The organism is Sphingopyxis sp. Geo25 (genome assembly GCF_949769135.1).
Classification (GTDB): domain Bacteria; phylum Pseudomonadota; class Alphaproteobacteria; order Sphingomonadales; family Sphingomonadaceae; genus Sphingopyxis.
The window spans coordinates 55617-111159 of record NZ_CATKOZ010000009.1 but is presented as its reverse complement, the minus strand read 5'-3'; the positions used below and the strand labels follow the sequence as shown (position 1 = coordinate 111159).

Genomic DNA, 55543 nt, shown 5'->3' with positions numbered 1-55543 from the left:
GGGGGGGGGGGGGGGGGGCCCCCCCCCCCCCCCCGCCCCCCCCTCGGATCAGTCAATGGTCGTGCGAAGACGCAGGCCGATGGTGCGCGGATAGGGTCCCGCGAGCAGCAAGCTGTTGCGCACGAACGAAGGTCCGCGTTCGTCGGCAAGATTCTCGCCGAAGATCGATAGCTCCCAGCGGTCCGTACGAACGCCGACGCTGGCATTGTAGAGCGAATAGGGCTGCACGACAAAGCCGTCGTACATCACCCGGCTGCTCGTCCGGCTCGCCGACCCGTTCAGGAAGAAGCGAAGGTTGCCTCCCCCCAACGGCCGTTCATAATCCGCGTCGAGGCGATAGTTATATTTCGCGGTGCTCGAGAGGCGCTCTCCGTTTGCGACGTTGGGGAGCGCGGCGGTGACGGCGGGAAATATGTCGCGAAACTCGCTGTCGTTCCAGTTCGCGACGGCGCCGATGTTGAGCCCGTCGATCGGGGTGCGCCAGCGCGCCTCGAGATCGACCCCTGTCGTGCGCGCTTTGCCGACATTGGCGAAAGCGGCAACACCGAAGGGCGTCAGGCCGAACTGCAAATCCTTGAAGTCGATGCGGTAGAGGTTGAGTCCGAGCTGGACGCGGCCGTCGGCGAGCTTGGCCTTGATTCCGGCCTCGTAGTTGGTCAGCGTATCGGGATCGAGCGCGATCGAGGACGGGATTCCCGACGCTTCGACAAGCGACGCCTGGAACGGGGTCTGGGTAATGCCGCTGCGGAAACCCGTACTGACGGTCACGAAGGCGGTCAGATCGTCCGTCGGGAACCAGGAAAGGTTCGCGCGCCAGGTCACCTTGTCGGGCTTGGTTTGTCCCGAGCCCGTACCGGTCAGGATCGAGTCGGCTTCGAAGCGGCGGTTGTCCTTGTAGTAGCGGACGCCGACGAGCGGCACGAGCTTGCCACCGAAGAGATCGTAGCTGATCTCGCCGAAAGCCGAATAGTTGCGCGTCCGCGTATCGTTGAACCCGCTGATGGTCAGCGCGGTGAGGTTGGCATCGAAGCTGAAGACGGCTTTCGCATTCTGATAGAAGCCGCCCACCAGCCAGTGGAACGGCCCGTCGCCGTTCGAGCGTAGCTGGATTTCCTGCGCGAAGCTGCGCGCGTCATAACCGTTGAAGAGTGCGCCCGTGCCGAGCGGCCCGAAGGTCTGTCCGGTCAGATAGCCGAACTCGGCGTCGAGATAGCTTGTCGAGCTGCTCAGGATTGCGGCACCCGCATCATATTCGACCGACAGGCTATACAGATCGAAATTACCGTTTTCGAACCCGCGCGTCGTGCCGCTGAACCACTGCTGCGCCGGTTCGAGCTGGTTGATGCTTTGGGTATAATCCTGCCGCGGCTCCCAATGAGCGGCCTGCGCGCGAATCTGCAGCGCGTCGGTCGGCTGCCAGAGCAGCACGGCCCGCACGTCGCGGTTGGTGATGTCGTTGGCATTTTTGAACGACGGCGCGCCCGACGCGGGGGTATCGCTGTAGATGTCGACATAGCCGGCACGCTTGTCATAGCCGCCGCTGATGCGGATCGCGAGGCGGTCCTTGACCAACGGCACAGAAATTGCCGCGGAAACGCCGTAGTTGAGCGCGCTGGCATCGTCCATCTTGGCGACGGTCGCCTCGCCGCGCATCTCGACATTGTTAAGGTCGGGATCGCGGGTATGATAGATAATCGTGCCGCCGGCCGAGCCCTGGCCGTACAGCGTACCCTGCGGTCCGCGCAGAACCTCGATCCGATCGATGTCGATAAAGCGAAGCGGCGGCGCGATCGGCGAGTTGGGGACCGCGAACGGTACATCGTCGATATAATAGCCGATCGGCGAGTCGCCGATTCCGCCGGCGGCGCCGACGCCGCGCAGCGAGAAGGTCTTGATCACCGAACCGACCTGTTCGCCGGGCGATGCGCCGGGGATCGACGCCACCAAGTCGGTCGTCTCGCGGATGCCGCGCTCTTCGAGCTGTTCGCCGCTGAACGCCTGGATAGCGAGCGGCGTGTCGATGAGGGTCTGCGAACCTTGCCGGGTCGCGGTCACGACGATGTCGCCGTCGCTCACTTCGGCCGCGTCGGCGCTTGCGCCCTCTTGCGCGATCGCCGGGGTCATCAGCGCAAGATGCGCCACGCTGGCGAGCGCGGCGATGTAAAAACGATGGTTCATGCAATCCCCTCCTCAAAATGCTGCCTGGCCGAATCGCCACGCAATCGATTGCACATTGTTTACGCAATCGATTGCACAAATGTCAATGCTCTGTTACCTCACTGCTGGAACAGTGATGCGGAGAGAGAGAGAATGTTCATCGAGCAATCAGCCCGGAAACGCGTCCGAATCGGCTTGGCGACGAAGCTTTTTTATGGAAGCGGCCAGGCCGTCGATGCCGTCGTGCAGGCGGTGATCAATACTTTCCTTCTCTTCTATCTCACGGCCGTTTGCGGGATGTCTGGCGCTGCTGCGGGCAGCATCTTTCTGGTCTCGCTCGTCGTCGACGGACTTCTCGATCCGTTTATCGGCAGGCAATCTGACAATTGGCGCTCGGCCTGGGGCCGCCGCCTTCCCTTCATGATCGTCGCCCTGCTGCCGATGATGATCGCCGCAGCGCTCGTCTTCAATCTTCCGCAAGGCACCTCCGACGCCTTTCTCTATCTTTATGTGCTGCTCCTCAACATCGTGCTGCGGGTCGGTCTCTCGACCTTCGCGCTGCCGCATTCGGCACTGACGGCCGAGCTCACCGACGATTATTCGGAGCGCTCGGTGCTGAGCACGTTTCGAGCGCTCTTCATCGTGCTTGGAACCGGCGCCGCATTGCTTCCAGCCTTCGCATTTCTTTTTTCAGGCGAAGGCTCGCTCCAGTCGCGATCCCCCTACCCCTGGCTCGGCCTGCTGACGGCCTGCCTGATCGGCGGGTTCGGCCTGACCTGCGTGCTCGGCATGTTCCGCAAGGCCCGCAGCCTCCCGGTGCCTGACAAGCCGACAGCCGAAGCGGGCTTTTTCGCCGACATGCTTCAGCTATTCCGCAACCCGTCCTTCGTGCCGATGTTCGTCGGCGCAGTGCTGGTGCTGGTCGGCCAGGGCGCCACCACCGCCCTCAATCTCCACGCCTATCGCTATTTCTGGGAGCTTCCGCCCGCCTATATGCAGCTACCGCTGCTCGTCCTGCCGGTCGGAATGCTGCTCGGCACCCTCGCCGCCGGACTTCTCCTTTCGCGCATCGAAAAACGCGACGGCGTATTGGGAGCCATCACGCTGCTCGGGCTCTACCAGATCCTGATCACCCTGCTTGCCGTCATTGGCGTGGTCGCGCCCGGCTCTATTGTCGCGGTCGCATTGGTTGCGATAAGCGGGCTGCTGTTCGGGGGCTGCGGCGCAATGTGTTTCGTCTGCTTCTATTCGATGATCGCCGATGCCGTCGATGAACATGACCATCTGTTCGGGGTGCGCAGGGAAGCGCTTTACGCCGCGGCGCTGATGATCGGCGCCAAGGCCGCGACCGGCCTCGGCGCATTCATCTCGGGCCTAGGTCTCCAATTCGTCGGCTTCAAAGCTCCCGCCGAGGGAAGTAGCACGGCGATCGCCGGCGACACCGCGACCGCGGTCGGGCTGCTCTGGGGTTTGGGCGGGGCGCTGGTGGTGCTCGCGGCCATTCCCTTCCTCTTCCGCTACCGGATCGATCGCGCACGCCATGCCGACGTTCTCGCCAGCCTTGCGCAGCGCGATATCGTCCCTGCGAACAGCGGCCCGGATATCGCACGCCTTGCGCCACGCTGATCGTCCATGCAATCGATGGCATGGAGCGGCATATGATCGACAGGGCATGACGAGATGACAGCAGAAGGCAGCGATGCGGGCCGAACCATGAAAATGGCCGATCTCGCAAGAATGGCGGGGGTGTCTTCGTCGACCGTCTCGCGGGCCCTCGCCGATCATCCGGCGATCCCCGAGGCGACGCGGACCAGCATTCGGGACCTTGCGGCAAAACATGGCTATGTCGTCAACCGCGCCGCGAGGAATCTGCGGCAGAGCCAGACGCGGACGATTGCCGTCGCAGTTCCGCTCGGTCATGAACGCGAACAGTTGATCTCCGATCCCTTTTTCCTGCGCCTGTTCGGCTACCTCGCCGATGAAATCTCGCAGCGGCGCTATGACATCCTGCTGGTGCGCGAGCCCTCGCCCGACGCGCACTGGCTGGGCCGCTTGGTTCGCTCGCAGCGGGCCGACGGGTTTATCATCGTCGGCCAGAGCAATCAGCATAAGGCGCTCAATCTCGCAGCCGGCGTATATCGGCCGCTTGTCGTGTTCGGATCCGAACTGCCCGGCCAGGCCTATTGTTCGGTGGGCTCGGACAATTTCGAAGGCGGCCGCCTCGCGACTGACCATCTGCTGCGTTCGGGGCGAAAGCGCCTGCTCTTCGTTGGCCCGGCGGAGTTGCCTCAGATCGATCTTCGTCTCGAAGGGTATATCAAGGCACATGGCGACCGCGGCCTGCCGGTCGACCCTGGTCTGATCCTGCCTGCGCATTTCACCGGGACCTCGGCCTACGACCAGGTGAGGCACGCGACTTCCAGCGGGCTGGCGTTCGACGGTGTGTTCGCGGCATCCGATGGCATCGCCCTGTCGGCCATACGGGCGTTGGAAGCCAGCGGGCTGCGATGCCCCGAAGATGTCTCGGTCGTTGGTTTCGACGATAGCGATCTCGCGTCCCAGTCACGGCCGGCATTGACGACCGTGCGCCAGAATGTGCCAGGTATCGCCGCTGCTCTCGTCGATCATCTTTTCCGCCGGCTGGAAGGTCAGCAGACCGTGTCATCCGTCTTGCCGGTTAACCTCGTCGTTCGCGAGTCCGCGCCGCCCCCGTAACTTCGGGATCGAAACCGGCACAAGCTGCTCGACGGGGAACCCGTCGCAGGACCTCGGTCGGCACTCCAAGGAGCGATGCCTCACGCCCGTCGAACGCGTCGTCGGCCGATGATCAACGCCAGGTCACGGCAAGAAGGCTGCCTTGGCGAGACATTCGAGCCACTCGGCGCGCGGGCGGCTGTCCGCGACGATTCCCGCACCAACATCCATCCGGCCCTGCGTCCCGACCTGGTCAAGCGTCCGGATCGCCACATTGAATGTCGCGTTTCCGCCTCCCATGGTCCCGATGGCCCCGGTGTACAGCCCGCGGTCGAAGCGTTCGAGCGCCGCAATGAGGTGCGTCGCCATGAGCTTCGGCGCCCCGGTTATCGATCCACACGGGAAAAGCGCCTGAAAGACGTCGAAGGTGTCGAGACTCTCGTTCAGCCGCCCCGACACGGTCGATGTCATCTGCCAGACGCTTGGATAGGGTTCCAACGCAAAGAGGCGAGGCACGCGGACGCTGCCCGCCTCGCAGATCTTTGACAGGTCGTTGCGCATCAAATCGACGATCATCAGATTCTCGGCGCGGTCCTTGGCGCTGTTGAAGAGGGAGCGCGCAATGTCGAGATCCGCGGACGATCCGGATTCACGCTTGCGGGTCCCCTTCATCGGACGGGTTTCTATCCGCCGCCCCTCCATTCGGAAGAAGAGCTCGGGCGAAAAGGAGTGAATTTGCCGTCCCCCCATATCGATATAGGCGCCATAGGGGGCGCGGGCCACCTTGTAGTTGCGGACGAAGGACCAGAAATACCACGTCGTCGTGGCATCTTTCGGCGTAAGCAGATCGCAGCCGTAGAGCCAGACACCCTCCCCGCGGGTCTTGCCAACCGGCGTTACGCCGACATCGAGCAGCAGATTGCCCGGCGGGTCCCAGCGCATATAGGCCCAGTGATCGACATTGTCGGCATAATCGTCGAACGCCGCGGCCCAGGCTGGCGGAGCGACACCATCATGTGCCCAGCGGTTTGACCAGACAGTTGTACCGCTTTGGGCGGTCTCGAGCTTGCTCTTGGTCAGCGCCTCGCTGTCGAGGATTCCTTCATGCACGAATTCAGCATGGGTGAGGTCGAGGAGATTGTCGCTGATCAGCTCGTAATTTGCCCCGACTTCCATTAGCCCCTCGATACGGCGGAAGCCGGGATCATCGTTGCAGGCGAAATTGGGTATAGCGCTTTCATCCGCCACGTCCGGGTCGCCGAGCCAAAGCCAGATCATTCCGTACCGCTCGACGACCGCATAACGTTTTACCCGCATCTTGGCGGGGATGACACCATCGGCCAGCGGGCTGCGAACGCAGGCGCCCGATGTTCCGAAGCGGAAGCCATGATAGCCGCACTGGACCTCGTCGCCGATAAGCTTGCCAACGCTGAGGGGAGCAAAGCGATGCGGACAGACATTCCCGAGCGCGACGGGATCGCCGGCCGCGGTCCGATAGAGCAGAATGGACTCACCGCAGATCTGACGCTCGAAGAGCGCGCGCCCGATTTCGCCGCTCCAGGCGGCGACATACCAGCAGTTTTCCAGGAACATGACGCACATTCTCCTTCGTCCGCGACGCACGGGGCGCCGAATTCGTGAAATTAGCGCATCGGTGACGGCCATATATGGACGAGAGCGCATAAAATATGGCACTCGAGCGCGGATCATCGGTCGGTCGTTTTCAGGCGACCGACCGCCGATCTAGTGCGACGTAAATCATGTCCCCCCCCACATACCGCCGGAGTTAACCTGCGAATTCCCGACCAGCGATATTTCGCGTCCAGCCGCCTATTCTATTTTGCCGAGACTGCGGAGCGGTTTTTGGGCTAGGTGGCGGGATGCAGACGCGGCTTGTCGAATATTTCCTCGCGCTCCATCGCGAACGCCATTTCGGCCGCGCCGCTGCGAGCTGCAACGTCTCGCAGCCGACACTTTCGGCGGGAATTGCGACGCTTGAGGCTCAACTCGGCAAACGGCTGATAGTCCGAGATCGCAAATATGCCGGGCTGACGCCCGAGGGCGAGGCGATCCTGCCGTGGGCGCGGCAGCTGATCGCCGCCGCAGACGGGCTCGAACAGGTTGCCGGTACGGCTCATGGACCGTTGAAAGGCGAACTTCGGCTCGGCGCGATCCCAGCGTCGATGCCCGCGACCGGATTTCTGGTCGAGGCGATCCGCGCACGCTTTCCCGGCCTCAATGTCCAGGTCCGCGCGCTGACTTCGCGCCAGATCGAGCGCGAACTCGCGGCGTTCGAGCTCGACGCCGGAATCACCTATCTTGATTTCGAGCCACCCGCGCACGCGCTTGCAGTCCCTCTTTATAGCGAGCGCAGTCAACTCGTGAGCGCGAAGGTTGGGATCGCAGTACCTGATCGCCCGGACTGGCAGGATCTAGCAACATTGCCGCTGTGCCTGCTCCACCAGGGCATGCAGAACCGCCGCATCCTCGACGCACGCCTGGCCGCGCTGGGACTCGCGTTGCGGCCGATCGTCACCGCTGACAGCTATATCGCGCTGCTTGCGATCGTAGCCCAAGGTCGTCTCTGCTCAATCATGCCTGACAACCACGCGCTGCTGCTGCAGGGATTGGACTGGGCGCAGATTACCCCGCTACCCGAAACTGGCGAAGCGAACCGGATCGGCGTCATCGTCTCCGACCGCACGCCGATGAGCCCACTCGCGCAAAGCGTCCTCGCCGTCGCCCGCGAGTTGCGGCTTCCACAGGGTTACCATCTTTCTTGATAGATAAAATCTATCAAACATGGCGCAGATCGATTTGACCTGTGCGCGCCTCTGCGCCACTTGATTTCCCCGAAAGGGATAGCGCGCATGGGATTGGAAGAAGCGAAGGCGTTCGTTGACAGCTGGGTGCAGCGCGAAGGCGCCGGACGCGACCGGCTGCTGCCGCTGCTGCACGCGGTGCAGGACGAGATAGGATATATCGATGACGCGCTCGTCCCCGCCATCGCGGCGGCGCTGAACCTCAGCCGCGCCGACGTTCATGGCGTGCTGACCTTCTACCACGATTATCGCCGCCAGCCGGCGGGGCGCCATGTCGTCAAGCTGTGCCGCGCCGAAAGCTGCCAGTCGCGCGGCGGCGCGGCGGTCGAGGCCGCCGCTGCCGAACGGCTGGGCGTCGCGATGGGCGAAACGCGGCGCGACGGGCAAGTCACGCTCGAACCCGTCTATTGCCTTGGCCTGTGCGCCATCGGCCCCAACGCTTTGGTCGACGGGCGCCCGGTGGCGCGGATCGACACCGCGGCGCTCGATCGGATCGCCGCCGAGGTCGCCGCATGACGCGCGTCTTCATCAGCCGCGACATGGCGTCGGTCGCGCTCGGCATCGACGAGATCGCGCGCGCCTTTGCCGACGCCGGCTGCGAGGTCGTGCGCACCGGATCGCGCGGGCTGTTCAGCATCGAGCCGCTGGTCGAGGTCGAGACCGCCGAGGGCCGGACAGGCTTCGGTCCGGTCGCGCTCGGCGACGTCGCCGCGATCCTCGACGGCAGCGACCCGAACCGCCTCGGCGACATCGCCGCCCTGCCCTTTTTCGCGAAGCAGCAACGCTTCACCTTCGCGCGCTGCGGCATCGTCGACCCGCTGAGCCTCGCCGACTATGCCGCGCATGGCGGCTGGATCGGCCTCGACATCGCCCGCGCCGCCGAACCGCGGGCGGTGGTCGACGCCGTCAAGGCCAGCGGGCTGCGCGGCCGCGGCGGCGCCGGATTCCCGACCGGCATCAAATGGCAGACGGTGCTCGATGCGCCCGGCAGCGAGAAATATATCGTCTGCAACGCCGACGAGGGCGACAGCGGCACCTTCGCCGACCGCATGCTGATGGAAGGCGATCCCTTTTGCCTGATCGAGGGCATGGCGGTCGCCGCACATGCGGTCGGGGCAAGCCACGGCTATATCTATATCCGCAGCGAATATCCGTTCGCGATCCAGACGATGCGCGACGCCATCGCCCTGTCGGCAGGCCGCATCGCCCCCTTCACGCTCGAAGTCCGCGCCGGCGCCGGCGCCTATGTCTGCGGCGAGGAAACCGCGCTGCTCGACAGCATCGAGGGCAAGCGCGGGCAGGTCCGCGCCAAGCCCCCGCTCCCCGCGCTCGCCGGCCTGTTCGGCAAGCCGACGGTGATCAACAATGTGCTGAGCCTTGCCGCGGTGCCCTTCATCCTCGCCGAGGGCGCGGAGGCTTATGCGAACGTCGGCTTCGGCCGCTCGCGCGGCACGATGCCGGTGCAACTCGCGGGCAATGTGAAACATGGCGGCTTGTTCGAGGTCGGTTTCGGCATCACGCTCGGCGAACTGGTGAACGACATCGGCGGCGGCACCGCGAGCGGCAGACCGGTGCGCGCGGTGCAGGTCGGCGGTCCGCTCGGCGCCTATTTCCCGCCGTCGATGTTCGATCTGCCGTTCGATTATGAGGCGTTTACCGCGGCGGGCGGGCTGATCGGCCATGCCGGAATCACCGTCTTCGACGACAGCGTCGACATGGCGCATATGGCGCGCTTCGCGATGGAATTCTGCGCGGCCGAAAGCTGCGGCAAATGCACGCCGTGCCGGATCGGCTCGACCCGCGGGGTCGAGATCGTCGACCGCATCATCGCGGCACGCGAGACCGAGCCGGCGCGCGCCGCCGCGCAGGACGGCACGCTCGGCAAGGCGCTCTGTTCGCGCGCGCCCGATCGCATCGACGTGAGCCTCGGCGCCCAGACCGCGCTGCTCCGCGACCTGTGCGACACGATGAAATATGGATCGCTCTGCGCGCTCGGCGGTTTTACGCCTTATCCGGTGCTGAGCGCGCTGAATTATTTTCCAGAAGATTTTGGGCATTTCCCCGAGGATTTCGGCGCCCCCGCGCCGGCCCTCGCAGCGGCGGAGTAAGAAGATGGGTTTCACCCGCGAAACCGACCATGGCACGCCCCCGGCGCTCGCAACCGGCCGCAACGTCACGCTGACCATCGACGGCGAACAGGTCACGCTACCCGCAGGCACGTCAATCATGCGCGCTGCCTCATTGAGCGGCGGGGCGATCCCCAAGCTGTGCGCGACCGACAATGTCGAGAGCTTCGGCTCGTGCCGCCTCTGCCTCGTCGAGGTCGAGGGCCGGAATGGCTATCCCGCCAGCTGCACAACCCCGATCGCCGAGGGCATGGTCGTCCGCACCCAGACCGAGCGGCTGAAGCAGCTCCGCCGCGGGGTGATGGAACTCTACATCTCCGACCATCCGCTCGACTGCCTGACCTGCGCCGCCAACGGCGACTGCGAATTGCAGGATCAGGCGGGCGCGGTGGGCCTCCGCGACGTGCGCTACGGCTATGACGGCGCGACCAACATGGGCCAGCCAAAGGACCAGTCGAACCCCTATTTCGATTTCGACCCGTCGAAATGCATCGTCTGCTCGCGCTGCGTGCGCGCCTGCGACGAGGTGCAGGGCACCTTTGCCCTCACCATCGAAGGCATGGGCTTCGACTCGAAGGTCGCTGCGTCGCAGAACGACAGCTTTCTCGCCTCCGATTGCGTGTCGTGCGGCGCCTGCGTGCAGGCGTGCCCGACCGCGAGCCTGATCGAAAAGAAAGTCGTCGAAACCGGCACCCCCGACCGCTCCGTCGTCACAACCTGTGCCTATTGCGGCGTCGGCTGCACCTTTCGCGCCGAGATGCGCGGCGAGGAACTGGTGCGCATGGTGCCGTGGAAGGACGGCAAGGCGAACCACGGCCATAGCTGCGTCAAGGGGCGCTTCGCCTGGGGCTATGCCCAGCATCAGGAACGCATCATTAATCCGATGATCCGCGCCAGCATCAGCGAACCGTGGCGCGAGGTGAGCTGGGACGAAGCCATTGCGCATACCGCCAGCGAGTTTCGCCGCATTCAGGAAAAATATGGCCGCCTCGCCGTCGGCGGCATCACCTCCAGCCGCTGCACCAACGAGGAGACTTTCCTCGTCCAGAAGCTGATCCGGCAAGGCTTCGGCAACAACAATGTCGATACCTGCGCCCGCGTCTGCCACTCGCCCACCGGCTACGGCCTCAAGACGACCTTCGGCACCTCGGCGGGAACGCAGGATTTCGACAGCGTCGAGCAGGCCGACGTCATCCTCGTCATCGGCGCCAACCCGACCGACGCCCACCCGGTCTTCGGCAGCCGGATGAAGCAGCGGCTGCGCGCGAAAAATGGTAAAGCGGGGGCGCAATTGATCGTCGTCGATCCGCGCCGCATCGACCTCGTCAAATCGCCGCATATCGAGGCCGCGCATCACCTGCCGCTGCGCCCCGGCACCAATGTCGCGCTGCTGACCGCGATGGCGCATGTCGTGGTGACCGAGAAGCTCTACAACGAAGCCTTCATCCGCGAACGGTGCGACTGGGACGAATTTCAGGACTGGGCCGATTTCGTGTCGGAAGCGAACCGCTCGCCTGAAGCGATCGAGCCGTTGACCGGCGTGAACCCCGCCGACCTGCGCGCCGCGGCGCGGCTTTATGCGACCGGCGGCAACGCCGCGATCTATTATGGCCTCGGCGTCACCGAGCATAGCCAGGGCAGCTCGACGGTGATGGCGATCGCCAATCTTGCGATGGCGACGGGCAATGTCGGGCGCGAGGGCGTCGGCGTGAACCCGCTGCGCGGCCAGAACAATGTCCAGGGCGCGTGCGACATGGGCAGCTTCCCGCACGAATTTTCGGGCTATCGCCATGTTTCCGACACGGCGGCGCGCGAGATGTTCGAAGCGGCGTGGGGCGTCGAACTCGACAGCGAGCCGGGGCTCCGCATCCCCAACATGCTCGACGCCGCAACCGACGGCAGCTTCAAGGGGCTGTTCATTCAGGGTGAGGATATCCTCCAGTCCGATCCCAATACCCATCATGTCGTCGCCGGCCTTGCCGCGATGGAATGCGTCGTCGTACAGGACCTGTTCCTCAACGAAACGGCGAACTACGCGCATGTCTTTCTGCCCGGGTCGACCTTCCTCGAAAAGGACGGCACCTTCACCAACGCCGAGCGCCGCATCCAGATGGTGCGCAAGGTGATGGCGCCGCTGAACGGTTATGCTGACTGGGAGATCGTCCAGCACGTCGCCAACGCGATGGGGCTCGGCTGGACCTATAGCCATCCGTCCGAGATCATGGACGAGATTGCGGCGCTGACCCCGACTTTCGCGGGCGTCCATTACGACCGGCTCGAAGCCGAAGGATCGCTGCAATGGCCGGCGAACGACGCCGCGCCCGACGGCACGCCGACGATGCACATCGACGGCTTCGTGCGCGGCAAGGGCAAGTTCGTCGTCACCGACTATGTGCCGACCGACGAAAAGACCGGACCGCGTTTTCCGCTCTTGCTCACCACCGGCCGCATCCTCAGCCATTACAACGTCGGCGCACAGACGCGGCGCACCGCGAACACCGCCTGGCATCCCGAAGACCGGCTGGAAATCCATCCTACCGATGCCGAGAATCGCGGCATCAAGGATGGCGACTGGGTGGGCCTGCGCAGCCGCGCCGGCGAAACGACGCTGCGCGCGCTGATTACCGAACGCGTCGCGCCGGGAGTCGTCTACACGACCTTCCACCACCCCGATACACAGGCGAATGTCATCACCACCGACTATTCGGACTGGGCGACCAACTGCCCCGAGTATAAGGTGACCGCCGTACAGGTCGGCCTGTCGAACGGCCCGTCGGATTGGCAGGAGGATTATGCCGAGCAAGCGCGGCAAAGCCGCCGTATCATGTCGGTAGAGGCGGCCGAATAATGGCGGGCGCGCACGAAGAGGGCGTCATGTCGACCGCCGACCGGCTCATCTATATGGCGAACCAGATCGCGCGCAATCTGGCGGCCGAGGGCGAAGAGCGCGCGACCGACATGGTGGCCGACCATATTCGCAGCTTCTGGGACCCCGCGATGCGCCGCAACATCATCAGGCTCGCCGGCGAACGTCCCGAAGCGCTGTCGCCGATCGCCGCCGCTGCGGTCGGACGGATCGCCGCATCTTGAACGATACGCCGGCCGCCGGGCAACCTTTCGTCCGCCTGACGCCTGACGGCGAGCGCGACGACGTGACGCGCGAACTCGCCGAAGAGACGCCGATCGCGCTCGAATTAAACGGCATCGGCTATGCGGTGCTGATGGCGACCCCCGCCGATATCGAGGATCTGGTCGCGGGATTCCTGATCGCCGAACGGCTGCAAATGCCCGGCGATGCGGTCGTCGATGTCGCGCTGCACCGCACCGGCCGGGGTATCGTCGCGCGCGCCAACCTGCCCGCCGAACGCACCGCCGCGCTGCTCGACCGCGTCCGCCACCGCGCCACCGACTCCTCGTGCGGCCTCTGCGGCATCGAGAATCTCGAACAGGCGATCCGCCCGTTGCCCCCAGTCACTGCTACCTCCTCGGCGAGCGAAGCTGCCATGTTTGGTGCCCTTGCGGGCCTTGCCGAACATCAGACGCTCAACCGGCGTACCGGCGCCGTCCACGCCGCCGCCTGGGCCGATGCCGACGGCACGATCAGGCTGGTCCGCGAGGATGTCGGACGCCACAATGCGTTCGACAAGCTCATCGGCGCGATGCGCCGCACCGGATCGACGTGGGACGGCGGCTTTGCCCTGCTCTCCTCGCGCTGCTCGTTCGAGCTTGTGGAGAAGGCAGCTTTGGCTAACTGCCCCATGCTCGTCACCATCTCGGCGCCAACCCGGCTTGCATTCGATAGCGCAAGCGAGGCCCGGCTCGCGCTACGCGTGCTCGCGCGTCCCGACGCCGTTCTGGCGGGCCCAACGTGACCCCCGCCGCAGGCGTCGTATTGGCCGGAGGCCGTTCGCGCCGGTTCGGACGCGACAAGGCGGAAGCGACTTATCGGGGCCGCAAGCTGATAGACTGGGCGATCGCCGCGCTTGCCGCGCATGGCGATCCGGTCTTCATTGCCGGACGCGACCATCCCCCTTTTCAGGCAGTCCCCGACCGTCCGCGAAACGGCCTCGGACCGCTGGGCTGTCTTGCAGGAGCGCTTGGCGCGGCCGCAGACGCCGGATGTACCCGCCTGCTCTCGCTACCCTGCGACATGCCGCACATACCCGATGCGCTACTCCTTACCCTCCTCGGTCAACCCACATCCGCCTATCTCTTGTCCTGCCCCGTTATCGGAATTTGGACCGTCGACGATCGCGGCGCTCTCCAGTCCTTCATGGCGGCCGGTTTATCGCGCTCGATGCGTGGCTGGGGCGACGCGATCGGGGCCACGCCGATCCCGGGTTTCGATCACCTTCCGAACATCAATCACCTCTCGGATCTTGTGGCGGCCCATGGCGGATAAAATCTCGGTCGACGACGCATTCTCCCGAATTGCCGACCATGTTACCCTGCTGCCTACCGAGGAGATCGCCGTAGATGCGCTAGCGCTGGGCCGGGTGATCGTCCGCCCGGTCCTTGCCGCGGCCGACACGCCGCGGTGCGACTGCTCGGCGATGGATGGTTTTGCGCTTCGCAGTGCCGACACCCGCGACGCGTCCCTGGACCGGCCCGTTCGCCTCAAGCTCGGTCCCCATCTCGGTGCAGAAGCCGCATCGCTGCGGCTGCCGCCCCGTCTGGCCTTGCCGATCAGTACGGGAGCGCCGATTCCTGCCGGCGCCGACACCGTTCTGACCAAAGAGCGCACAAAAATCGAAGAGGATATGCTCATATTCTTCGAGCCGGCTGCAGCGGGCAAAAACATCCGCTCGCGCGGCGAGGACGCGCCTCGAGGAAGGACGATACTGAAGGCCGGCACGCCGCTGACGCCGGATGCGATCGGCGCGCTGCTTGCTTGCGGCGTCCGGCGCCTTACGGCGCGCCGAATGCCCCAGATCAACATTTTGCCCACCGGCTCGGAATTGGCGCGCCCAGACACCTCCGCCGATGCGATGCGCTACGACAGCAATGGTCCGATGATCGGCGCGATCTGCCGCGCGCTCGGCCTTGACGCCAAAATGTCTCCGCCCATTCCCGACAGCACTGATCAAATCGCGAACCATATCGCCGCTGGCGCATATTCCGGCCGCAACGAGATCGTCGTAACGACGGGCGGCGTTTCCGTGGGATCGCGGGATCTTGTCCGCGAGGCCGCGGAGAGCCTCGGTGCACGCGTGCTATTCCACGGGATAGCCATGCGTCCCGGCAAGCCGCTGCTATTTGCCATGCTGCCCGACGGTCGCCCGCTCTTCGGGCTGCCCGGGAACCCGGTCGCGGCGCTCGTCGGCTTCCGCTTTTTCGTGTGGGCCGCAATCTGCCGGTCGATGAACTTGCCGATCGAAGCAGGCCGAGCCGTTAAATCGCCGATCTTGGGTCGCCCAGGCACAAGCCTGTTCCTTCGCGCGCGATATGACGATCCCTTCGATGGCGGCATCGATGTCGAACTCGACCAGCGATCGCATATTCTATCGTCGGTCTTGCCGGCGACCGGGTGGCTGAGGGTTGAGCAGTCCAAGGACGGGACGGAGGCGTGGCTCTTCCCGAAGCTGCCGTCTTGGCCGGTTTCTCATCCCGACCATCTTGGATAAGCGGCAAAGCTATTATCGTTGTCGCGGCGACCGTCTGCCCGTGCTGGTCTGGCCGACATTAGATCAGCCGTTGCGCGGGCCCATGGCCGGCACAAGCCACTGACCGATTATCCCGCGCAGCCCACATGCTTGGGGCGGATGCCCACCAATAACTTCCCGATCCGGTTGCGAAGGAAGTTTATTATGATGCCCCTGACAGGGACGGACAGCGATTAGCCGGGGCGAAATGGCCGCACATCGCTGCGCGACGATAGGGCAGCGAGTTCCTCTCGGGTGTCGATATCTCTCAACTCTCGAGGCGGGACGTCAATCTCGCGGCACTGCGGCCTCGCGCTCAGATAGGCGGCCGCGCCGCGATCCCCCTGCAGCAACAGCATGTCCGCGAACTGATCGGCGGTCAAACAGACGGGAATGCCGGCCTTGCCGCCCGGATAACGCGCCGCGGACGGACAGCCCGCGTTCGCCGCGTCGGCGAGACGGCGCAGCGTCGCGGATGTCACAAAGGGCATATCGCCAAGCATCAGCAGCAATTTTTCGCACCGCCACCTCGCGGCATGCCGCACCGCGACCGCGATCGAGCCCGCAAGTCCCCGACCTGCCTCCGGGTTGACCAGTAGCGCGGCGATCCCCTCCGTCTCGGCTTCGCTCGCGAATTCTGGACAACTATCGCCGACGACGATGACAAGGCTCCCGGGGTCCAGTCCCAGAGCTGCATCCAGCGCATGGCGTCCAAGGCGTTTGGCAGCAAGTTCCGCGTCAAGCTTGCCCCCTTCGAACCGGCGAGCCGCGCCGGCCGCCATGATCGCTATGCAAAGGTCACCGCTCATGGATGGGGATGCAATGCTTCATATGCCCCGACCACTTCCGATAATATCGACAGGGCCAGAACCTCGGGCGAGCGCGCCCGGGGAACGAGCCCCACAGGGCTGTTGACGCGGGCCAGGGCGATATCGTCCAACCCATCCGCACGCAGCAGCTCAAGCCGCCGTGCGCGCGCCTGAGCGCCGCCCTGGCATCCGATATAGAAAGCCGGCGTGCGTAGCGCCCATGCGAGAAGGCAATGCTCCCATTCATGATCGTGAAACAGGAGCAGGACGGCCGTCCAGGGGTCGGCGGAAATCCCGGCGGGTACGGTGTTCAAGGCAAACTGCCGGCCCGCCGCGCGCCATTCGAACGCGACGCCAGCGGCCTCGGCCAGCCGCTGCAGGGCCTCGCACTCTGCCCCCGTACCCAACACGAGGAGACGGAGCCGCGGAATGTAGCGCCGCATGCGCAAGAGATGGCGATCTGCAGCGTCCGGAACAGCCAATGGCAGCGACGACGTCCGGCGTGCGCCGAGATCCGCGACGCACGCCGAAAGTCGTTCTATTTGCGGAGCGGGGTCGATCAGGATGTCGAGGCCCGATCCACACGGGAGACGAAAGTCGATGAATGGCGAACCCTTGCCGTAGCGTAGCAATTTCGCGGCCCCCTCGCGAACGCAAATTTCGGCCTGCGCCGCCAGTTCATTTTGCAGGCAATTGTCGGCCATGTCTCCGGCCAGCGTGCCATCGCGGCCCACGGCCAGCTGCGCGCCGCACCGGCGCGAGAAGCTGCCGTCGATCCCTACGATTGTGCACAGGGAAGCCCTTGCTTGGGCTGCGTAAACAAGGGCCGCGTGGTCGGACGACATCACGCCTCCCGCGCGCTCTGCGCCGTTGTTGCCGAGCTGGACCGGCCCTGTACCGTTTTTTCAGGCGACAATCTTTGTCGTCGCATCCGTTCAGTTCGCCAGGTTCTTGGAAACAGGCAGGCTGCGCAAGCGCGGGCCGCCGGCATCGGCGATCGCGTTCACCAATGCCGCGATCGTCACCGGCACAGCGTCTTCGCCAATGCTGGCGGGCGGCTCCGTCGAAGGCAGGATTTCGATTGTAACCGCCGGCATATGATCAAGCTTCAAGATCGGATAGTCATGAAAATTGCTTTGCTGAACCTGTCCATTCTCGACAGTTATCTCGCTGAGCAGCGCGGTCGTCAGGGCGTAGGCGATCCCGCCCTCCAACTGGGCGTGAACGATATCGGGATTGATCACAGTGCCGGCGTCGACAGCGAGAAAGACATGATCGACCCGCAGACCGGTCTCTTCGTCGAAGCTGACATCGACGATTGCAGCCTTCGTCGACGAGGGATACGCCGGATAATAGCTGGTGTCCCCGACCGCCAGGCCGCGGCCGCGGCCCTTTCCTTTCGGAGCGTTCCAGCGTCCCTTCTCGATCGCGAAGTCGAACAGCTTGAGGTGGTTCCTGACCCGCGCGACGGCGATTTCGCGATCCTCCAAATCGGCAGGAATATAGGAAGGATTGAGCAGCGACCGGTAGAATTCGGGCACGTCGCGGCCGGTCAGCAGACGCAGTTCGTCGAGGAAGCCGAAGTTCATCCAGAGATGCTGGGTGAAGCCGACGCCGCGCATCCAGCCGAAGGGGAGCGGCGAGTCGGGATTACGCTTATACGCAAAGCGGACATTGGGCGGCTGGAAAGGAAAGCGCGTCTCGCCATAGCTCTGCTCCGCCGACGTTCCGCTCGCGACAGAACAGGTCCAGACCGTCACATTGCCGGCGCCGTCCAGCCCCGCTTCAAAGCGCGCCGCCGTAATTGGCGCATAATAGCTCTTCCGCACGCACTCCTCGCGCGTGAGCAGCAGTTTCACTGGCGTGCCCTTGCAGGCCAGCGCAATCTGCACCGCCTGGTGGACGAAATCATTCTGCAGGCGCCGGCCGAACCCGCCGCCAGCCGGGAGGATATTGACATGCGCCTTGTCCGGCGACACCCCGCACAGGCTGTGGGCGATGCGCCAGGCATCGTCCGGAAACTGGCTGTTGGTCCAAAGATGAACCTCCCCGCCATCGACAAATGCGCTGCAGTTCATCGGCTCCAGCGGCGCCGGATCCATATAGGGATAGCGATATTCCGCCGAAAGCGTCTTCGCCGCCTTCGCCAGCGCGCTCTTGGCATCGCCGGCCTCGACGATCACCGGGGCATCTTCCCGCGCCTGCTTCGCGAGCGTCTCCATATATTCTTCGCTCGAGAATTTTGCGTGGGGTCCCGCGTCCCATTCGATCGCCAGCGCGTCGAGCGCGGTCTTGGCCTGCCACCAGCTGTCGGCGACGACCGCTACCGCATCGTCCATCTTGACCGGCGCCGCCCAAATGTCGGGATCCTCGCCTTCCGGCACCGGTCCATTATAGCCAACCTTGGCGCCCTTGATCTCGACGACTTGGGGATTGCCCGGCTTGCCTTTGATGCTGCCCTTGTCGACGCTGCGAAGCTTGCCGCCGAAGGTGGGGCTCTGGCGTACGGCCGCGAAACGCATGTCCGGCAGCTCGAAATCGATGCCGTACACGATCTTGCCCCGGACTGCGGCATCCACATCGCGGCGCGGGATCGCCTTGCCGACCAGCTGCCGGTCGCCCGCATCCTTCAGCTTCACTGTCTTGGGGTCGGGTATCGGCATTTTCGCGGCGGCATCCGCCACCGACGCATAGGTCAGTTCCTTCCCCGTCGCCTTGTGACGGATCGAGCCCTTGACCGCTTCCAGCTCGGTTTCGGGTACCTTCAGTCGCGCTGCCGCGGCGCGAATCAACATGGTACGCACCTGGGCCCCTGCCCGCTGGGTCGGTTCGAACAAAGTCTGCGCGGAATGGCTGCTCAGGACCGCTGTCCACACATAGACATTCTCGCGCGCCGCGTTGACAGCCGGATCGTAAAACTCGCTCTTCAGCGTGGACCAGTCCACTTCGAGTTCTTCGGCCAGCATTTGCGGGATGGTCGTCAAGACCCCCTGCCCGATCTCGGTCTGCGGCACGCGCAAGGTGACGCTGTTGTCGGGATGGATCACGACCCATGATATGAGCTCTACTCCCGGTTCGCTGTCATCGGGAAGCTTCGCTTTGCCCCTGCAGCCCGCCAGCGAGAGCGTGAAACTTACGCCAGCCGCGGTGACCAGCGCGCCGGTTACGAATCCCCGCCGGGTGAGAACAGGCTCCCTCACTGGCCGTCCTCCACACTCTCGGCTGCACTCCGGATCGCCTTGCGAATGCGATTATAGGTGCCGCAGCGGCAGATATTGGTGACGCCCTGCGCGATCTCCTCGTCGCTCGGGGCGGAATTGTTCTTGAGGAAGGCGGCAGCGGCCATGATCATGCCCGGCTGGCAGTAGCCGCATTGCGGAACGCCCCCTTCGCGCCAGGCGATCTGCACGGGATGATCGCCGCTCGCGGAGAGCCCTTCGATAGAGGTGATCTTCGATCCGGCGGCCTGCCCTACCGAAAAGGCGCAGCTGCGCACGGCCGTCCCGTCGACATGAACGGTACAGGCGCCGCATAGCCCCGCCCCGCATCCGAATTTGGTTCCCTTGAGACCCAGGCTATCGCGCAAGACCCAAAGCAATGGCACAGCCGGATCGACATCGAGCCGGTGCTTCGTTCCGTTCACTTCAATTTCGAGCATCTTGCGTCCCGTCTCCCATGCGATGCTCGGAGGGGTTGGTGCGCCCGGGCCTTCTCGGCGCGTGAGAGAGTCACACCAACTTGCGTGCATCGACGATCCGGAAAGGATAGCACCGCCAATCAATTATACAAAAGAATAATTATCGTGACGCCGGCTGGGCTGAGATCGCGAAGGCCATGAACATCGCAGCTGCCGCCTACGTTCAGCGTCACGGGAGGCGGCGTGCGCCATCCTTCTTTTCGGCTGGATCAAAGGCCTGCATTGCTTTGTTCGATAGCCTTCGCAAAGGCCATCGAGTCGAAATGGGCATGCTCGGTGCTCACCTTGCCATTGACGATCGTGTCGATCAAAACGACCCACCACGAGATTTCGGCACCGCCGTCGGGCGCGCCCTCGCCGACATACCGCGCCGTGACCCGCAACTCGCCCACAACGCCCGTGCTGCTCGCGATAATGTTCGCATATTCGACCTGAACGGTTCCCGGGACGAACTGTGCACTATGGCTACGCACATGCTCCCGGAACGCTTGCTTGCCCCGCACGGGATGATCCGGGAACGGCATATCGATATATACCATGTCATCATTGTAGAGCGTTAGGAGCTCATCCAGGTCGTTGCGCGCCCAGGCGTCTACCTGCCTCTTGAGCAACTCCGCATTCTCGCGCGCGAGCTGGGTTTCGACCGCCGCCGACACCGTCACAGTCCCCCGCCCCGCCGGAGCGATGACGCGTGCTCCGCCAGAAAGGCGTCAAGGCTGCGCGGCGGGCGACCGGCAATATCTGCGACGATGCCGGTAACGACGGCCGTTTCCCCCTTGATGATGCTACGCCCGATGTTCGAGAAATATTCGATAAACTGCTCCGGGGCTCCGGCACTTCTCAGCCTCGCTTCCGCCGCCTCGGTCGTCTCCTCGACCGGCCGGACCACCGTCCCGGCGGCGGCCGATATGCGATCGGCAAGTTGTTCCAGAGTGAACGCCTCGGGACCGGTCAATGTGAGCGCTTGCTTGCCGCAGTTCCGCCCGACCAGGAGTTCGACGGCGACGGCGGCAATATCCCTGGCGTCGATCCAAGACGTTGCGGCGCCCCCGGTCGTCATCACGACGACACCATCCTGGCGAATCAGGTCTCCAAAAAAGCGGTCGTCGACAAAGTCCTGCATGAACCAGTTCGGCCGCAATATGGCATAGTCGAGATCGCTCTCCCCAATCACGCGTTCGACCTGAAGTTCGTGCGCGTCGTCGGCGCGCGTCTCGGCCGCAATTTCCGAAAGCAGCACGATCTTCGTCGCCCCGGACGTCTCCGCCAATCGGGTGAAGTCGCCGACAATTTCGGTCACTTCGGCACATTCCGGCTTCACAAGATAGACGGCATCGACGCCGGCCAGTGCAGAAGCCCAGGTCGAACGGTTTTCCCAGTCGAAAGCTACCGGAACGATGTCGCCTTGCGGTGCGGATGACGGGTTTCTCGACGCGGCCTTGACCGTGACGCCGCGGCCCGCGAGCCCGCTCACCACATGTCGTCCCGTTGTCCCGGTCGCCTTGGTAACCAAGATACCGTTCATTCCTGCCTCCTGCTATCCGGCTATTCTCGCGGCCCTGGAACGAATTTTCCTGGATCGCCTTCCCGAGCCACATTCATTTTATAAATTATATAGTCGCAGAATAACTACGCTTGTCAACGTTCCGGCGTGACCGTCGAGCATGTGGGCGCCCAGGGATCAAGCTCCGGGCGATTGGGCGTCGTAAATGCCATTCACAACGGCGGCGCGCTTCAATTTCTGCGACTAAAGCAGATTCTCGCGCCGCAGCCGTGCAACCAAGGCGGCCGAACTTTATTGCATATATGAATAATTTACTCGCGGGATTGCGCCCGATCGAGGTCACACCACGCCTGCGAGGACGGGTCCAAGGATAACCAGAGACCGGCGCCCCTGAGACCCGCACCTGGGACGGGCTCCCCGTTCCCGGCCGCGATCATCGATCACGGCCGGCAAGCATTGCGTCGCCTCAGCAAAGATGGGCGGCGCGTCTAGGATGCTTCCGGACTGTGGACAAGGCCGCGGCGACAAGGGGGCGGTCTCCCGGCGGAAGGGACCGATCGCCTCCATCACAAGAGGCGGGCTGCGCCCCGCCTACCGCGCAAGCGCGCGCTTAGGGCCGCTCGGCCTGCATCCCGGCCGAAAGAAACGCCACCATATTATCGAGCATCTCGTCCTTCGACAGATGATGGATCTTGCCTTCAGTCAAATCCTCGATACGCCCCAGGTCGTTCAGCATGAACATATAGGTGCCGACCAGGAACGACATTCGCAGTCCGATCGTCCGCCGGGGCAGTTGCGGAAGAACCTGTGCCAGAACATCGACATATCGTTTGACCGACGCGTCATAGACTTCCTTGCGGAGGCGCAGGGCATGTTCTTCAGGCTCCGAATGCAGGCGGGACTGCAGTTGCGCGAACGCGGCGCCGGCCTCGCCGCTATGCTTGAGGTCCCACTGCGGCTGGAGATAGGCGCGGATGATATCCTCCACCCGCAGCGGCTTGCCGGACTCGAGCAGTCGGTCGAGCAACACGTGACGGTGCCCGGACAGCAGGCCGCCGCGCCGCTTGTAGACTTCGTCGAATAGTTGCTCTTTCGTGTCGAAATAATAGCGGATCAGCCCCTGATTCACGCCAGCGCGTTCCGCTATGTCGCGTACGCTTATCCCGGTATAGCCACCTTCGGCGAAAGCAATCTCCGCCGCGTCCAGGATCTTTTCCTTCAGCTTGCCATTATTCTTGGGGCGCCCGGGCTTCCTTGCCGGCTTCTTTTTCTCACCCTTCACTGTCGTGTCTGCAGCTACAATGGCATCGGCATCCATCTCTACTCTTTCCGCATTCAAAGTCGAGCCCTCTTCTAGCCAGGAACGGCGTCACTGCCAGGAAAGGAAGCCTGTTCGCGGAGGTTCCGCTCGATCCACCCGACAAGCAATTCCGCGATCGCCACGCTGTTTATCTCACTCATCAGCATGTGTCCATTGCCCCCGATACCATGCTCTTCGAGCCGAATATGGTCAAAAACATTCCCGCGATCGCGAATGAAGGCGGCCGCGCGCGCATTGGCCTCACGCATCCAGCTTGCCTCGCCCGTGACGATCGCCACGGGCCGGCCGAACGGATCGGCCTTCCCGACATAGGGCGCCGCACAAAGACCATTCTCGAATGCCCCGTGTGGATGCACCATGCCAGGATATCCCAGGGGTTCGATCGCGAGGATCGCAGCGACCTTGTCTCCGCCCATGGCCGCGAGTGCCCAGCCGCACGGACCACCAGCCGAATGGCTGACGATGATCGTCGGTCCGGTCAGCTCAAACAGCTGGTCGGCGATCGCCTCGACATGTTGCTGGGCCGCAGCAAGCGTGGTCGGCATCGGCCCCTGGCTAGCCATAAACCGGTCGCCGGCCCGGGGATCGTCCGGCCAGCGATCATGCTTTACCGCCTCTGGCCAGAGATTATGCCGTGCCGGTTCGACAAACCGGGGATAAAGCAACGCATAGTCCGGAAGCGGCAGCGCCGGCCCGAGCACCCTTTCGTTCCAGGCGCAACGACCGTGCCCAGGGCGATCAAGGATATAGACCGGAAAGCCCGCGCGCAGAAAGCTGTGCGCCCAGCCAGGCCGGCCATCGGGCGTCCTCAGGAATTCGGACCCCTGTCCGCCCCCTCCGTGAACAAAGAGGACGGACATCGGCCGCGACTGCTCGGGTACAAACCACTCGACATAGGCACCGATCCCCGGCCAGATCTTGCCTTCCGCATGAACGGGCTCACCGGTGAGGAAACGGCCGCCGAAGTCCTTGAGTCGATATGGCTCCATCACGAACTCAGAAATGCGTGATCAATTGGTCGGTAAAACTCAGTTCCCTTCGGATCAGTTCCTGGTCCCCCGCGACGGTGCGGAGGAACTGAATTCGCTCTTCCTTCTCCTGGCCCTCCTTGAGATAATAGAGGTTGCGCAGGTTGAGCGAAGCGCGCGGAGACGTGATTTCGGTAAAAATGCGCCGACGGTCCTGCTCGTAAAACTCCAGAATGTCGTGATCGGCGCCATCGTGGATCACCCGGTTCAGGGCTTCGATCAAAGCGAACGCATCGAACATTCCGCCCGTGAGACCGAGACCGCCGGTCGGATTGGTCACATGGGCGGCATCGCCGACGAGGATGACACGGCCTACGCGCATCTTGTCCGCCACGCGCTGGTGCATCCGGTAAGGCGAGGCGGCCAGGACTTCGTACGGCAGATCGGGAAGATGGTCGGCGAACATGGCATCGATGCGTTCGGACAGCCCCTCGAGCGGCAGTTCCGGATCTTCGACGAAAGTAACGCGCCACGCGTCGGACTGGTCGATCTTGCAGATGACCGCGCCATGCTTCTGATCGATCTGCATCACAGTCGGCGAATATCCGAGCGATGTAAGATCGATTCTCGTATTGGTCGCGACGTAGCGGTTGGGCCACGTCACGCCGAAGAATTGCAGGCCCAGGACATTTCTGCGCACCGCGCTGTTCGCGCCATCGGCGCCGATAAGAAAATCACCCTCCAGGCGTTCCGGGCCGGCCGGTCCGTCGAGCTCGACGATCACGCCGTCGGCATGCTGACTGCAACCTTGCAAGCGCGTCTCGTAGCGGATTTCGATATTCGGGAGCATGGCGACATGCCGGGCGAAAACCTGCGAGAGCAAGCCTTGATGCAAATGGAGCGCCTGCCCGGCCTCATAGGCTGGCGAGCCCGCCCACTCGATCATCTCCCCCGTGCTGTGGATGTGCCAGCCGAAGGTCTGACGAAGGAAGCCCTCGTTGACACAATCCTGCAGGAGACCCATTTTCTCGAGATATGGCAGCACCGGATAGTGGTAGACGAGCGCCCGCGGACTGTCGTTGAGTTGGGCCTCGGCCTCGATGATCGTAACGCGCGTCCCGGCCTGCGCGAGGCCGATGGCCGTGAGCAAACCGGTCGGTCCCGCGCCGGCGATAATTACATGCTGGGTCATTGATCTCCCTCTCCTAGATTAACCGGGCGATGCCAGTCCGGCGAGTTGACCTGGTCGAACCAGGTCAGGATATCGTCGGCGCTGGTGACGTCGCCATATTTTTGAGCGATGTCATAAAGATTGGCTTCGTGCGGCGCGGACGCCCGGTCAGCGCAGCAGTCGCGCGGAACCAGCACGGTAAAGCCCGATTGCACGGCATCGACCGCCGTGGCGCGCACGCATCCCGATGTAGTCGCCCCCGTGATGACGACCGTATCGACCCCGGCGGCGGTGAGCAGGCCAGCGAGGTTCGTGCCATGAAAGGCCGACGCGCCATGCTTGACGATGACAGGATCGCCCGGACGGATCCCGGCCGCGCTGTCGATTTCGACCAGCCGCGTGCCCGCCATCAGTGCCTTCATGCCGGTCGCCTTGCGGAGCCAGGGCAATGCCTCCGCTTCCCAAGGCTGATAGGCGATGGTGGTGTAGATCACGGGAAAGCCGCGTTCGCGCGCAACATCGGTCAGCCGGCGCGTGGCAGCCATCTCGGCGGTCATATCCGCGGCGGTCGGATAATTTGTGTCGGTGAAGCCGTAGGAGAAATCGACCACGATCACCGCCGGGCGGGTTCCCCTGGGAGCGTTGCGGCCGAATCCGGCCTTGTCATAGACGTCATCCTGCGACATCGAACACCTTGCTTTCCGTCGCGCCCGCCGCGCCCGCCGCGCCATTTCCGTCGAACCGAAGTTCATCCACCATGATTTCGCCGTCGATGAGCACCGGCTCGCCATCGAGGAACAGCGAGCAGCCGCGCATGGGAATATCGAGGTGGCAGGCCGTATCGTTCAACCCGCCGAGTTCGTTGTTGGGACCGGTGGAAAACAGGACGTTGCCGAGATAGCTGCGCGGCTCCATCCCCATACCCCCGGGGAATTCGCCAGGCGTCATACGATGCCATTTGGCGTCCGGGTTCATCCCCCAGCCGATATGGCTCATGGCAAATCCGCGCTCGTCGTCGAAGTCGGCCATGTAGGACTTGACCAGGTCGGCTTCCAGTCCGCCGCGGATGTCGGTGATCTTTCCCTGCTCGATCGTGTAGATGATCGGCTCGCGAACATAGATATTCTGTGGAAGGAGCACGTCACCCGGCCCGACAACGATCTGACCGTCGACGCCATCATCGTCACCGCCCGTGAACACGAAGCCCGACGGCCAATGGTCCCATCGTCCGGGCTGGTCCGTGCAGGCATATTCGGTGATGGTGGGATAGGTCCCGAGCTTGTAGATCACATCGGTTCCATGGGGAGAGGTGATGTGCATCGACCTCGCCCGCGACAGCAATTCTCCCGCCCGCTCGACCTTCTCGCGCAATTCGTGGTTCGGCAGCATGCGCGCGAGCAGTTCCGGCGGCTCGACCACCGTCAGCACGCGCGTGCCCGCCGCCTGGATCGCCATCTGCTCCGGCGAGAAAAGGAGAAAGATGCAGTCGATGAGCATGTCGCAATTCTTGAGCGCGTCGACTGCCTCGGGCATGGCGGCGAGCGACGTCTGGCCGACGGCCCAGCCCGCCATGGGCGAGGCCGCGGGAAGGCGCATGTGATAGATATTGGCGCCCAACATCCTGCCGGCGGCAAGGAAGGCATCGGCATAGTCGAGCCGCTCCTCCCCCTGGGTGAGGACAATGAGGCGTTCCTCCGCACGCACTCCGGACATCTTCAGCTGATGAAGGCAAATTTCGATAAAGCTTGCGCGATCCATTTCGGACGCTCCAATTCTGTCAGATTCTGAAATCGCTTACGGCGCGCAAGAAACCATCGAGATCGTCCCACGGGATCATGTGTCCCGCGCCCTCGACGGTCGTGACTTCGATGTGCGGTACAAGGGCCTCGATCTCGGCGATGTCGGCCGCTTCGATCACCGGGGAGGCGCCGGCGACGACCAGGCGCATCGGCAAAGCAAGGTGCGGCAAATCCTGATGGATGTCGTCGGTATGAAAACCCTTGTAGGCGGTATCGATCGCATGGAGTTCGCAGCTGTGGAGCCACTCGGCCCGAAGCGCGCGCTGCTCTTCGGTCCAGGTGGGACAGAAGGCCTTCATGTCGTCCGCCGAACAGCCCCGCTGAGCCAACAGGATGGAGTCCTCGTACCAGGGCCAGGCCGATGGGTAGGCACGGCGACCGGGCCCGCTTACCGGCGGATCGGCGAGAATCAGTCCTCCGAAGGCTTCCGGCGCCTTGCGCGCGGCGCGGATCGCGGTGCGCGCGCCCATCGAATGCCCGAGGACGATCGGCGGTTCCATTCCGAGTGCCTCGACAAGCGCAACGGCATCGTCCGCCATCGCATCGAGCGAATAGTCGAGGTCGCCCCCCTGACTGAGGCCCCGCCCCCGCACATCGAGCACATGAACTTCGAAATGCGCCGAAAGGGGGCCGGCAACGAAGTCCCACGTCACCGCCGGCGAGGTAATCCCCGGGATCAGCAGCATTTGCGCCCCGCCCTCACCGTGCCGGATCAGATGGTGCCGGATGCCGTTTGCATGGACGTTATAGCCGCGCATCGCCATCCCCTCAGTAGGCGCCGGATAGGAGCGTGCCGCCACCGGGCACCCGCGTGTCGAGCTCGAGCGACTTCAGCATTGCCCAAGTCGTGGCGATCGCCGCGGTCAAAACGGGCTTGCCGACCTGCGCCTCGACAATCGAGACAGCGGGCAGAGAGGGCATCTGCACGCACGCCGACAATATGACCGCGTCGACCTCGTCGAGCTGCTCCATGCCGGCGACGATGCCGGGAAGACGGGCAGGGTCGTGCGCGGCGACTGCGAGATTGTCGGAAATCTCCAGCGCGCGCCATTCCGCCACGTCGATACCTTCGCTGCGGATATAGTCGACGACCATTTCGGTCAGCGGTTTCATATAGGGTGCGACGATCGCCACCCGCTTGGCGCCAATCGCCTTGATGCCATCGACAAGCGCCCCGGCGGAAGAGACGACGGGCGCCGACTTGCCGTTGTCGACGGTGACCTGGTGAAGCCGGGCCTGCGACTCGCGGTGATAACCGTGCCCCATCGACATGATCGCCACGAGGCAGGCATAGCCCATCACATCGACCGCGGCGTCGGACAGCTCGAGGGCGCAGCGATCACTCGCCGCATCCATCGCGGCCAGTTCCTCCTTCGTGACATGCTTCATCCGCATGCGCGAGGAATGGAAAGTGAACCGCTCGGGTGAAATCGCTTCGCGCGCGCGCAGAAGCGCCGGAATTTCCGTTTCCATCGTTATGTTGGAACTCGGTACGATCTGGCCGATGCGATAGCTTCTCATCAGAGTCTCCTTTGCTCACGAGTCGTGATAATTCGTCACTCGTATAAATTCAAGGAGAATTGCCTGCTCGTGTCGGTTCGGACAGCCCGCGAGGCCGGACAGCCGATGACATCGCCGCAAGGCGATCCGCCCTTGAATCTATAATGCGCCTATTTTCAATGCTATGAGAGCTTACGGCAACCGATCTGCTGAAAGCAAGTCCGGCATGAAGCGAATGGTTCTGCGTGCGTCGCTGCGATCGGGAGCTGCGCGGGACGATGATGATAGAGGTTCCACGCGAAGAACTTAATTCTGCGCCCGGCTGATTTATACGAGGTCATAAGGTTGATCTCGCCACGCCGCGAGCGCCCTTCCAGACCGAATTCAAGCCAGCAGGATCCTGCGCGTCCAGCGCGCCCGTGAGGTGTGGAGGTCACGGTGGCTCGATTCGACGAACCGGCAAGCCATTACCTGTCGGCCCGCAAGGCAAATGAGCGTGCCGAGCGATGGCCCACTGCCGCTCGGGCAATTGACGACAGACAGTGCCCTATCGCTCGGCTTCCATCCACCAAAGGCTTCGCCCATGCCGACCTCCGGGGGGCGGCTTCCTCCAGGACCGGAGATCCGCGCGAGACCTATCCCCATATCCTTGCCATCCAGTGGCGAAGGAAACCGAAAGTTTGGCAGGATCGCTCCCTCCCCGCTGCAACGGAGCAGCGAGGAGGAAGGACCGGCATGAACTTGCTTGATCGTCCCGTCGATCAGAACCGGATGGTCGCGTCCACGCTATATGTGCGCGGCGTGCCCCGGATCAGATAGTCTAGCCCGGCGAACCTGAGGCCCAGGCCGTAGGTGAAATATTTCTCGTTGAAGAGGTTCTTGACCCCCACGCCGACCGAATAGCGCTCCGAATTATAGGCGAGCCGCGCGTTTGCAACCCAATAGCCCGGCTGCGCCAATTGCTCCGTCTCCGCGATGTCGTAAAAGACCCGCGAGGTGTAGGTGCCGTCGAGATTGAGATCGACTGTCGAGTCACCGATTTCCGCGAGCACGAAATCGCCCGTAAGGTTGAGACTGAACTTGGCGGCATTGGAGATCTGGTTCCCGGCGACATCGACGCCGCTCGTACCCGTTACGGTCGCATTATCGCGATATTTCGGATCCAAGACGCCGACACCGACGCCAAGCGTCACCCGATCGACCGGTCGCACGGTGACGTCGCCTTCAAAGCCGCGAACACGCGCGCCGCTGATCGAACGGAGAGGAAACAGTCCGCCCGCCTCCGTCACGACGACCTGCTGGTTTTTGTAATCGGTCTGGAACACCGTACCGTTGATGGTCAGCGCGCGGTCGAGCCAGGACGTTTTGAACCCGGCCTCATATGTCCGCGCGGTTTCCGGCGGCGCGAACGTGATTTCGGACGGATCGCTGAAGGCCTGCGCATTCACAGCACCGCTGCGATAGCCTTCGCGCATGGAGGCGTAGAGCAACACGTCTCGGGTAGGCTTCCAATTCGCGCCGACCTCGAAGCTGGTGTTATTGAAGGTGCGGCGATCGGAAAAATTGCTGATCGTCTGGAGCGCCAGAGCATCGACGTTGTCGCCGAGGAACGAGTTGAAATTCGAAACAGCGACCTTATCGCGGCTGAAACGCACACCCCCATATACCGATAGCGTGTCGGTCAATTCGAGGTCCCCGCGAAGATAAGCGGCATAGCTCTTGCGCTTCTGGTCGAAATCGTTCGACTGGACGAAGCCCGTTCCGGTCGGCGTGAAGCCGAAGCTGCACACCGCGCCGCAGCCCGGATCCGTAAGCAGCGAATAGCTGAAGCCGGCATTCACCGAGTCATAGGTGTAGAGAAGGCCCGCCTGGACGTTGAACGGCCCGTCGAACGACGTCGCCAGGCGCAGATCCTGGACGAACTGCTTCATGTCCTTGCCGAAGGTCACGATCGGATCGTCCGCTTCGATGACGAGACCGTCATCGTCGCCGATGTCGACCCACTTGCCCCAGTCATAGGTGGTCACGGAGGTCAACCTGAGGACGTCGGATGCATCCCAGTTCATGATCAGGTTGAACCCGTTGCTGCGGATCGTGCGCTCGGGCGTGCTGTTCGTGGCCGTCTCGAAGAAGCCCAGCCCATCGCGGTCCGATCCGGGAAGATTGGAAAGGTTGTTGCCGGGGAAGAGAATAGCGGGATCGTTGAAGTCGATGTTTCCCGCTAACGGCGCGTAGTTGCGGCCCCCGCTCCTGACATGGTTGAAGCGCAGCGTTGCCTCGAAATTGTCCGCCGGCTCGAACTGCAGCGCGGCGCGGAAGGAAAAGACGTTGGTCTGGTCGAGATCGCCAAGGCCCGGCGTCACATTCTTCAATACCCCGGTGTCGTGCACGTAAAGCGCTGCAATGCGGACGGCGAGGACATCGGCGATCAACGGGGCCTGCAGGGCCCCCTGAAGCCGGACGCGATTGAAGTTGCCGTAGCTGCCCGTCACATATCCTTCGGTCGTGAAGCCGGGCTTCTTCGTGACAATGTTCACGGCGCCGCCGGTCGCATTCTTGCCGTAGAGCGTACCCTGCGGGCCACGAAGAACCTCGACGCGCTCGACGTCATAAAGTGGCATTGTTTCGAACGTCGAGAGACCGCGGATGCCTTCGTCGATGTAGATCGCGATGGGCTTGCTCTGATTTGCCGAATAGTCGGTAGAGGAAATACCGCGAATGACAAAATTGGGCGGACCGCCTTCGCCGAAGGGATAGTTCACCTGCGAGTTGGGCGAGAGCGTGATCAGATCGGAAATCTGCACCGCCTGACGCGACTCGATAGCTTCGCTGCCAAAGGCCGAGATCGCGACCGGGACGTCCTGAATCCGTTGCTCGCGGCGCTGCGCGGTAACGATGATATCGCCCGAGCCGCTTGCAGCCGGCTGCTCAGCTTCAGGCTGCGCAATGTCCTGGGCATAAGCCACCGACGGAAATGCGAGCGACAGCGAAGCGAGCGAAATCGCCAGTGCGGAACAGGCCGGACCGCGGGTCAATCGAGCAATCATTATATGTCTCCCTTTTTGCGTATTTCTTCCCCGCCGATCAAGAGAGCGGCCGCCAATCTGCGAACCGCTCCCGCTCTTCGGGCGGGCGTCCCCTCACATTTGAGATCCGTCGCCCTGCCCCCGCGTGGAAACAGGATTCCACCCCGAGCGAAGATCGGCCGAACAAAAATGCAGTAAATTATTCTTGCGCATAATTACTGCCGTTGTCAACGCTTATCCAACGCTATCGAGAGCGCCTTCCTTGCGGCAATTTCCAGCGCAGAGCCCATCAAAGTTAAGCCGCCAATTATCAACCTTTTATAGGCCAGATCGATCAGGATAGATCTAGCCTCCGGACCAATTCACCCACCTTCTTCAAAAATGATCAGTCGCATAAATTAGTTGCGAACCGTGGCGGAATTGCTACGAATCCGAGGCGCTCGCGGCCGACTCGATTCACAGGCGGCATGACGAGCGGCAAATTGCCAACCGCCGGCCTCGAAGCTGACTTGCGGAAATCGGGCATGACCAATGGGGGCGAGGCGGATGCAAAAGCTGGACTTGGCGATTTCCGCGAGAGGCGCTCCTGATGGCCGATCGCCCATCGCGGCAGCATCGCCCATCGCGGCAGCGATGACTTGCGAGGGACATCCGACGGCGACAGGTTCGCCGGGACAAAAGCTGTCGCCGTCAGAACCGGCATCCAACGCAACCAAAAGCCGCTCATGGAGATACGCATGACACAAATAAACGCCGCCACTGCATCGGCGCCGGTTCAACCCGCCGCCGAGGGGCAGGACGTCGCGCTGCCGCGCTCTCTCAGCACGTTTCGGCTTGCCGTTTTCGTCATCGCGGCCGTTGCGCCGCTCGCCTGCGTTATCGGCGTGCTTCCGGTCGCGCTGGTATTCGGCAGTGGAACCGCCCTCCCCCTTGCGTTCGTCGTTTCCACGGTCGTGACGGCGCTGTTCGCCGTGGGCTATTCCGCGTTCAGCCGGGAGGTCCTGGTTGGCGGCGCATTTTACACCTATATCGCCCGCGGCCTTGGTCCGGTCACCGGTCTCGGGGCGGCTGGCGTCGCCGTGGTTTCATACACGATGTTCGTACCCGGCGGCTTCAGCTACCTCGGATATATGATGCAGACCACCTTCAGCGACTTGCTCGGGTTTCATCTTCATTGGGTGGTCTATTCGTTGACGGCGTGGGTCATCATCGGCTTTTTCGGCCTGCGGCAGATCGACTTCAGCGCCCGGGTCGTGCTCTTCGTGATTTTGATCGAGTTCATGCTGCTCCTGTTTTTCGATGCCATCCTCGTCGGCGAATTGGGCAGTGCTGCCTTCCCGGCGCAATCGCTGGATATCGGCGGCCTGACGACTGGCGCGCCGGGTGTCGCAATCCTGCTCGCCTTCACCTGCTACTTCGGCATCGAGTCCGCCGCGCTATTTTCTGAAGAGGCGAAATCGCCCCAGAAATCGGTCGCCAGGGCTACCTATATTGCGATCTTCACCATCGGCATCTTCTACTTCGTCACCTCCTGGATCACGGTTGGCGCAATCGGCCCCGACAATATCAAGGGTATTCCCGAAGCAGACGTCGGGCTCATCTATTTCAAGCTCAGCAATCAGTATGTCAGCGGCGCGTTCACAACGGTCATCCAGGTCGCGCTCGTTACGAGCATGTTTGCGACCGTCCTCTCGATGCATAATGTGGCTGCGCGCTATCTGTTCGTACTCGGCCGTCAGGGCTGCCTGCCCCGCGTTCTCGGCCGCGCGCATCCTGTCCACGGATCTCCTTCCGCTGCCAGCGCCACGGTCTCGGTCGTCGCGCTCGTGGTCTTCACGAGCGCGGCCTATCTGGGGCTGCACCCGATGCTCGGCTTGGGGCTGATCGTTCTGGGCTTCGCGGCCGTCGGCGTCATGTTCATGCAGGCGCTCACCAGCCTCGCGGTCGTATCCTATTTCCGCAAACATCCCGAGCGTCACCTCTGGCAGCATGTTATCGCGCCGATCCTGGCGTTTGTCGGCTTGCTGGGTGCGCTGTACTTCGCGGTCACCAACTTCGAATATCTCAGCGGCAGCCAGAATCCCGTGATCAACCGGTTTCCGATCGGCATCATTCTCGCGATGGCCGCCGGCATAGGGTTCGGGCTGTGGCTCCGCCGCTATCGTCCGGCCCGGTTCGCCGCGATCCAGCTCGACGACTCCTGATCACGCTGCGCTGGGCAGGATTGGCGCAACAATCGCACTCCGCTGGGCCAAGGCGCGATAATGCCGCAGCCGGCGGAGCTTCACCTTAGCCTCACGCTGGGGCCTCGGGCTCGGGCGGTCGTCGGCGAGACGCATTCTCCCGTCGCAGCGGGCCCACGCTTCCCGTTCTTGATTGGATTTTTTATGCAAGCTTATTCGTGGGCCGACCCCTTCGACCTTGAAGGTCAGCTGACCGAAGAAGAACGCATGATCCGCGATGCGGCACGGGCCTATGCGCAGAACGAGTTGCAACCCCGTGCGACCGAGGCCTTTGCCCAGGAATACACGGATGCCGCCATTTTTGCGGAAATGGGTCGTCTCGGGCTGCTCGGCATCACCATTCCCGAAGCATTCGGCGGCACCGGCGCAACTTATGTGAGCTATGGCCTCGTCGCCCGCGAGGTCGAGCGGGTCGACTCCGGCTATCGCTCGATGATGTCGGTGCAATCTTCACTGGTGATGTATCCGATCCATGCGTTCGGTTCGGACGAGCAAAAGGCGAAGTATCTTCCCGGCTTGGCTAGCGGCGAGCTGATCGGTTGCTTCGGTCTTACCGAACCGGATGCGGGATCCGATCCGGCTGGAATGAAAACCCGGGCGCGCAAGGTCGATGGTGGATATCTGCTCTCGGGCGCCAAGACATGGATCTCGAACGCTCCGATTGCCGATGTCTTCATTGTCTGGGCAACATCGGAAGTTCACGGCGGAAAGATCCGAGGGTTCATCCTCGAAAAAGGGACCAAAGGTCTCGACGCCCCGAAGATTGCCGGAAAATTGTCGCTTCGCGCCTCGATCACCGGCATGATCATGATGGACGAGGTATTCGTCCCGGACGATGCCCTCCTGCCAGGCGTCGAGGGAATGCGCGGGCCGTTCAGTTGCCTCAACCGCGCTCGCTATGGCATCAGCTGGGGCGCGCTTGGAGCCGCCGAGTTCTGCTATGCCGCGGCCCGCCAATATGGGCTGGACCGGCGACAGTTCGGCCGCCCGTTGGCAGGCACCCAGCTTTATCAGAAGAAGCTCGCGGACATGGCAACCGACATCGCGCTTGGTCTGCAGGCGAGTCTGCGGGTGGGCCGCTTGATGGACGAGGATCGCTTTGCACCGGAGATGATCTCGATGGTCAAGCGCAACAACGTCGGCAGGGCGCTGGATATCGCGCGCGCCGCGCGCGACATGCATGGCGGAAACGGCATTTCAGAAGAATATCAGGTCATCCGCCATATGGTGAACCTCGAGACGGTCAACACCTATGAGGGAACCCATGACGTCCACGCCCTGATTATCGGCAGGGCCATAACGGGCATTGCGGCTTTCTGATGCGGCGCGAAGCCGCAAGCGCGAACCAACCGCTCAAGGGCTTGAAGGTGCTTGAGCTGGCACGAATTCTTGCCGGCCCCTGGGCCGGCCAGATTCTCGGGGATCTCGGCGCGGACATATTGAAGGTCGAAAGTCCGGAAGGAGACGACACACGCCGATGGGGGCCGCCATTCATCGAGAATGGCGATGGGACACAGGACGCCGCCTATTTCCACGCCTGCAACCGCGGCAAGCGTTCGATCACCGCCGACTTCCGCAATCCCCGGGATCTTGAGGAAGTGCGCCGCCTCGCGATCGAGGCCGATGTCGTTATCGAGAATTTCAAGGTGGGCGGTCTCGCCAAGTTCGGGCTGGACTATGCGAGCCTGTCGGCGCTGAATCCGCGCCTCGTATATTGCTCCATCAGCGGCTTTGGCCAAGACGGTCCTTACGCCGCGCGGGCCGGCTATGATTTCATCGTCCAGGGTCTGAGCGGAATCATGGACCTGACCGGCGATCCCGCCGGCGCACCGCAGAAGATCGGGGTGGCCTTGGCTGACATCGTGACTGGCCTTTATGCCGTCATCGGCATCCAGGCCGCGCTCACGCGTCGCGAACAAACCGGCCGGGGCGACCATGTGGATGTTGCCTTGCTCGACTGCATGACCGGCGTCCTCGCCAATCAGGCGATGAATTATCTGGCGACGGGGGAGAATCCGGTCCGACTGGGCAACGCGCATCCGAATATCGCGCCCTATGCCGTGTTCCCGGCCAAGGATGGCTGGCTGATCCTCGCGGTGGGCAACGATGGTCAGTTCGAACGCTTTTGCAAGGTCGTCGGACTTGACGAACTCCCGGCGTCGCCGTCATTCGCGACCAATTCATCGCGGGTAGCCAACCGGGACGATTTGACCGCCATCATCAGCGCCGTCACGCAAAATTGGCTGCGGGACGAATTACTCGGCAGGCTGGACACCGCGACAGTGCCGGCCGGCCCGATCAACACGGTCGCCCAGGCGCTGGCCGATCCCCAAATTGCGGCGCGCGAACTGGTAAGGCGTTTTGATCGAACGGGAGCTTCTCCGGTCGAGGGAATACGCACGCCGCTGATGTTCGAAGATGCCCGCCTGTCCCTCGATAGCGGGTCGCCGTTGCTAGGAAGGGATCAGCCCAACTGGCTTTGAACGTCCGCTTTTCCCGCGGCGGCTATCAGCATATCCGACGCGTTTCAGCACCGCGGAAGGATAAACGCACCCCCGCAAATCCTTCATCGGTCGCGTAACCAGCGGAACCCCGAAGCATCCGTCGCGTGAGCCCAGAAAAGATAGGATGGCGTTGCCCCGCGCGCAGCGCGCGCCAGCCTTACAACAGGCCTGCAGGCCATGCCGGTGGATATCTCGACTGCCGGCCGCAGGTCATGATCGCGAGGTTGAGAAAGCCATAGCCGACTTAGTCGAAGCAACTGCAAAGACCGGAATATCCGCCCGTGGACCGAAACGCCCATCGGCCCGGCTCCGGACGACAGGCTGACGAGCCATGTCCCTCACCTGAGGGCTGCGCCGCGTGCGGCGCCCCCTAAGCTTTATCGGGAAGGCCCATTGCTTCGGGCGCGGATCGAAAACGCAATGGGCCTTCCCGGAAGCAATCAGTTGCCGAAGCCACCTGCCTGCCACATCTCCCGCACCACTCGCCAACCATCAGCCGTGCGCTTCAGCACGAAAAGCTGGCGAATCGTCTCTTCCTTCGTCGTCGCGGGCGGGTTGGGCTGGCAGGTCAGCACCGCAAATACCGAAGCCATGTCCCGGTCCGACGAGACAACGGTATCCTTCACGGCAAAGGCACAGCCCTTGTTGCCATTGGGGCCAAGATAGGCAAACCAGTCGTCAAGGGCTTTGACGGAAGCCTCGATCCCGCGCCTCGCCGCGACATCCCCCTCGCCGGTGATGATCACATCGTCGCTATAAAAGCGTTTTGCGAGTTCGGTCGACGTCAAACCATCACGGTTGGCCTGATCCTGGCCGGCGTAGAAATCATGGAGCTCCTGGACGACATCGGCCGGCGCCGCTTCCGCAGGTGTTTCGCGCGCCATCGCTGCCAGCGGCGAGGCGAACATCAACGCGACCAGTGCCAAGCGTGTCTTAAGGTTGCAGGTCATATAATCTCCTCATTTCCCGGTGAGAACGCAGTCGCTTACAGGACCGCTAATAATTATTTCCACGACGATTTAATTATCGACCGTAAAATTGAGTGTCAAGCGAGGATTGGCGATTGCCCAGCATTTCTGGAACATCACGCCCCTTCCATACCAGAGCTAACGGCCCGGCAAAAACTCTCTCGGGGATCGGGAACAAAAGCCGATCCGTCGCACCCCTCGCCCCACTGCCGAAAATTCCATCACCAGCCTCGACGATGCTCCAGGCCCAAGGCACGGTGCGACTATATGCGCCGCCGAGGGACGGCCACCTTGCCGGAATGACCTTGGCAATAGCCCCGAACCACGTCGCCGCGTCCTGCCCCCCCGCCCCCGCGGGTCCGCACGCGAAAGCCCTGTATCGCCCGAGCAGAACATGGTCACATCGGATCGGGTGTCGAAAGCAATTTATCGGCAATCTGCGGGGCCTTTGAACTCATCATCGTCTCGCTCGCATCCGACGAAGCGACGCCATAATTATTCGATTGACGAATTGAATTTCTCATCCGATTGTGGCGAAATATAAGCAGCGGCCTTCGCGGGGCGCGTTCTACCGGACTGGCCCGGGTGTCGCAAATGGCGGCAAGTTGTAGGCCGCATTGGGAAGGTAAATGGATGGATAGCGGGCTCGGCGTGCGACCGGTAATGACCTTGGCCATCGCTTGCGTCCTCTACGCACTTTCGATCATTCTGATAAATATCGCACCATTCTTCGTAGGCCTCTACGTCGATACGCTTCATGTAAGCCTGAGCGAAGCGGGGTTCGTACAAACCATCGATCAAGCAGGCGGCATCATCGGGGCCGTCCTCGGCTTCTTTCTCATGCCGCGCATGTCTTGGCGGACGCTGACGTTTTGCGCGGCGCTCGCGGCAACGATCGCCAATGCGGCAACGGCGTTTGCCGACAGCTATGTCCTTCTGTGCCTGATCAGGTTTGTTGCGGGATTCGCGGTGGTCCTGCTGACTACGGTCTCCGCCTGCACCCTAGCCCGCGCACGCGTTCCGGACCGCGCATTCGGGGCCGGACTGATGCTGGGCATGCTTCTATCCGCCGTCGCGATCTGGGTGCTGGATATCATAAGGTCCGATTTTGGCTACAGCGCAAGTTTGGCATCAGGTGCTCTGTGGCTTTGCATCGCCGCGGGTCTGGCGCTGCTGCTTCCCCGCGATTTGCGCGGCAAAACGGAAAAGGTCGGCACTTTGGTCGCCGAGCCGGACCAGGCGAATATCCGAATGCTCGGCAAAGTCGGCCTCGTCGCGCTGCTGCTCTTTTCCATAAGCGCCAACGTCGGCTTCAGCTTTACCGAACGGGTAGGGCTGGACAACGGCCTGGCGCCGAGCGCTATAGCCAGCGCCTTCGCGATCGGCTGCATATTTTCATTGGCGGGATGCCTGTTGCCGACGATATTCGGTGCAGCCGGCGGGCGAATAAAGTGGCTGGTTATAACGACCGCATTTTTCGTCGTCGCCCTCTGGCTCTTCTACGTCGCTACGAATATTACCCTATATATTGTCGCTTTTTCCATATATCTTTCGGTATTCAATATGGGTCTTGCCTACTACATGTCCGTAGTAGCAGAAAATGATCCTGAAGAACATTATACGCGGGCCATATATATCGTGAATGTCACCGCTCAATCGCTCGGGCCTGCCATAGGCGCGCTGATACTGATCGGTTATCCTATCGCCATTGTGTTTTTGATTGCTCCAATACCCGCGATAGGCGCCCTGATCTTGGTGGCTGTTTATACATCGCGGCAGCCGCGCGCATTGGCGACATCCCTCTAGAGTGGCTGGAAGCAAAGGTCGGACTTGGCGGGTTGCCCTTGTTCGCCAATGCAACGGTTCAACGTCGGAAAGGAAAAATGGATTGGCGATTTCGAACGGCCAGGATTTCAGCGAGGCGGCAATGAGCTTCGCCCTCGGCAGCACGCAGATGTTTGATACCTCTCATCCGGGGGCGGCACTCTAATGGCAGCGGCGACTGATGTTTCGCCCCCTTCCGGGTCCGGTGGCCGTTCATCGCCTCATGCCGGAAAGTCCTTCTGGATTCGCGACTTTGGCGACTATTCTCCAAATTGCGACCTCGATACGGATCTCGGTTGCGACATCCTCGTCATCGGCGGTGGCATCGCTGGTCTGTCATCGGCCTGGCATGCCGCCAAAGCTGGCTTAGGCAAGGTCGTCCTGATCGAGAGCGAGATCATCGGCTTCGGAGCGAGCGGCCGCGCGGCAGGCTGGATCATGCCCCAGTTCGGGATGGACCAATTGTCCATCCGCAAGAAATATGGCGTAGAGCGATCGAGGGCGGCCTTCGCATATTGCCGGCGCGCAACCGCTTATACGCGCGAGATCATCGAACAAAATGGCATCGAAAGCGATTATCGCGCTCCCGGCCTTATGCGGGTGGCCTTTAACGACCGTTGGGTGGATGATCTCCATGACCTGTATTCCACCTACCAGGATATCGGCGTGGATACGGTCTCATGGCTGACGGCATCGGACGTACAGGCCCATTATAACGGAAATAGCAACTTCAAGGCGGCCATTTCGGATACGGACCTCGGCTTGCTCAATCCCTGCAAGCAAGTGCGCGCCCTCAAGGGACTGGCCGAAGCGGCGGGCGTGACGGTCTATGAGAACACCGCCGCGACCCACATCGAGCGACGGCCTGGCGGCGTGCGAGTCATGACGCCGGGCGGCTCGATTCAGGCGAGCAAGGTGGTGATCGCCACAAATGCTTTCACGCACCAACTGCAAGGGCCAGTCGGCCGGGAACTCGCGCCGTACCAGGCGCCGGTATTCGCGCGCGGCGCGGTGACGGAACGCCTTGCGGACAAGCTGTGGGCCGAAATCGGCTGGAAGCAGGGCAATGCTATCGAGAGCTCGCTTGACCTGTTTCACTATATGGCGCCTACCGCCGATCAGCGTATCCAGTTCTACTTCATTTATTATGGCGGCCATCCCGTTCGCAACGAGATGGAACCGGCGGTCAGCGCCAAGGGTGCGGACGTCTCGCTGGCACATCTGAAACGGATATTCCCGGCTCTGCGGGACGTCGGATTGGCGTATAATTGGGGTGGGCACATGTCGGCCACACGCGACATGGTCCCTCATTTGACGAGTATCGGGGATCAGCGCGTTATCTACATCGGCGGATGCTGGGGCCATGGCCTTGCCATCAACCACCTGCATGGCCAGACAGTTGCAGATATGTTGGCGGAACGGTCAACGGACCTCACCGATTTCTGGATTGTCGACCGGAAGCCCAAGAGTTGGCCGGTTTGGCCTCTGGATTTTATCGGCAAGCAGCTTGCCTGGTCATTGCTCAAGCGCAACGTGCGTAAGCAGATACGGGGGTCCATTTTCGAGGGATTCGACGGCGACCTCCAGGAATAGGGCCTTGCCTGCGACAAGCAGCGTGTCGCCAGCCAATCGCGTCGGCAGCACCGTAACCAGCAAAGTCACTCTCCCGTAGGCCGCGCGCATGTGGCGCGACGCACCAGAACCCATCAGACTTTTCTTACGTGGCGAGACAGGTCTCACATGGAGAGACAAGCTCGGAACGATCGGGCCTGATATTAGCGCGAACTCACAAGCGGGTCCCACCCGCCCCTTTCGCGAACGAAAGGTTTTTCGATCAAATAGTTGATATCGCCGATGGGTGCCTGATCCATCTCGCGACCGACCCGATGACCGGAATGGACGGCGTCAGCAATCGTGCCCGGCGCATAGCAGTCGCCAATTGCGTGGACAGTGACCATCGCTGGCCCCTCTCCAGCTGCCTTGCGCAAATCATGAAGCAAGCCGTCGCTCGGTGATCTTAGACAGACCATCACCACCGTCGCGGCGGGCATACGGACTGCCTTGCCGGTGTAGACGCACTGAACCTCGACCTCGTCGACGCCGATTTCGACCAGGCGTCTGGCTGTAACAAGTTTCACGCCGAGGTTAAGCAGGGTCTGGTGAACGGCTTCCCGCTCGGAGGTATATTTAAGCAGTGGGGACGGCTCCGGGTCAGGGGTAAGGAGTGTAACGTCCAGCCCTTGCCTGGCGAGCTTCTCGGCGATGACACCTCCAAGATAATAGCCTTCATCGTCATTTATAACGACCGGCCCTTCGATCGTCCGGCCCGCCATCACGTTATCGGGCGTGATGACATGCGGCTGGTCCCAACCGTTGACGGGAAATCTGTTCGCTTTGCCGATTCCGTCCCGATCCCATGTCGATCCGGTTGCGACGACTATTGTTGTGAAGTCGAAATCGGCCATATCGGAAGCCTGAATTTCGCTTCCGAGATAAATATCGACATTCGCCAGCTTGTGGATCTGGCCAATTCGATAATCGGCCACGCGCCGGTAGGTGGCCAGGCCGGGAAGCGCCGATTCCAGCACGGAGCGCCCACCCAAAAATTTGCTCCGCTCCGAAAGCGCAACAGAATAGCCGCGCCTTCCCAACGTGAGTGCCGCTTCGAGTCCTGCCGGGCCGCTTCCGATCACCAGGATGCGTTCATCGGACATTTTCGCCGGAATCCGCTCCGGGTGCCAGCCACGCCGCCACTCTTCGCCGGTTGTCGGGTTCTGTGTGCAACGAATTGCGCCGCCCATATATTGCATGGAAAGGCATGTGTTGCAGCCTATGCACTCGCGAATATCCTCGATGCGGCCTTCTTCTATTTTTCTTGGCAGAAAGGGGTCGGCAATCGACGGACGCGCCGCGCCAATCAGATCGATCAACCCGTTTTTGATGAGCGACACCATGCGATCCGGCGACGTGTATCTCCCCACGGCAACCACCGGCTTGGTCGTCACCTGTTTCACGAAGGCAGTGAATGGCTCCTGCCAACCTTCGTCGGCAAAGCGGGCAGTCATCACATCGAGATTGATATTCTGAACATTAACGTCCCAAAGATCGGGCAGCTCGGCCAGCATCTCGACGACCCGCCGGCCATCGCCGCTACAGGTGTAACCCGCATCGCCAAGACCCTCATCAACGCCAAAACGCACGGCTACGGCGCAGTCCGACCCGATTTCCTCTTTGGTATCCTCGATCAACTCGCGCAGGAGCCGGGCGCGGTTCTCGATCACACCGCCATATTCATCGGTGCGCCGATTGACACGCTCGGTAATGAAGTCGCCGGGCAAACCCATCATGTGGCTTGCGTAGACATATACGATGTCGAAGCCGATATCGCGTGCGCGCCGGGCAGCAGCGCGGTGCCATCGTCTGACATCGACGATATCCTGCTTGTCCATCTGCCGGACGACAGCCGGTACATCCATTGCCGGCCTGGGCGAGGCCGACATCGGGCGCTCTCGGGACATGCGGTTTCCGGCGAGGGCGCCCTGATGGGTCAATTCGCACCCGGCAAGGGCACCGTGCTTTTGTACCGCTTCGACCATGAGCTGCAGCCCAGGCATGTCATCGTCCGACCAGAGGCGCTCCCCGCCGCTGGGAGACGAGTCCGACGAAGGATGAATCATGCAGAGCTCGGTGTTCACGACGCCCCAGCCTCCTTCGGCTTTTATCTCTCGGAATTTTGCGGTCGCGTGCGGAGAAAATGTGCCAAGCGCCGTACAATGCGGGACCTGGTAAAAGCGATTCTTCGTGGTCTTCGGTCCGATTTTCACGGGCTCGAAGAGAATGTCATATCGTGGATCACGCACCTTGCCTGCACCTCCCGTGTTGCCGCCCCCGCCGGCCGCCGAAGTCCCGCCGCAAGCCCGAACCTGCGGCCATGTCGCAGCGCCGCCGATCTCTTCGCCGCGCGCCGCATCAGCGACTGAGGCCGAGGCAGTCAGCGTCGATCGGCCACCTTCAAACCCGTCTAAGCCGACCTGATCCGGCGGCGCCGGTCGTAGCGGCTGCCTAGCGGCTGATCATCGCTGCAACGGTGCGCGATCCTCGCCGGCTGCCCGCGGCTCAACCCGGTTTCCCTTTGAAACGCGCGAAACTATAGGGCGTGGGATCGACGATCGGCGTCGACCCTGTCAGAATATCGGCCGCAAGCTCGCCCGCCGCCGGCGCAGTGCCGAAACCGTGCCCCGAAAAGCCGGAGCAGACGATCAATCCCGGTATTTCCGAGACCTGGTCGATGATCGGTAAGGAATCGGGCGTCACATCCACCGTTCCGGCCCAAACTTCCGCGATTTCGGCTTCTTCAAAGACGGGCCAGGCCGCGCGCAGGGCGGCAAAGGCTTCGTGTATGGCGCCCTCATCGACGGCGGGATCCTTGATCCTCATGCGCTCGAAGGGTGATTTGCCTTGGGATTTCCAGCGGCGAGGCAGGGTAAAGTCTTCGAAAAATTCGCGTCCTATCCCTACACGCAGATATCGGCCTTGCGATCTGAGCGAGGACAAATATTTGTGTCCGATAAGCAGATGATCGAGCGTGATCGGCGCTTTGACGGCGCTGCGCTGGGTAACGACGAAGCCGCCGTCGGCACGCTTGCGAAACGAGAAATCGGGTCCGCCGACCGCGATCCCGGTGGGCCCTTCCATGGGAGCGGTGCGCGCAACCGAAACGGTGAGCGGCAGCGTCGGGAGACCGATACCGACGTTGCCAAGGAAGCGCCGCGACCACAAGCCGCCTGCCAGAAGGACAGTGTCGCAGTTGATCTCGCCTCGTTCGGTAACGACGCCGGTGACCCGGCCTGCAGACCGAACAAGGGAGCGCACGGCGCAATTCTCGACGATGACCGCACCCTTCCCGATAGCGGCGCGCGCAATGGCCGATGCCGCGAGCGACGGCTCGGCGCGCCCGTCGGATGGCGTGTAGATACCACCCGCCCACTTTCCCTGCCCCCCTGGAACCAGTCGATCGATATCGTCCGGGGTCAGAAGGCGCGAATCGAGGCCGAAAGGTTCCACGGACCGGATCCAGGCGTCATGGGGCTCCATCTCCGCCTCGCTTCCGGCAAGGAAGAGAATACCGGCTTCCCGATAGCCGACATCCTCCCCCAACCTTTGCGGGAGCTGAGCCCAGAGCCGGTCGGATGCGATCGCCAGGGGCACATCAGCCGGGGCGCGGCTCGTCTTGCGGACCCAGCCCTGATTGCGTGAGGATTGTTCGCCAGCCACAACGCCCTTCTCGAGGACGACAACCGGGATTCCGCGCTCGCTGAGCGTAAGCGCCGCGACCAGACCGACAATCCCGCCCCCGATGACTACGACAGCTGCGGAAGACGGAAAATGCTCACATGTTTGTACAGGCGCGATATGCGGTGCCACGAGGCTGTCCTTCAATCTGAACCACAAGTTGAGAATTGGGATAGGCGCTGGATAACGGACTCGAAGCTAGATCTTCCGCACTTCTACATTGCCCTTGGAGGCCCCCCGATAAGCAGTGACTTCAAGCTCGACCTTGTAAACCGCGGAGCTGAGGGGCGGGCATGTCAGCGTCATCGCGGGATCGACACCGCGAAACCGCTCTCCTATCTTGGCCATGACGGCGGGCGTGTCGGACGGATCCTGAATGAAGATGCGTGAGGCGACCACATCGCCAAGGCTTGCATCCACCGCCTGCAGCGCGCGCTCGATATTGGCGAGCACCTGCTCTGTTTGCTCGGTGACGTCCTCCGGAATCTCCTGCGTCAGAGGATTTCGCCCTGCCGTATTCGAAACGAAGATCCAGTTGTCGACGCTGACCAGACGCGAATAGCTCGCCAAGTCTTCGTAGCGCGAACCCGTTTTGAGCTTTACGATCTCGATCATATTGTCTCCAATTCAAACTATGGGAAAGGCCGCCCATGCCGAAAGTCCATCTCCCCTTCGCGCTACCCTGCGCGTCACCGCAGAACGGGCGCATCCCAGAGATTGAGCGACTGCCCGATGCCGCGCGCGACGGCGTTGCGATAAACGACGGTGCCCCAGGCAACATCCTCGACAGGCATCCCGCCGACCGACAGGATGATGATTTCATCGTCATTTCGCCGCCCCGGCGCTTCACGGGCAACGATACGACCAAGATCCTCGAGATCGTCTTTTTCCATCCGGCCACCGGCAATTAGATCCATGAATTTGACGCCGATAATCGGTATGATGTTGTGCGCGGGCTTGGGCAGTTCGTCGAACCAGGCTTCGTAAAGACCGGTGTTATCGACCACCTTGCGGATGTCCTTTGCTTCCATGGCCTCGTCGATTTCACAGGTCGACGGCATCGCCAGAAACGCGCCGGGCTTCACCCACTCACGCTTGACGATCGGATAGGTCGCGGGATCGCCCGCGGCGCCCGAACCACAGAAACTGATGATATCAGACCCGCGAACAACCTCCTCGATCGTGTCGACAAGCTCGACATTCACGATCTGCGGCATGTCCGTCTTCAGCCAATCGAGAAAGCTATCGAGGCTCGCTTTACCGCGCGCCTTGATTTTGATGGTGTCGATCTCGGGACAGACGGCACGCAAAGCCATAAGCGTTGTCTTGCCCATGACGCCCGGACCCATCAGCCCGAAGATCCTTGAGTCCTTTCGTGCAAGGTGGCGGGCGCCTACCCCCGGGATCGCGCCGGTCCGGTAAGCCGACAGGAGGTTCGCAGACATGAAGGCGAGCGGGGCGGCCGTATCGGCATCGTTGAGCACGAAGGTGAGGATCGAACGCGGCAGACCCTTTTCCCGGTTTTCAAGGTTCGATCCGTACCATTTCACGCCTGCGGTGCGAAACCGCCCGCCGAGATACGCGGGCATAGCCATGAAACGGCGGTCGGCGGTTCCTTTCGGCATGTCGGGGAACGGGGAATTCTCCGGAAACAGGACCATTGCCCCGTGGGAATCATTGTTCGCTCCCGCCATGCGATAGTCGCCGTGCCACAACAGACCGAACATCTCCTCCATGGTGTCGACGCACATTGCCATGTCGGTCACCCCGGCTTTGATCATGTCCTGTTCTGACAGATACAAAAAATCTATTTTTGCCGATTCAGTCATTGTCACACCTTCTATTTTGCCCACCCGCCCCTCGCGACACGGGACGAAAGCGACATTCGCTCTCACGGCCATCAACAAACAGGCCTCGATCATGAGGCACGCGATCGCTCGCCGAACCAATTTCCGCGTGCGTACACAATTTTAGGCGGGCCCGGGCGCTGCGCCCGGCGATCGGATAGCGATCCGGACCGCCCGGCCTCCTACAGCTAAGGACCGGTTCGCCCGGCACCGCAATTCTCCTCCGCCCACCAGCCGACCGAATTCTCTTCCACCGCTCTCCTCGCCGCGTTCGCGCGTCCTGCTGCAACCGGCGTCGCAATAGCCTCAAAGAGAATCGGGCGCTGCGATGAATCGACGATTGCCATGAACATGCATCTCAACGAGCCGCGCGACCATATGGCCAGCCAAATTCCATTTATTATACAAACGATGAATTTGTGAGAGTGTCAATCGAAATATCTGCGCCCGCGCGGCCTGTCGGCCGGTGAAAAGTCCCAAGTGTAATAATTGCCGGGAGACGCAGATGGCGGAACTGGCCCTCGGGGGCGAGCGCCCACGAGAAATGTGGGAAAACGGCAATATCGACATCGCTCCCATTTCACCCTTGCCGCGCGGCAATTGCGTCGGACGGAAGATCACAAATTATCCTATAGAAGAATTATTTTGATTTTCGCTGCCCCCGTGAGACGATACGAACCAAGGTGTCCAGCCGCATCGGCGACCAAATGGAATTCGCATAAAAATAGCGGTAATCAAGCATCTTGGCTCATATCAGGCATCAACGCATCCCCGTCGCCTGCGCCAGGACCACTCTTGATAGATAAATCGTCATCTGCATAAATTAGTTGCGGATGGTGACGGAATTGCTACAAATTCGAGGCGTGCACGGCCGAGTCGACTCCGCACAGTTGTGGGGCAGCGACCGATCTCGCGCGCGACTTGAGGAGCATGAAGATAAGCCACGATCGACCCCCCAGGCGGCCCGGCGACAGGTCCAGGGCTTCATGTCGCCAAGGCGCGCAGGCGCAAGTGGCTGGCCCGTATCGCCTGCGATATCGGCCGTGCGCCCGCTCGCGAGTGCACGAGGGCGGGTTGGCGGGTCATACGTCATGAAACCCCAGTCGTTCCGTTTGATCCCCGACATGGAAGAGCGATATTGCATGTCCGTCGGCGTGCGCGCCGGCGACTTCCTGTTTATCGGCGGGCTCTTTGACGTGGACGACGAAGGCAACGCCCTCCATCCCGAGGACGCCGCCATGCAGTTCAGGGGCATCTACGAACAGATGAACCATGTGCTTGCAGCGCATGGCGGCACGGCGGCCGACGTGGTGAGCGAGACGATCTATTATGGCTGCTCGGCCGAGGAATATAGCGAGCGGCTGGTTCCGCATCGGCTGGCATTCTACCAAGGCTGTAATGGCCCGTCAGTAGTTGGCGTGCAGGTTGCCGGCTTCATCGAGCCCGCCATCCAGGTCGAGGTCACGGCCGTCGCCTACCTGCCGGCTCGCGCATGAACGGAAGGACTTCTCGATCGATCTGGCCCGGAGACGCGCCGCAAGTGGGGAGCTCGCATATGCGAACCCGCGTAACTGAAATCCGAATGGGGTAAACGATGCACGCTTATAAAATGCTCATTGACGGGCAGCTGGTCGAAGGCGCGAAGACAATCGAAGTCGTCAACCCCGCGACGGGCGAGCCTTTCACGACCGCCCCGGCAGCGGACGAAGCGCAGCTCGACGCGGCCGTGGCGGCCGCGCGCCGCGCCTTTCCTGCTTGGGCGGCCACGTCGTGGGAAAAGCGGCGGGATTGCCTCCTGCAGTTCGCGCAGCGGCTCGAGGAAGAGGCCGAGGACTTTGCGAGACTGCTCGTCAGGGAACAGGGCAAGCCCCTTGCGGAAGCGCGGTTCGAAATCGGCGCCACGTTGCAGGGGATACGCTATTACGCCGGCGCCGAGCTGCCCGCCGAAACGCGAAGCCATTCCAATGGCAGCTACGAGATCGAGCGTCGCCCGCTCGGGGTCGTCGCCGCTATTACTCCGTGGAACTACCCCCTCATTCTGGCTAGCAACAAATTCGGTCCCGCCCTGCTGACGGGCAACACGGTGATCTTGAAGCCTGCGCCAACCACGCCGCTGACAAGCCTTGAGCTGGGCCGGCTGGCATGCGGGATTTTCCCTCCCGGCGTGTTCAACGTCATCGCCGACGACAATGATCTCGGCTCCCGCCTCACCGGCCATCCCGACATCGCCAAGATATCCTTCACCGGGTCGACCGGAACCGGCAAACGCGTCATGCAGGGCGCCGCCGAGACGTTGAAGCGCGTGACGCTGGAGCTGGGCGGCAACGACCCCGCCATCGTCCTCAGGGACGCCGATGTGGAGGCGGCCGCCCGGGGCCTCGCCGCCACCGCCTTTCTGAACGCGGGCCAGATCTGCGCAGCGCCGAAGCGGCTTTACGTCGCCGATCAGATTTACGATCTTTTCTGCGAGCGGCTGGTCGCCGCGGCCAGAGCCTTGAAGCTCGGCGCCGGGGATGAGGACGGGGTTACGCTCGGTCCGGTCCAGAACAATATGCAGTTCTGCAAGGTTCGCGAGATGATCGACGAGGCTGCGTCACAAGGCAGGGTGCTGACGGGCGGCCATATCGCCAATCGCCCCGGCTTCTTCATCGAGCCGACGGTGATCGCCGATCTCGACGACGAGGCCCGGCTGGTCGCCGACGAACAATTTGGACCGGTCGTCCCCGTGCTTCGCTTTTCGGATGAGGGCGAGGCGATCGCGCGTGCCAATTCCGGTCCATACGGTCTTGGCGCCTCCATCTGGTCGCGCGACAGCGATCGGGCGCGCGCGCTCGCGCGCGATCTCGATGCAGGAACCGTCTGGATCAATCAGCACGTCGCGATCCAGCCCGACATCCCGTTTTCGGGCGCAAAACAGTCGGGTATCGGTGTGGAGGGCGGCATTGAAGGCGTGCTCGAATTCACCCGCCTTCAGGTAATCAACGCGGCGGCTTGACGGGCCTGGCCACCGGATAATGGAAGAGGATATGTCGTGACCAGCCATTTGGAAAAGCCGAGACTTGGAGCGAGCCAGGCGGTCGACAGGCGCTCGCTGATGAGACTTGGCGCTGCCGCGGCCGGCGCGGTCGCGCTTGCGAGCTGCGCCAAGGAAAATCCGGAACGCGATACGCGCGAAGGCGGTGGCAAAGGCGGTCCCTATGATGTCGCCGTGATTGGCGCGGGTTATGCCGGCATCACCGCGGCGCGCGACCTGGCGGCAAAAGGCTGGCGCGTCGTGGTACTGGAAGCGCGTCCGCGAATTGGCGGCCGCACGTTCACCAGCGAGTTTCTCGGCCGCAAGATCGAGTTGGGAGGCTCGTCGGTCCACTGGGTCCAGCCGCACGTCTTCGCGGAGATGCAGCGCTACGGCTTCGGCTTCGACGAGGTGCCGCTCTACAATCTCGATGCCTCCTACATCATGACGGCGGACGGGAAGGTACACAATGTCGCGCCCGCGGCATTCGACACGCTTTACAGCGATGCGTTCAACAAGTTCTGCGCCAACTCGCGCACCCTGTTTCCGCAGCCGTACAAGCCTTTCGCCAACCCCGACGTCTTGAAAATCGACGACACCTCGGCGGCGGCGCACATCGGGACGCTAGGTCTCGACCCGCTGCAGAGGGCGGCGCTGAACGCGGAACTCGTCCTTTACGCCGGCGCGCCGACCTCGGTTTTCAGCTATGCAAGCTTCGTCAAGCTTTTCGCACTCGCGTCGTGGGATCCCTTCACCTTCACGGATTCGGAAAAGCATTGGCACATCGCCAATGGCGGCACCGCCGCGCTGGCGAAGGCGATCCTCGACGACAGCAAGGCCGATGTCCGGCTCGGAACCGTTGTGAAGGAAGTCGAACAGACCGGCAAAGGCGTCATCCTCAGGACCGCCGACGGCCAGACCGTGGAGGCGAGGGCCGCAGTGTTCACCCTGCCTACCAAAGTCTATCCCGATATCGAATTCAAGCCGGGGCTGTCCGCCGCCAAACGCGCTTTCATCGATAATGCGGAAATGTGCGACGGCGCGACGATGTATATGCGGGTGAAGAAGAATATCGGTAATACATTCACCTTTTGCGACGACCCCAATCCGCTGAACGCCATTCAGACCGAAGAGTTCAGCGACGAGATCGGGACGATCCTGAAGGCGACCATCGGGCGGCAGTCCTTGATCGATATAAACGACAAGGACGCCATCACCGCCGAGCTGCGCAAGATCCATCCCGGGGTCGAGGTCACCGACATCGCACCGTACAACTGGGTCAAGGACCCGTTCTCGAAACAGGCATGGCCGTCCTACAAGGTCGGATGGTTCAAAAAATACAAGGACATGGCAAAATCCGAAGACCGGCTGTTCTTCGCCGGCGCCGCCACGGCCGATGGCTGGCATGCGTACATTGATGGCGCTGTCGAGAGCGGAATCCGGGCCTGCCGGGAAGTGACTGAAAAGCTTGCAAGAGAGGATGCGACAAATGGATAACGCTCATATCGGCAAATTTCGACTGGCGTTCCTGACAGGCCTCGTTCTGGCCGGGACCGCTGCCTGTTCAAAGCCAGCCGAAGAAAACGGAACTGCCGGCGCAAAAACCAGCGCCGAGACACCCGCCCCGGCCCCCGCCGCCGCGCCCGACACCTATGCTGCGCTGGCGGCCGATGCGGGCCAGGTTGAGGCGGGCAAGAAATTGTTCAGCAACTGCGCGGTCTGCCATTCGGTCGATCCCGCGACGCCATCGCCCGCGGGGCCGCAACTCATAGCGGTTGTCGGCCGCCAGATCGGCGGCGCGGCGGGCTTCCCCTATTCGCAGGCGCTCGCAAATGCCGGAGGGGTTTGGACGCCCGAAAAGCTCGACGCATTCCTGAAGGATCCGATGACCGCCTACCCCGGCACCGCCATGGCCTTCGGGGGATTGGCGAAGGAAAGCGATCGCAAGGCGATCATCGCATATCTCGCGAGCATCCCAGCGAAATAGCGCCTCCCCTTTCGCGCAACGAAGCTCCCCTGTGCCAATCGTTGCGCGATTGGGGGCGTAGTTCCGGCTCGTGGTTTCCGAAACGAATTCTGGAACTCGTCTTACCGTATCGGCACCGTCAGGAATTTTCAGTATGAATAGCCTATCAGAAATCGCCAGCTCCTTCATGGGGACGTTCAACGCCGGAGATTATGAGGCCATGCTGGCATTCATTTCCGAGGGCGCCGTATACAACGACCCCCACGGCAACGAGCATGAGGGCCGCGCCGCCATTGGCGACGCCCTTGCTCCCGGCTTTGCCGTATCCGACAGCCATTCGCGCTATCAGGTGACCTCGACGTTGATCGACGAAGAGCAATCCATGGCGCTCGTTACCTGGACCCTGCACATAGCCGCGCCCGACGGAACGGCATCCGCGATCGACGGCCTCGATATACTCCATGTCCGCGACGGGAAAATCGTGCGGAAGGACGCTTTTTGCAAGGCAGCCGATCTCGCCTTCCGGAAGACCGCCTGACCCTGCCTGGATGCGCGGAGGGGATCAGCCCCGAGCGCGGCTGTTTTGAAGACACCGATCCCAATTGGGTCGGGACTGCCTACGGAATGCCGGAAACGCTCATCATGGCGCGACCGGACTGACCAATTCGCCGATGGAGCGACCTATGCGAGATCCACGCTACGACATCCTCTTCGAGCCGGTACAGATCGGACCGGTGAGGACCAAGAACCGGTTTTACGTTGTCCCGCACGCGATCAGCATGGGGATGTCGTCGATGGACGAAATGGTCGCTTACCGACAGACGCGGGCCGAAGGCGGCTGGGGCGTGATCTGCATCGAAGAGACGATGATCCACCAGACTTCGGACCATGCTCCTCTTCCCGACCCTTGCCTGTATGACGACAGGCATATCGCGCCTATCGCAAGGATCGTCGAGGCGGTGAAGGAACATGGTGCGTTGGCCGGTGTCGAACTGGCGCACGCCGGCGCCTCGGGACCGGCAGCCTATTACCGGGAACATCCGCTGTCTCCAACGGCCAAATTCCCGCATTATTTCAACAATCCGATTTCCGCGAGAACGATTGACAAGCAGGACATCGCCGAATTCCGGCGCTGGTATCGCGACGCGGCCGTTCGCGCGAAAACGGCAGGATTCGATATCGTCTATGTCTATTGCGCGCACAATCTGTCGCTGCTGCAGGACTTTCTCGACACGCGAACGAACAAGCGGACCGACGAATATGGCGGTGCGTTCGAGAACCGCCTGCGCCTGCTCCGCGAAACGCTTTGCGACGTCAAGGACGCGGTCGGCGACGGTTGTGCGGTCGCCGTTCGTTTCGCGGTAGAGGATCGACGAAGGGTGTCGAACATCACCGCGCAGGAAGATGGCCGCCGGGTCGTCGAGGCTCTGGCCGATGTTCCCGATCTCTGGGACGTCAATGTAAGCGACTGGCCGTGGGACAGCGGCAGCAGCCGCTACTTCGAGGAAGGCCAGCAGGAACCCTTTATCGATTTCGTCAAGAAGGTGACGAACAAGCCCGTGGTCGGCGTGGGCCGCTTCACCTCGCCCGATGCAATGGTAAGCCAGATCAAGCGCGGCATCCTCGATCTGATCGGTGCCGCGCGCCCTTCGATTGCCGACCCATTCTTGCCGAACAAGATCGACGAGGGCCGCCACGACGACATTCGCGAATGCATCGGGTGCAATGCTTGTACTGCGGAGGTCATGACCTCGGTGCGGATACGTTGTACGCAAAACCCTTCGGCAGGCGAAGAACATCTGATGGGCTGGCATCCCGAAAATGTGCCCCCCGCGCATGACCCCGACAAGAATATCCTGGTTGTCGGCGGCGGACCCGCCGGGCTCGAAGCCGCTCACACGCTGGCCAGGCGCGGTTATCAGGTCTCGATCGCCGATGCCGGCTCGGAATGGGGCGGCCGCCTGGTGCGCGAACGCAAGATGCCGCGCCTGAGCACCTGGGGCCGCGTGATCGACTATCGCGTCGGGCAGCTTCAGACGATGGCGAATGCCAACATGTATCTCGACAGCAGCCTGACGGCAGAGGACGTCGCCGGTTTCGAGGCCGACCATGTCATCGTGGCGACCGGAGCGACGTGGCGCCGCGACGGCGTTGGCCGCAATCACGACGAGCCGATTCCCGGATGCGACCTCCCCCATGTGTTCAGCCCGGAAGATATATTGAGCGGCCAGCTGCCAAGTGGTGAAGTCATCGTCTATGACGAGGATTATTTCTACATGGCAACCGTCGTCGCCGAACGCCTTGCCCTCGCCGGCTGCAAGGTCACCTATGTCACCACCGCGAGCGATCCCGCGCCCTGGACCTTGAACACGTTGGAAATGGTCCACGTCATCAATTCGATGAACGAAATCGGTATCGAAATCATCGTCGGAACATCGATCGTCAGCATTTCGGAGGGCGAGGTCAAGACGAGCCGCCTGCTGACCGGTGCCGAGGAGCTGCGATCCGCAGACGCGGTGGTGCTGGTCACCGGGCAGATATCGCACGACCATCTCTATCACGAACTGGTCAACAAGCGCGACGCCGGGGAGATCCTGTCCCTGGAGCGTATCGGCGACTGCCTCGGCCCGGGACAGATTGCCCAGGCCACCCGGGATGGTCGAAAGGCCGGCATGCAGTTTGGCAGCCAGACATGATGGGAAACTGACTGCGGTTCAGCCTTAGTCCGCGATCCGCGGTAAGCCGCAACGCAATGGAGATCTCGATGAAAATCCTCGTGCCCGTGAAGCGGGTGATCGACTATAATGTGAAGCCGCGGGTCAAGGCCGACGGCACCGGCGTCGACCTTGCCAATGTCAAGATGAGCATGAACCCCTTTGACGAGATCGCCGTCGAAGAAGCGATCCGAATGAAGGAAAAGGGCGCAGCGAGCGAAGTCGTGGCGGTCTCGGTCGGGCCGGCCAAGGCACAAGAAACGCTGCGCACGGCGCTGGCGATGGGCGCGGACCGGGCAATCCTGGTACAGACCGACGATGCGGTCGAGCCGTTGGCCGTTGCGAAAATTCTCAAGGGCATTGCCGAGGAGGAAGCCCCCGGCCTCATGATCCTCGGCAAGCAGGCGATCGATGACGACTGCAACCAGACCGGCCAGATGGTCGCCGCCCTGATGGGGCGTCCGCAGGGCACATTTGCCAGCGAGATCGAATATGCGGACGGGCATCTCAGGGTCACGCGCGAGGTAGATGGCGGCTTCGAGACCGTTCGCCTCGCGCTTCCGGCCGTCGTCACAGCCGATCTGCGCCTCAACGAACCGCGCTATGCGTCGCTGCCCAATATCATGAAGGCGAAGTCCAAGCCGCTCACTATGAGGTCACCGTCGGACTATGGGGTCGATGCCACGCCGCGCCTCGCCATCCTCAAGGTGTCCGAACCGCCGATGCGCCAGGCGGGCATGAAGGTGCCCGACGTCGAAACCCTCGTCGCCAAGCTCAAAGAACTCGGAGTAGCCTGATGTCGAAAGCTCTTGTCTGGGTCGAACATGACAACGCGGCCATCAAGGATGCGACACTCGCCGCCATCACCGCCGCGTTGCAGATCGGCGAGGTCGATCTCATCGTTGCTGGATCGGGCTGCGCCGCGGTGGCCGAGGCCGCATCGCGGATCGCGGGCGTCGCAACGGTCTATCTCGCCGACCACGCCGCCTATGCCCATGCGCTCCCGGAAAATGTTGCGCCGCTGATCGTCGACCTTATGGGCGGGCACGACGCCTTCCTCGCGCCCGCTACCTCCAACGGCAAGAATATCGCGCCGCGCGTCGCCGCGTTGCTCGACGTCATGCAGGTCTCCGATATTCTCTCGGTCGAAGGGCCCAAGACATTCACGCGCCCGACCTACGCGGGCAATGCCATCGCGACCGTACAGAGTTCGGACGCCAAGATGGTGATCACCGTGCGCAGCACCGCCTTCGCCAAGGTTGCGTCCGAAGGCGGATCGGGATCGGTTGCGGCGGTCGCCGGGGGCGGCGATGCGGGCCTCTCGAGCTTCATCGGAGCCGAGATCGCCTTGAGCGAGCGCCCGGAACTCACCTCAGCCAAGATCATTGTCGCCGGCGGCCGCGCCCTGAAGGATGCGCCCACGTTCGAGGCGACGATCTTCCCCCTGGCCGATACGCTCGGTGCGGCGGTCGGTGCCAGCCGCGCGGCGGTCGACGCGGGCTATGTGCCCAACGACTATCAGATCGGACAGACCGGCAAGATCGTCGCGCCCGACGTCTATATCGCCGTCGGGATATCGGGCGCTATTCAGCATCTTGCGGGAATGAAGGACTCGGGGACGATCATCGCGATCGACAAGGACGAAGAGGCGCCTATATTCCAGGTCGCCGACATCGGACTGGTCGCAGACCTGTTCGATGCGGTCCCCAGCCTGACGCAAATACTTCGGGAAGCGAAATGACACCGTCGCGATCCCCCGATTGGGGGATCGCGTCCAGCATTGCGCGTAGTGGCCCGGTCAGAAAGGACCAGCATGTCGAAACCGGTCAAGATCGTGGCCCTGTTGACGGCGCGCGCCGATCGGCCCGAAGATCTGAGGTCGCTCCTCGAGGGAATGATCGGACCAAGCCGGGCGGAACCGGGGAATCTCCGCTAT

General features: G+C 62.4%; 47 protein-coding genes and 1 pseudogene (1 of these 48 running past the window's edge). 26 read left to right on the top strand and 22 right to left on the bottom strand.

Annotation, left to right across the window (positions count from 1 at the left end):
- Nucleotides 1-48: 48 nt before the first annotated feature.
- Entirely contained in the window at nt 49-2178 is a 2130-nt protein-coding gene (locus tag QOL68_RS18020) for a TonB-dependent receptor (RefSeq protein ID WP_282950372.1), read from the bottom strand.
- 174 nt (nt 2179-2352) lie between these two features.
- On the opposite strand from QOL68_RS18020, the gene QOL68_RS18015 reads away from it, so the two are divergent.
- The 3 genes and pseudogenes from QOL68_RS18015 to QOL68_RS18010 all read left to right on the top strand — a co-directional run bounded on the left by QOL68_RS18015 (nt 2353) and on the right by QOL68_RS18010 (nt 4872).
- Nucleotides 2353-3783 carry an MFS transporter gene (locus QOL68_RS18015; protein WP_282950371.1) on the top strand — a complete coding sequence of 477 codons (1431 nt, stop codon included), beginning with the start codon at nt 2353-2355 and terminating at the stop codon, nt 3781-3783.
- Nucleotides 3784-3837: 54 nt separating this feature from the next.
- Nucleotides 3838-3999, top strand: a pseudogene (locus tag QOL68_RS18980) (LacI family DNA-binding transcriptional regulator); the annotation flags it as partial.
- A 90-nt stretch (nt 4000-4089) separates the two neighbouring features.
- Nucleotides 4090-4872: a substrate-binding domain-containing protein gene (locus QOL68_RS18010; protein ID WP_283404335.1), complete on the top strand. Its 783-nt coding sequence runs from the start codon at nt 4090-4092 to the stop codon at nt 4870-4872.
- A gap of 123 nt (nt 4873-4995) precedes the next feature.
- On the opposite strand, the gene QOL68_RS18005 is transcribed toward QOL68_RS18010, so the two are convergent.
- Complete coding sequence (locus QOL68_RS18005; RefSeq protein WP_282950369.1) at nt 4996-6444, bottom strand: chorismate-binding protein; 1449 nt, start codon at nt 6442-6444, stop codon at nt 4996-4998.
- A 287-nt stretch (nt 6445-6731) separates the two neighbouring features.
- Between QOL68_RS18005 and QOL68_RS18000 the strand changes: the two genes are divergently transcribed.
- The 8 genes from QOL68_RS18000 (at nt 6732) to QOL68_RS17965 (ending at nt 15423) form a co-directional block, all read left to right on the top strand.
- Nucleotides 6732-7634, top strand: coding sequence for a LysR family transcriptional regulator (locus QOL68_RS18000; RefSeq protein WP_282950368.1), 903 nt, complete (start codon nt 6732-6734; stop codon nt 7632-7634).
- 87 nt (nt 7635-7721) lie between these two features.
- The gene (locus QOL68_RS17995; protein ID WP_282950367.1) at nt 7722-8189 is read left to right on the top strand and encodes a formate dehydrogenase subunit gamma; all 468 of its coding nucleotides are present in this window, start codon (nt 7722-7724) and stop codon (nt 8187-8189) included.
- Nucleotides 8186-9781, top strand: coding sequence for an NADH-ubiquinone oxidoreductase-F iron-sulfur binding region domain-containing protein (locus QOL68_RS17990; RefSeq protein WP_282950366.1), 1596 nt, complete (start codon nt 8186-8188; stop codon nt 9779-9781). The genes QOL68_RS17995 and QOL68_RS17990 overlap by 4 nt, the downstream gene beginning before the upstream one ends.
- 4 nt (nt 9782-9785) lie before the next feature.
- A complete protein-coding gene (gene fdhF / locus QOL68_RS17985; protein WP_282950365.1) occupies nt 9786-12647 on the top strand; it encodes a formate dehydrogenase subunit alpha in 2862 nt (953 codons plus the stop codon).
- Nucleotides 12647-12889, top strand: a complete 243-nt coding sequence (locus QOL68_RS17980) for a formate dehydrogenase subunit delta (protein WP_282950364.1) — start codon at nt 12647-12649, stop codon at nt 12887-12889. The genes fdhF and QOL68_RS17980 overlap by 1 nt, the downstream gene beginning before the upstream one ends.
- Nucleotides 12886-13671 carry a formate dehydrogenase accessory sulfurtransferase FdhD gene (gene fdhD, locus QOL68_RS17975; protein ID WP_282950363.1) on the top strand — a complete coding sequence of 262 codons (786 nt, stop codon included), beginning with the start codon at nt 12886-12888 and terminating at the stop codon, nt 13669-13671. Before QOL68_RS17980 ends, fdhD begins: the two co-directional genes overlap by 4 nt.
- Nucleotides 13668-14201 (top strand): molybdenum cofactor guanylyltransferase, encoded by a 534-nt coding sequence (gene mobA, locus QOL68_RS17970; protein ID WP_282950362.1) that lies wholly within the window; start codon nt 13668-13670, stop codon nt 14199-14201. The genes fdhD and mobA overlap by 4 nt, the downstream gene beginning before the upstream one ends.
- Entirely contained in the window at nt 14191-15423 is a 1233-nt protein-coding gene (locus QOL68_RS17965) for a molybdopterin molybdotransferase MoeA (protein ID WP_282950361.1), read from the top strand. The genes mobA and QOL68_RS17965 overlap by 11 nt, the downstream gene beginning before the upstream one ends.
- A gap of 212 nt (nt 15424-15635) precedes the next feature.
- Here the strand turns inward: QOL68_RS17965 and QOL68_RS17960 are convergent, their stop codons facing one another.
- The 14 genes from QOL68_RS17960 to QOL68_RS17895 form a co-directional block, all read right to left on the bottom strand.
- Nucleotides 15636-16250, bottom strand: a complete 615-nt coding sequence (locus QOL68_RS17960; protein WP_282950360.1) for a nucleotidyltransferase family protein — start codon at nt 16248-16250, stop codon at nt 15636-15638.
- On the bottom strand, nt 16247-17095 hold the full coding sequence (locus tag QOL68_RS17955; protein WP_282950359.1) for an XdhC family protein: 849 nt from the start codon (nt 17093-17095) through the stop codon (nt 16247-16249). Before QOL68_RS17955 ends, QOL68_RS17960 begins: the two co-directional genes overlap by 4 nt.
- 90 nt (nt 17096-17185) lie before the next feature.
- The gene (locus QOL68_RS17950; RefSeq protein WP_282950358.1) at nt 17186-19450 is read right to left on the bottom strand and encodes a xanthine dehydrogenase family protein molybdopterin-binding subunit; all 2265 of its coding nucleotides are present in this window, start codon (nt 19448-19450) and stop codon (nt 17186-17188) included.
- The gene (locus tag QOL68_RS17945; RefSeq protein WP_282950357.1) at nt 19447-19908 is read right to left on the bottom strand and encodes a (2Fe-2S)-binding protein; all 462 of its coding nucleotides are present in this window, start codon (nt 19906-19908) and stop codon (nt 19447-19449) included. Before QOL68_RS17945 ends, QOL68_RS17950 begins: the two co-directional genes overlap by 4 nt.
- A 248-nt stretch (nt 19909-20156) precedes the next feature.
- Nucleotides 20157-20609: a nuclear transport factor 2 family protein gene (locus QOL68_RS17940; RefSeq protein ID WP_282950356.1), complete on the bottom strand. Its 453-nt coding sequence runs from the start codon at nt 20607-20609 to the stop codon at nt 20157-20159.
- The gene (locus QOL68_RS17935; protein ID WP_282950355.1) at nt 20606-21472 is read right to left on the bottom strand and encodes an NAD(P)H-binding protein; all 867 of its coding nucleotides are present in this window, start codon (nt 21470-21472) and stop codon (nt 20606-20608) included. The genes QOL68_RS17940 and QOL68_RS17935 overlap by 4 nt, the downstream gene beginning before the upstream one ends.
- Nucleotides 21473-22061: 589 nt before the next feature.
- Nucleotides 22062-22769 carry a TetR/AcrR family transcriptional regulator gene (locus tag QOL68_RS17930; RefSeq protein ID WP_282950354.1) on the bottom strand — a complete coding sequence of 236 codons (708 nt, stop codon included), beginning with the start codon at nt 22767-22769 and terminating at the stop codon, nt 22062-22064.
- A 35-nt stretch (nt 22770-22804) separates the two neighbouring features.
- Nucleotides 22805-23761: an alpha/beta fold hydrolase gene (locus QOL68_RS17925; RefSeq protein ID WP_282950375.1), complete on the bottom strand. Its 957-nt coding sequence runs from the start codon at nt 23759-23761 to the stop codon at nt 22805-22807.
- 7 nt (nt 23762-23768) lie between these two features.
- On the bottom strand, nt 23769-24932 hold the full coding sequence (locus QOL68_RS17920) for an FAD-dependent oxidoreductase (protein WP_282950353.1): 1164 nt from the start codon (nt 24930-24932) through the stop codon (nt 23769-23771).
- Complete coding sequence (locus QOL68_RS17915) at nt 24929-25597, bottom strand: isochorismatase family protein (RefSeq protein ID WP_282950352.1); 669 nt, start codon at nt 25595-25597, stop codon at nt 24929-24931. The genes QOL68_RS17920 and QOL68_RS17915 overlap by 4 nt, the downstream gene beginning before the upstream one ends.
- Nucleotides 25584-26669 carry a 2,5-dihydroxypyridine 5,6-dioxygenase gene (ndpE, locus tag QOL68_RS17910; RefSeq protein ID WP_282950351.1) on the bottom strand — a complete coding sequence of 362 codons (1086 nt, stop codon included), beginning with the start codon at nt 26667-26669 and terminating at the stop codon, nt 25584-25586. The genes QOL68_RS17915 and ndpE overlap by 14 nt, the downstream gene beginning before the upstream one ends.
- 19 nt (nt 26670-26688) lie before the next feature.
- On the bottom strand, nt 26689-27468 hold the full coding sequence (gene ndpF, locus QOL68_RS17905; RefSeq protein WP_282950350.1) for an N-formylmaleamate deformylase: 780 nt from the start codon (nt 27466-27468) through the stop codon (nt 26689-26691).
- A gap of 10 nt (nt 27469-27478) precedes the next feature.
- On the bottom strand, nt 27479-28231 hold the full coding sequence (ndpH, locus tag QOL68_RS17900; RefSeq protein WP_502957423.1) for a maleate isomerase: 753 nt from the start codon (nt 28229-28231) through the stop codon (nt 27479-27481).
- A gap of 740 nt (nt 28232-28971) precedes the next feature.
- On the bottom strand, nt 28972-31257 hold the full coding sequence (locus QOL68_RS17895) for a TonB-dependent receptor (RefSeq protein ID WP_282950349.1): 2286 nt from the start codon (nt 31255-31257) through the stop codon (nt 28972-28974).
- A gap of 716 nt (nt 31258-31973) precedes the next feature.
- Between QOL68_RS17895 and QOL68_RS17890 the strand changes: the two genes are divergently transcribed.
- The 3 genes from QOL68_RS17890 (at nt 31974) to QOL68_RS17880 (ending at nt 35962) form a co-directional block, all read left to right on the top strand.
- Nucleotides 31974-33440 (top strand): APC family permease, encoded by a 1467-nt coding sequence (locus QOL68_RS17890; RefSeq protein WP_282950348.1) that lies wholly within the window; start codon nt 31974-31976, stop codon nt 33438-33440.
- Nucleotides 33441-33623: 183 nt separating this feature from the next.
- On the top strand, nt 33624-34799 hold the full coding sequence (locus QOL68_RS17885; protein WP_282950347.1) for an acyl-CoA dehydrogenase: 1176 nt from the start codon (nt 33624-33626) through the stop codon (nt 34797-34799).
- Complete coding sequence (locus QOL68_RS17880; RefSeq protein ID WP_282950346.1) at nt 34799-35962, top strand: CaiB/BaiF CoA transferase family protein; 1164 nt, start codon at nt 34799-34801, stop codon at nt 35960-35962. Before QOL68_RS17885 ends, QOL68_RS17880 begins: the two co-directional genes overlap by 1 nt.
- 461 nt (nt 35963-36423) lie before the next feature.
- On the opposite strand, the gene QOL68_RS17875 is transcribed toward QOL68_RS17880, so the two are convergent.
- Together QOL68_RS17875 and QOL68_RS17870 are read right to left on the bottom strand one after the other, a co-directional pair.
- Nucleotides 36424-36933 carry a YybH family protein gene (locus QOL68_RS17875; RefSeq protein ID WP_282950345.1) on the bottom strand — a complete coding sequence of 170 codons (510 nt, stop codon included), beginning with the start codon at nt 36931-36933 and terminating at the stop codon, nt 36424-36426.
- 416 nt (nt 36934-37349) lie between these two features.
- On the bottom strand, nt 37350-37628 hold the full coding sequence (locus tag QOL68_RS17870; RefSeq protein WP_282950344.1) for a hypothetical protein: 279 nt from the start codon (nt 37626-37628) through the stop codon (nt 37350-37352).
- Here QOL68_RS17870 and QOL68_RS17865 point away from each other — a divergent pair.
- Together QOL68_RS17865 and QOL68_RS17860 are read left to right on the top strand one after the other, a co-directional pair.
- On the top strand, nt 37615-38757 hold the full coding sequence (locus QOL68_RS17865) for an MFS transporter (protein ID WP_282950343.1): 1143 nt from the start codon (nt 37615-37617) through the stop codon (nt 38755-38757). The genes QOL68_RS17870 and QOL68_RS17865 overlap by 14 nt on opposite strands.
- A 183-nt stretch (nt 38758-38940) precedes the next feature.
- Nucleotides 38941-40368, top strand: a complete 1428-nt coding sequence (locus tag QOL68_RS17860; protein ID WP_282950342.1) for an NAD(P)/FAD-dependent oxidoreductase — start codon at nt 38941-38943, stop codon at nt 40366-40368.
- Between the two features lie 182 nt (nt 40369-40550).
- Here QOL68_RS17860 and QOL68_RS17855 read toward each other — a convergent pair whose 3' ends face one another.
- The 4 genes from QOL68_RS17855 to QOL68_RS17840 all read right to left on the bottom strand — a co-directional run bounded on the left by QOL68_RS17855 (nt 40551) and on the right by QOL68_RS17840 (nt 45896).
- On the bottom strand, nt 40551-42599 hold the full coding sequence (locus QOL68_RS17855; RefSeq protein ID WP_282950341.1) for an oxidoreductase: 2049 nt from the start codon (nt 42597-42599) through the stop codon (nt 40551-40553).
- 292 nt (nt 42600-42891) lie between these two features.
- Nucleotides 42892-44214 carry an NAD(P)/FAD-dependent oxidoreductase gene (locus QOL68_RS17850; RefSeq protein ID WP_282950340.1) on the bottom strand — a complete coding sequence of 441 codons (1323 nt, stop codon included), beginning with the start codon at nt 44212-44214 and terminating at the stop codon, nt 42892-42894.
- A 51-nt stretch (nt 44215-44265) separates the two neighbouring features.
- Entirely contained in the window at nt 44266-44682 is a 417-nt protein-coding gene (locus QOL68_RS17845) for a RidA family protein (protein ID WP_282950339.1), read from the bottom strand.
- Nucleotides 44683-44756: 74 nt separating this feature from the next.
- Nucleotides 44757-45896 carry an ornithine cyclodeaminase family protein gene (locus QOL68_RS17840; protein WP_282950338.1) on the bottom strand — a complete coding sequence of 380 codons (1140 nt, stop codon included), beginning with the start codon at nt 45894-45896 and terminating at the stop codon, nt 44757-44759.
- Between the two features lie 523 nt (nt 45897-46419).
- Here QOL68_RS17840 and QOL68_RS17835 point away from each other — a divergent pair.
- From QOL68_RS17835 to QOL68_RS17790, 10 genes are all read left to right on the top strand, one after another.
- Complete coding sequence (locus QOL68_RS17835; RefSeq protein ID WP_282950337.1) at nt 46420-46563, top strand: hypothetical protein; 144 nt, start codon at nt 46420-46422, stop codon at nt 46561-46563.
- Between the two features lie 442 nt (nt 46564-47005).
- Nucleotides 47006-47410 (top strand): RidA family protein, encoded by a 405-nt coding sequence (locus tag QOL68_RS17830; RefSeq protein WP_283404334.1) that lies wholly within the window; start codon nt 47006-47008, stop codon nt 47408-47410.
- Nucleotides 47411-47508: 98 nt separating this feature from the next.
- Nucleotides 47509-48909: an aldehyde dehydrogenase family protein gene (locus QOL68_RS17825; protein WP_282950335.1), complete on the top strand. Its 1401-nt coding sequence runs from the start codon at nt 47509-47511 to the stop codon at nt 48907-48909.
- A gap of 36 nt (nt 48910-48945) precedes the next feature.
- On the top strand, nt 48946-50424 hold the full coding sequence (locus QOL68_RS17820) for a flavin monoamine oxidase family protein (protein WP_282950334.1): 1479 nt from the start codon (nt 48946-48948) through the stop codon (nt 50422-50424).
- Nucleotides 50417-50914 carry a c-type cytochrome gene (locus QOL68_RS17815; RefSeq protein ID WP_282950333.1) on the top strand — a complete coding sequence of 166 codons (498 nt, stop codon included), beginning with the start codon at nt 50417-50419 and terminating at the stop codon, nt 50912-50914. Before QOL68_RS17820 ends, QOL68_RS17815 begins: the two co-directional genes overlap by 8 nt.
- A 70-nt stretch (nt 50915-50984) precedes the next feature.
- Nucleotides 50985-51431, top strand: a complete 447-nt coding sequence (locus tag QOL68_RS17810) for a nuclear transport factor 2 family protein (protein WP_282950332.1) — start codon at nt 50985-50987, stop codon at nt 51429-51431.
- Between the two features lie 133 nt (nt 51432-51564).
- A complete protein-coding gene (gene ndpC / locus QOL68_RS17805) occupies nt 51565-53589 on the top strand; it encodes a 6-hydroxypseudooxynicotine oxidase (protein WP_282950331.1) in 2025 nt (674 codons plus the stop codon).
- 68 nt (nt 53590-53657) lie between these two features.
- On the top strand, nt 53658-54404 hold the full coding sequence (locus QOL68_RS17800; RefSeq protein ID WP_282950330.1) for an electron transfer flavoprotein subunit beta/FixA family protein: 747 nt from the start codon (nt 53658-53660) through the stop codon (nt 54402-54404).
- Nucleotides 54404-55348 carry an electron transfer flavoprotein subunit alpha/FixB family protein gene (locus QOL68_RS17795; RefSeq protein WP_282950329.1) on the top strand — a complete coding sequence of 315 codons (945 nt, stop codon included), beginning with the start codon at nt 54404-54406 and terminating at the stop codon, nt 55346-55348. The genes QOL68_RS17800 and QOL68_RS17795 overlap by 1 nt, the downstream gene beginning before the upstream one ends.
- 72 nt (nt 55349-55420) lie before the next feature.
- A protein-coding gene (locus QOL68_RS17790; protein WP_282950328.1) for a putative quinol monooxygenase crosses the window boundary here: on the top strand, nt 55421-55543 show its 5' end (the start). Its footprint extends 174 nt past the window's final position; the window shows 123 of its 297 coding nt (coding positions 1-123); it begins with the start codon at nt 55421-55423; its stop codon lies beyond the right edge, outside the window.

Excerpts from the sequence above, each read along its gene's own strand:
- QOL68_RS17880 (WP_282950346.1), top strand. The coding sequence starts at position 34,799 with ATGCGGCGCGAAGCCGCAAGCGCGAACCAACCGCTCAAGGGCTTGAAG.
- QOL68_RS17830 (WP_283404334.1), top strand. The coding sequence starts at position 47,006 with ATGAAACCCCAGTCGTTCCGTTTGATCCCCGACATGGAAGAGCGATAT.
- QOL68_RS17800 (WP_282950330.1), top strand. The coding sequence starts at position 53,658 with ATGAAAATCCTCGTGCCCGTGAAGCGGGTGATCGACTATAATGTGAAG.
- QOL68_RS17825 (WP_282950335.1), top strand. The coding sequence starts at position 47,509 with ATGCACGCTTATAAAATGCTCATTGACGGGCAGCTGGTCGAAGGCGCG.
- QOL68_RS17925 (WP_282950375.1), bottom strand. The coding sequence starts at position 23,761 with ATGGAGCCATATCGACTCAAGGACTTCGGCGGCCGTTTCCTCACCGGT.
- QOL68_RS17965 (WP_282950361.1), top strand. The coding sequence starts at position 14,191 with ATGGCGGATAAAATCTCGGTCGACGACGCATTCTCCCGAATTGCCGAC.
- QOL68_RS17845 (WP_282950339.1), bottom strand. The coding sequence starts at position 44,682 with ATGATCGAGATCGTAAAGCTCAAAACGGGTTCGCGCTACGAAGACTTG.
- QOL68_RS17930 (WP_282950354.1), bottom strand. The coding sequence starts at position 22,769 with ATGGATGCCGATGCCATTGTAGCTGCAGACACGACAGTGAAGGGTGAG.
- QOL68_RS17935 (WP_282950355.1), bottom strand. The coding sequence starts at position 21,472 with ATGAACGGTATCTTGGTTACCAAGGCGACCGGGACAACGGGACGACAT.
- QOL68_RS17890 (WP_282950348.1), top strand. The coding sequence starts at position 31,974 with ATGACACAAATAAACGCCGCCACTGCATCGGCGCCGGTTCAACCCGCC.
- QOL68_RS18020 (WP_282950372.1), bottom strand. The coding sequence starts at position 2,178 with ATGAACCATCGTTTTTACATCGCCGCGCTCGCCAGCGTGGCGCATCTT.
- QOL68_RS17945 (WP_282950357.1), bottom strand. The coding sequence starts at position 19,908 with ATGCTCGAAATTGAAGTGAACGGAACGAAGCACCGGCTCGATGTCGAT.
- QOL68_RS17795 (WP_282950329.1), top strand. The coding sequence starts at position 54,404 with ATGTCGAAAGCTCTTGTCTGGGTCGAACATGACAACGCGGCCATCAAG.
- QOL68_RS17895 (WP_282950349.1), bottom strand. The coding sequence starts at position 31,257 with ATGATTGCTCGATTGACCCGCGGTCCGGCCTGTTCCGCACTGGCGATT.
- QOL68_RS18005 (WP_282950369.1), bottom strand. The coding sequence starts at position 6,444 with ATGTTCCTGGAAAACTGCTGGTATGTCGCCGCCTGGAGCGGCGAAATC.
- QOL68_RS17835 (WP_282950337.1), top strand. The coding sequence starts at position 46,420 with ATGGCGGAACTGGCCCTCGGGGGCGAGCGCCCACGAGAAATGTGGGAA.
- QOL68_RS17960 (WP_282950360.1), bottom strand. The coding sequence starts at position 16,250 with ATGAGCGGTGACCTTTGCATAGCGATCATGGCGGCCGGCGCGGCTCGC.
- QOL68_RS17990 (WP_282950366.1), top strand. The coding sequence starts at position 8,186 with ATGACGCGCGTCTTCATCAGCCGCGACATGGCGTCGGTCGCGCTCGGC.
- ndpF (WP_282950350.1), bottom strand. The coding sequence starts at position 27,468 with ATGCGCGGCTATAACGTCCATGCAAACGGCATCCGGCACCATCTGATC.
- QOL68_RS17995 (WP_282950367.1), top strand. The coding sequence starts at position 7,722 with ATGGGATTGGAAGAAGCGAAGGCGTTCGTTGACAGCTGGGTGCAGCGC.
- QOL68_RS17980 (WP_282950364.1), top strand. The coding sequence starts at position 12,647 with ATGGCGGGCGCGCACGAAGAGGGCGTCATGTCGACCGCCGACCGGCTC.
- QOL68_RS17840 (WP_282950338.1), bottom strand. The coding sequence starts at position 45,896 with ATGACTGAATCGGCAAAAATAGATTTTTTGTATCTGTCAGAACAGGAC.
- QOL68_RS17860 (WP_282950342.1), top strand. The coding sequence starts at position 38,941 with ATGGCAGCGGCGACTGATGTTTCGCCCCCTTCCGGGTCCGGTGGCCGT.
- QOL68_RS17955 (WP_282950359.1), bottom strand. The coding sequence starts at position 17,095 with ATGTCGTCCGACCACGCGGCCCTTGTTTACGCAGCCCAAGCAAGGGCT.
- QOL68_RS17870 (WP_282950344.1), bottom strand. The coding sequence starts at position 37,628 with ATGGCCAAGGTCATTACCGGTCGCACGCCGAGCCCGCTATCCATCCAT.
- QOL68_RS18000 (WP_282950368.1), top strand. The coding sequence starts at position 6,732 with ATGCAGACGCGGCTTGTCGAATATTTCCTCGCGCTCCATCGCGAACGC.
- QOL68_RS17865 (WP_282950343.1), top strand. The coding sequence starts at position 37,615 with ATGACCTTGGCCATCGCTTGCGTCCTCTACGCACTTTCGATCATTCTG.
- ndpH (WP_502957423.1), bottom strand. The coding sequence starts at position 28,231 with ATGAGAAGCTATCGCATCGGCCAGATCGTACCGAGTTCCAACATAACG.
- QOL68_RS17875 (WP_282950345.1), bottom strand. The coding sequence starts at position 36,933 with ATGACCTGCAACCTTAAGACACGCTTGGCACTGGTCGCGTTGATGTTC.
- ndpE (WP_282950351.1), bottom strand. The coding sequence starts at position 26,669 with ATGGATCGCGCAAGCTTTATCGAAATTTGCCTTCATCAGCTGAAGATG.
- fdhF (WP_282950365.1), top strand. The coding sequence starts at position 9,786 with ATGGGTTTCACCCGCGAAACCGACCATGGCACGCCCCCGGCGCTCGCA.
- ndpC (WP_282950331.1), top strand. The coding sequence starts at position 51,565 with ATGGAGCGACCTATGCGAGATCCACGCTACGACATCCTCTTCGAGCCG.
- QOL68_RS17920 (WP_282950353.1), bottom strand. The coding sequence starts at position 24,932 with ATGACCCAGCATGTAATTATCGCCGGCGCGGGACCGACCGGTTTGCTC.
- QOL68_RS17915 (WP_282950352.1), bottom strand. The coding sequence starts at position 25,597 with ATGTCGCAGGATGACGTCTATGACAAGGCCGGATTCGGCCGCAACGCT.
- QOL68_RS17885 (WP_282950347.1), top strand. The coding sequence starts at position 33,624 with ATGCAAGCTTATTCGTGGGCCGACCCCTTCGACCTTGAAGGTCAGCTG.
- QOL68_RS17815 (WP_282950333.1), top strand. The coding sequence starts at position 50,417 with ATGGATAACGCTCATATCGGCAAATTTCGACTGGCGTTCCTGACAGGC.